This window comes from Thiococcus pfennigii (assembly GCF_016583835.1).
In the GTDB taxonomy this organism is placed as follows: Bacteria; Pseudomonadota; Gammaproteobacteria; order Chromatiales; family Chromatiaceae; genus Thiococcus; species Thiococcus pfennigii.
Genome location: NZ_NRRW01000010.1, coordinates 1 through 57,285, shown reverse-complemented (window position 1 = coordinate 57,285; position 57,285 = coordinate 1). Strand labels below are relative to the sequence as shown.

The 57,285-nt window shown below is 69.9% G+C and carries 50 protein-coding genes, 1 tRNA gene and 1 pseudogene (1 of these 52 only partly in view); 28 read left to right on the top strand and 24 right to left on the bottom strand.

Annotated features, from left to right (window positions below):
• From recC to CKO41_RS05290, 7 genes are all read right to left on the bottom strand, one after another.
• A protein-coding gene (gene recC, locus CKO41_RS05315; protein ID WP_200381462.1) for an exodeoxyribonuclease V subunit gamma crosses the window boundary here: on the bottom strand, positions 1-1,530 show its beginning. It extends 1,728 nt beyond the left edge of the window; the window shows 1,530 of its 3,258 coding nt (coding positions 1-1,530); its start codon is at positions 1,528-1,530; its stop codon lies off the left edge, out of view.
• A 128-nt stretch (positions 1,531-1,658) separates the two neighbouring features.
• Positions 1,659-1,910 carry a hypothetical protein gene (locus CKO41_RS05310; RefSeq protein WP_200253343.1) on the bottom strand — a complete coding sequence of 84 codons (252 nt, stop codon included), beginning with the start codon at positions 1,908-1,910 and terminating at the stop codon, positions 1,659-1,661.
• Between the two features lie 52 nt (positions 1,911-1,962).
• Entirely contained in the window at positions 1,963-2,472 is a 510-nt protein-coding gene (locus CKO41_RS18570; protein WP_242463989.1) for a hypothetical protein, read from the bottom strand.
• Positions 2,473-2,625: 153 nt separating this feature from the next.
• On the bottom strand, positions 2,626-2,913 hold the full coding sequence (locus CKO41_RS18565; RefSeq protein WP_242463987.1) for a hypothetical protein: 288 nt from the start codon (positions 2,911-2,913) through the stop codon (positions 2,626-2,628).
• A gap of 123 nt (positions 2,914-3,036) precedes the next feature.
• Complete coding sequence (locus tag CKO41_RS05300) at positions 3,037-3,531, bottom strand: ferritin family protein (RefSeq protein WP_200381461.1); 495 nt, start codon at positions 3,529-3,531, stop codon at positions 3,037-3,039.
• 82 nt (positions 3,532-3,613) lie between these two features.
• Entirely contained in the window at positions 3,614-4,066 is a 453-nt protein-coding gene (locus tag CKO41_RS05295) for a DNA polymerase III subunit chi (protein WP_200381460.1), read from the bottom strand.
• Positions 4,067-4,077: 11 nt separating this feature from the next.
• The gene (locus CKO41_RS05290; RefSeq protein WP_200381459.1) at positions 4,078-5,577 is read right to left on the bottom strand and encodes a leucyl aminopeptidase; all 1,500 of its coding nucleotides are present in this window, start codon (positions 5,575-5,577) and stop codon (positions 4,078-4,080) included.
• Between the two features lie 174 nt (positions 5,578-5,751).
• Here CKO41_RS05290 and lptG point away from each other — a divergent pair, with 174 nt between their 5' ends.
• A complete protein-coding gene (lptG, locus tag CKO41_RS05285) occupies positions 5,752-6,816 on the top strand; it encodes an LPS export ABC transporter permease LptG (RefSeq protein ID WP_200381458.1) in 1,065 nt (354 codons plus the stop codon).
• 3 nt (positions 6,817-6,819) lie between these two features.
• Here lptG and CKO41_RS05280 read toward each other — a convergent pair whose 3' ends face one another.
• A complete protein-coding gene (locus CKO41_RS05280; RefSeq protein WP_200381457.1) occupies positions 6,820-7,275 on the bottom strand; it encodes an RDD family protein in 456 nt (151 codons plus the stop codon).
• Positions 7,276-7,465: 190 nt separating this feature from the next.
• Here CKO41_RS05280 and CKO41_RS05275 point away from each other — a divergent pair, with 190 nt between their 5' ends.
• The 7 genes from CKO41_RS05275 (at position 7,466) to CKO41_RS05245 (ending at position 15,040) form a co-directional block, all read left to right on the top strand.
• Entirely contained in the window at positions 7,466-10,051 is a 2,586-nt protein-coding gene (locus CKO41_RS05275; RefSeq protein ID WP_338115542.1) for an ATP-binding protein, read from the top strand.
• Positions 10,048-10,665 carry a response regulator transcription factor gene (locus CKO41_RS05270; RefSeq protein WP_200255267.1) on the top strand — a complete coding sequence of 206 codons (618 nt, stop codon included), beginning with the start codon at positions 10,048-10,050 and terminating at the stop codon, positions 10,663-10,665. The genes CKO41_RS05275 and CKO41_RS05270 overlap by 4 nt, the downstream gene beginning before the upstream one ends.
• Before the next feature lie 172 nt (positions 10,666-10,837).
• A complete protein-coding gene (locus CKO41_RS05265) occupies positions 10,838-11,260 on the top strand; it encodes an NINE protein (protein WP_242463984.1) in 423 nt (140 codons plus the stop codon).
• 169 nt (positions 11,261-11,429) lie between these two features.
• Complete coding sequence (locus CKO41_RS05260; protein ID WP_242463983.1) at positions 11,430-13,574, top strand: tRNA(Met) cytidine acetyltransferase TmcA; 2,145 nt, start codon at positions 11,430-11,432, stop codon at positions 13,572-13,574.
• 81 nt (positions 13,575-13,655) lie between these two features.
• On the top strand, positions 13,656-13,907 hold the full coding sequence (locus tag CKO41_RS05255) for a hypothetical protein (protein ID WP_200254455.1): 252 nt from the start codon (positions 13,656-13,658) through the stop codon (positions 13,905-13,907).
• Between the two features lie 206 nt (positions 13,908-14,113).
• On the top strand, positions 14,114-14,785 hold the full coding sequence (locus tag CKO41_RS05250) for a Bax inhibitor-1/YccA family protein (protein ID WP_200254457.1): 672 nt from the start codon (positions 14,114-14,116) through the stop codon (positions 14,783-14,785).
• Positions 14,786-14,854: 69 nt separating this feature from the next.
• Positions 14,855-15,040, top strand: coding sequence for a hypothetical protein (locus tag CKO41_RS05245; protein WP_200381455.1), 186 nt, complete (start codon positions 14,855-14,857; stop codon positions 15,038-15,040).
• A 406-nt stretch (positions 15,041-15,446) separates the two neighbouring features.
• Here CKO41_RS05245 and serS read toward each other — a convergent pair whose 3' ends face one another.
• A complete protein-coding gene (gene serS, locus CKO41_RS05240; RefSeq protein ID WP_200381454.1) occupies positions 15,447-16,721 on the bottom strand; it encodes a serine--tRNA ligase in 1,275 nt (424 codons plus the stop codon).
• A 190-nt stretch (positions 16,722-16,911) separates the two neighbouring features.
• Here serS and CKO41_RS05235 point away from each other — a divergent pair, with 190 nt between their 5' ends.
• The 3 genes from CKO41_RS05235 to CKO41_RS05225 are packed head-to-tail and all read left to right on the top strand — an operon-like array spanning position 16,912 to position 18,904.
• Positions 16,912-17,352 (top strand): hemerythrin domain-containing protein, encoded by a 441-nt coding sequence (locus CKO41_RS05235; protein WP_200254463.1) that lies wholly within the window; start codon positions 16,912-16,914, stop codon positions 17,350-17,352.
• Positions 17,349-17,606: a DUF2249 domain-containing protein gene (locus CKO41_RS05230; RefSeq protein WP_200254465.1), complete on the top strand. Its 258-nt coding sequence runs from the start codon at positions 17,349-17,351 to the stop codon at positions 17,604-17,606. Before CKO41_RS05235 ends, CKO41_RS05230 begins: the two co-directional genes overlap by 4 nt.
• Positions 17,603-18,904 (top strand): hypothetical protein, encoded by a 1,302-nt coding sequence (locus CKO41_RS05225; protein WP_200381453.1) that lies wholly within the window; start codon positions 17,603-17,605, stop codon positions 18,902-18,904. The genes CKO41_RS05230 and CKO41_RS05225 overlap by 4 nt, the downstream gene beginning before the upstream one ends.
• Positions 18,905-19,327: 423 nt before the next feature.
• Here the strand turns inward: CKO41_RS05225 and rlmB are convergent, their stop codons facing one another.
• Together rlmB and rnr are read right to left on the bottom strand one after the other, a co-directional pair.
• Positions 19,328-20,086 carry a 23S rRNA (guanosine(2251)-2'-O)-methyltransferase RlmB gene (gene rlmB / locus CKO41_RS05220; protein WP_200381452.1) on the bottom strand — a complete coding sequence of 253 codons (759 nt, stop codon included), beginning with the start codon at positions 20,084-20,086 and terminating at the stop codon, positions 19,328-19,330.
• A 7-nt stretch (positions 20,087-20,093) separates the two neighbouring features.
• Complete coding sequence (gene rnr, locus CKO41_RS05215) at positions 20,094-22,415, bottom strand: ribonuclease R (RefSeq protein WP_200381451.1); 2,322 nt, start codon at positions 22,413-22,415, stop codon at positions 20,094-20,096.
• A 134-nt stretch (positions 22,416-22,549) separates the two neighbouring features.
• Between rnr and CKO41_RS05210 the strand changes: the two genes are divergently transcribed.
• The 4 genes from CKO41_RS05210 to CKO41_RS05195 all read left to right on the top strand — a co-directional run bounded on the left by CKO41_RS05210 (position 22,550) and on the right by CKO41_RS05195 (position 25,579).
• Positions 22,550-22,636, top strand: a tRNA-Leu gene (locus CKO41_RS05210).
• Between the two features lie 182 nt (positions 22,637-22,818).
• The gene (locus tag CKO41_RS05205; protein ID WP_200381450.1) at positions 22,819-24,417 is read left to right on the top strand and encodes a sensor histidine kinase; all 1,599 of its coding nucleotides are present in this window, start codon (positions 22,819-22,821) and stop codon (positions 24,415-24,417) included.
• On the top strand, positions 24,417-25,115 hold the full coding sequence (locus tag CKO41_RS05200) for a response regulator (protein ID WP_200253911.1): 699 nt from the start codon (positions 24,417-24,419) through the stop codon (positions 25,113-25,115). The genes CKO41_RS05205 and CKO41_RS05200 overlap by 1 nt, the downstream gene beginning before the upstream one ends.
• On the top strand, positions 25,112-25,579 hold the full coding sequence (locus CKO41_RS05195; protein WP_200253909.1) for a rhodanese-like domain-containing protein: 468 nt from the start codon (positions 25,112-25,114) through the stop codon (positions 25,577-25,579). Before CKO41_RS05200 ends, CKO41_RS05195 begins: the two co-directional genes overlap by 4 nt.
• A 278-nt stretch (positions 25,580-25,857) precedes the next feature.
• Here CKO41_RS05195 and CKO41_RS05190 read toward each other — a convergent pair whose 3' ends face one another.
• From CKO41_RS05190 to CKO41_RS05170, 5 genes are read right to left on the bottom strand one after another with little or no spacing between them, the layout of a single operon-like run.
• The gene (locus CKO41_RS05190) at positions 25,858-27,312 is read right to left on the bottom strand and encodes a DUF294 nucleotidyltransferase-like domain-containing protein (RefSeq protein WP_200253907.1); all 1,455 of its coding nucleotides are present in this window, start codon (positions 27,310-27,312) and stop codon (positions 25,858-25,860) included.
• A 38-nt stretch (positions 27,313-27,350) separates the two neighbouring features.
• Positions 27,351-27,725 (bottom strand): response regulator transcription factor, encoded by a 375-nt coding sequence (locus CKO41_RS05185; RefSeq protein ID WP_200253905.1) that lies wholly within the window; start codon positions 27,723-27,725, stop codon positions 27,351-27,353.
• Complete coding sequence (locus tag CKO41_RS05180; RefSeq protein WP_200381449.1) at positions 27,697-30,444, bottom strand: sensor histidine kinase; 2,748 nt, start codon at positions 30,442-30,444, stop codon at positions 27,697-27,699. Before CKO41_RS05180 ends, CKO41_RS05185 begins: the two co-directional genes overlap by 29 nt.
• A gap of 19 nt (positions 30,445-30,463) precedes the next feature.
• A complete protein-coding gene (locus CKO41_RS05175; RefSeq protein WP_200255135.1) occupies positions 30,464-30,664 on the bottom strand; it encodes a hypothetical protein in 201 nt (66 codons plus the stop codon).
• A gap of 49 nt (positions 30,665-30,713) precedes the next feature.
• Complete coding sequence (locus CKO41_RS05170) at positions 30,714-30,917, bottom strand: hypothetical protein (RefSeq protein ID WP_200255137.1); 204 nt, start codon at positions 30,915-30,917, stop codon at positions 30,714-30,716.
• 147 nt (positions 30,918-31,064) lie between these two features.
• On the opposite strand from CKO41_RS05170, the gene CKO41_RS05165 reads away from it, so the two are divergent.
• The gene (locus tag CKO41_RS05165; RefSeq protein WP_200381448.1) at positions 31,065-31,466 is read left to right on the top strand and encodes a DnaJ family domain-containing protein; all 402 of its coding nucleotides are present in this window, start codon (positions 31,065-31,067) and stop codon (positions 31,464-31,466) included.
• A 50-nt stretch (positions 31,467-31,516) separates the two neighbouring features.
• Here CKO41_RS05165 and CKO41_RS05160 read toward each other — a convergent pair whose 3' ends face one another.
• From CKO41_RS05160 to CKO41_RS05145, 4 genes are all read right to left on the bottom strand, one after another.
• Positions 31,517-32,320, bottom strand: a complete 804-nt coding sequence (locus tag CKO41_RS05160; protein WP_200381447.1) for a TIGR01458 family HAD-type hydrolase — start codon at positions 32,318-32,320, stop codon at positions 31,517-31,519.
• Positions 32,321-32,627: 307 nt separating this feature from the next.
• Entirely contained in the window at positions 32,628-32,810 is a 183-nt protein-coding gene (locus CKO41_RS05155) for a hypothetical protein (RefSeq protein WP_200255143.1), read from the bottom strand.
• A gap of 239 nt (positions 32,811-33,049) precedes the next feature.
• Positions 33,050-33,892 carry a hypothetical protein gene (locus CKO41_RS05150; RefSeq protein ID WP_200381446.1) on the bottom strand — a complete coding sequence of 281 codons (843 nt, stop codon included), beginning with the start codon at positions 33,890-33,892 and terminating at the stop codon, positions 33,050-33,052.
• A gap of 47 nt (positions 33,893-33,939) precedes the next feature.
• Positions 33,940-35,598 (bottom strand): hypothetical protein, encoded by a 1,659-nt coding sequence (locus CKO41_RS05145; RefSeq protein WP_200381445.1) that lies wholly within the window; start codon positions 35,596-35,598, stop codon positions 33,940-33,942.
• A gap of 220 nt (positions 35,599-35,818) precedes the next feature.
• Here CKO41_RS05145 and CKO41_RS05140 point away from each other — a divergent pair, with 220 nt between their 5' ends.
• The 6 genes from CKO41_RS05140 (at position 35,819) to CKO41_RS05115 (ending at position 47,887) form a co-directional block, all read left to right on the top strand.
• Complete coding sequence (locus tag CKO41_RS05140) at positions 35,819-38,245, top strand: S8 family serine peptidase (protein ID WP_200381444.1); 2,427 nt, start codon at positions 35,819-35,821, stop codon at positions 38,243-38,245.
• 603 nt (positions 38,246-38,848) lie between these two features.
• A complete protein-coding gene (locus CKO41_RS05135) occupies positions 38,849-39,097 on the top strand; it encodes a hypothetical protein (protein WP_200381443.1) in 249 nt (82 codons plus the stop codon).
• Positions 39,098-39,269: 172 nt separating this feature from the next.
• Positions 39,270-40,538, top strand: a complete 1,269-nt coding sequence (locus tag CKO41_RS05130) for an AAA family ATPase (RefSeq protein WP_200381442.1) — start codon at positions 39,270-39,272, stop codon at positions 40,536-40,538.
• 2 nt (positions 40,539-40,540) lie between these two features.
• Complete coding sequence (locus tag CKO41_RS05125) at positions 40,541-41,638, top strand: hypothetical protein (protein ID WP_200381441.1); 1,098 nt, start codon at positions 40,541-40,543, stop codon at positions 41,636-41,638.
• A gap of 3 nt (positions 41,639-41,641) precedes the next feature.
• Positions 41,642-43,312, top strand: coding sequence for a DUF262 domain-containing protein (locus CKO41_RS05120; RefSeq protein WP_200381440.1), 1,671 nt, complete (start codon positions 41,642-41,644; stop codon positions 43,310-43,312).
• 141 nt (positions 43,313-43,453) lie between these two features.
• Positions 43,454-47,887: an Lhr family helicase gene (locus CKO41_RS05115; RefSeq protein WP_200381439.1), complete on the top strand. Its 4,434-nt coding sequence runs from the start codon at positions 43,454-43,456 to the stop codon at positions 47,885-47,887.
• 460 nt (positions 47,888-48,347) lie between these two features.
• On the opposite strand, the gene CKO41_RS05110 is transcribed toward CKO41_RS05115, so the two are convergent.
• The 3 genes from CKO41_RS05110 to CKO41_RS05100 form a co-directional block, all read right to left on the bottom strand.
• Complete coding sequence (locus CKO41_RS05110; RefSeq protein WP_200381438.1) at positions 48,348-49,577, bottom strand: HlyD family secretion protein; 1,230 nt, start codon at positions 49,575-49,577, stop codon at positions 48,348-48,350.
• Between the two features lie 3 nt (positions 49,578-49,580).
• Positions 49,581-50,006 carry a hypothetical protein gene (locus tag CKO41_RS05105; protein ID WP_242463982.1) on the bottom strand — a complete coding sequence of 142 codons (426 nt, stop codon included), beginning with the start codon at positions 50,004-50,006 and terminating at the stop codon, positions 49,581-49,583.
• Between the two features lie 93 nt (positions 50,007-50,099).
• A complete protein-coding gene (locus CKO41_RS05100) occupies positions 50,100-51,497 on the bottom strand; it encodes an alpha/beta hydrolase (RefSeq protein WP_200381437.1) in 1,398 nt (465 codons plus the stop codon).
• A 448-nt stretch (positions 51,498-51,945) separates the two neighbouring features.
• Between CKO41_RS05100 and CKO41_RS05095 the strand changes: the two genes are divergently transcribed.
• The 6 genes from CKO41_RS05095 (at position 51,946) to CKO41_RS05070 (ending at position 56,901) form a co-directional block, all read left to right on the top strand.
• The gene (locus CKO41_RS05095; protein ID WP_200249906.1) at positions 51,946-52,167 is read left to right on the top strand and encodes a hypothetical protein; all 222 of its coding nucleotides are present in this window, start codon (positions 51,946-51,948) and stop codon (positions 52,165-52,167) included.
• A 152-nt stretch (positions 52,168-52,319) separates the two neighbouring features.
• On the top strand, positions 52,320-52,604 hold the full coding sequence (locus CKO41_RS05090; RefSeq protein ID WP_200249907.1) for a hypothetical protein: 285 nt from the start codon (positions 52,320-52,322) through the stop codon (positions 52,602-52,604).
• 48 nt (positions 52,605-52,652) lie between these two features.
• Positions 52,653-53,492, top strand: a complete 840-nt coding sequence (ppk2, locus tag CKO41_RS05085) for a polyphosphate kinase 2 (protein WP_200381436.1) — start codon at positions 52,653-52,655, stop codon at positions 53,490-53,492.
• 129 nt (positions 53,493-53,621) lie between these two features.
• Positions 53,622-55,436, top strand: a complete 1,815-nt coding sequence (locus CKO41_RS05080; RefSeq protein ID WP_242463981.1) for a SulP family inorganic anion transporter — start codon at positions 53,622-53,624, stop codon at positions 55,434-55,436.
• 559 nt (positions 55,437-55,995) lie between these two features.
• The gene (locus CKO41_RS05075; RefSeq protein ID WP_242463979.1) at positions 55,996-56,148 is read left to right on the top strand and encodes a hypothetical protein; all 153 of its coding nucleotides are present in this window, start codon (positions 55,996-55,998) and stop codon (positions 56,146-56,148) included.
• 438 nt (positions 56,149-56,586) lie between these two features.
• Positions 56,587-56,901, top strand: a complete 315-nt coding sequence (locus tag CKO41_RS05070; RefSeq protein WP_200381435.1) for a hypothetical protein — start codon at positions 56,587-56,589, stop codon at positions 56,899-56,901.
• A gap of 163 nt (positions 56,902-57,064) precedes the next feature.
• On the opposite strand, the pseudogene CKO41_RS05065 reads toward CKO41_RS05070, so the two are convergent.
• Positions 57,065-57,285 (bottom strand): annotated as a pseudogene (locus tag CKO41_RS05065) (ISNCY family transposase); the annotation flags it as partial.

Below are 57,285 nucleotides of genomic sequence, written 5' to 3'. Positions count from 1 at the left end.
GATACCGTCGAAGAGGTCGACCTCGCCCATGGCATCGCCCATCGCATAGCCGGCGAACAGGCGCCGCTCGGCCTGGGCCCAGGTGTTCTCCTCGGCCCCCGGCAGCCCGAGGCGCGCCTTGTGCCCGGCATCGAGCCCCCAGCGCAGCCGCGCCTGGGCAAGCCAGTCGCGGATCTGGGCGATCGCCTCGCCGTCGAGACCGAAGTGCCCGGCGAGCTCGGGGACGTCGAGATAGGACAGGACCTCCGACTGGCCGAAGCGGCTCGCCGGCAGATCCAGCAGCCCGAGAAAGACCTCGACGAGCGGGTGCTCGTCGGCGACCGAGATGTCGGACAGGTTCCACGGGATGAAGGGCCGGCCGCGCTCGCCGTCCTGGTCGAAGACGGCCTCGACGTAGGGCGCGTAGGCGCTGATCTCGGGGATCATCACCAGGATGTCCTCGGGGCGGAGGTTCTGGTCGGCATCGAGCATCGCGAGCAGCCGGTCGTGCAGGACCTGGCACGCGCGCAACGGGCTGTGCACGACGTGGACCTGGAGCGAGTCGTCGGGCTCGACGGCCTGGCACTCGCCGTCGGCGGCAATCGGGCGCAGCCTGAAGATGTCGTGCTGGAGGCGCCCGAGCAGCGTGTCGGTGGCCGGCTCCGTGAAGGCATCGACCTCGACGAGCGGCGTGTCGCGGCTCAGCAGCAGGTCGTGCAGGGCCTGGCCCTGACGGCCCCAGGAGGCCAGCAGGGCGTTGCCGACCTCCCAGAGGTCGGCCTCGTCGGGGCGCTCCAGGCGCTTGCGGGCCAGGGCCTTCTGCGAGACCAGGTCGGCCCAGAAGGCGTCGGTCGGGGCGTGCAGGTAGAGATCGACGGCCGTGTGCGCGGCGAGGGCCTGGAAGACCTCGATCAGGAGCGGCGGCAGGCTGGAGATCGCGAACAGGCTGATGCGCTCGGGCAACCCATCGCCCTGCCCTTCCCTGGGTGGCGCGGCGAACGCCGCGAGGAGCCGGTCGATGACCGCGACCCGGTGGGCACCTTCGATGTCGGCGACGAGCCGGCGCCAGAGGACGGCCTGCCAGTCCGCGCCCTCGCCCGCGTCCCAAGCGCGGATCCGCTCGGGACGGTGGAGCTGGTAGCGGTCGAAGAGGTCGGCGATGCGCCCGGCGAGCTGCCAGCGCCTGAGGGCCTGCCCGTCATCGGCGAGATAGCGGCGCAGCGATGCGAATTCGGGGACCCCCAAGAGCCCCGGCAGCGCGCCGAAGACCTGCCAGGCGAGCTGCTCGATCGCGAGCGGGTCCTCCTCGGGAAGGTCGGCGAGGCGCTCGCGCGCCAGCTGCCAGACGAACGAAGACGGCAACGGATACTGGACGTTGGCCGCCACGCCGTGGCGGCGGGCGAGCTGGAGATTGACCCAGCGCGCCATCGCCGGGCTCGGCGCGACGACGATCTCGGGCGCGAGCGGCGAGGCCAACGGCGCCGCGGCGAGGCGATGGGCCAGGACGTCGAACAGGGATTCGACACGGTTCGAACGGACGATCTGCAGCATGGGTCTCCAGGATGCCGCGGGTCTCGCCCCCTACCCGCCACCACCGCGCGACGACGGGCCGGGCGATGGGCTCGCGGATGTTGCACTAGCAGGACGAGCAGATCAGCGCAATGCCCACCGGCAACCTCTCAGTTGCGCCTGACAAGAAGCTTGCGGAGGGCCTCGCGCTCCTCGGGCGTGAGCTCCGGCAGCGCATCCGGGTCGAGATCGCGCAGGCGATCCTTCAACGGCAGACCACGCAGGCGCTCTTCCGGCAGCAGGCCACGCAGCCGCTCCTGCGGTGGCATCCCCTCGACGATCGCACGCCGCTCCTCGGGCGTGAGGTGGGCGATGACCTCGCGGTGAGTCTCGCGGATGAACTCTTCGAGCGTGTAGGTCATTTCGGGCAACGGGCAAGATGGGCAGAGCAACGCAATGCCCAACGGTGATCTCTCAGTTGCGCCTGGCAAGGAGCTTGCGCAGGGCCTCCCGTTCCTCGGGCGTGAGCTCCGACAGCGCATCCGGGTCGAGATCGCGCAGGCGATCCTTCAACGGCAGACCACGTAGGCGCTCTTCCGGCGGCAGACCACGCAGCCGTTCTTCTGGCGGCAAACCACGCAGCCGCTCCTGCGGTGGCATCCCCTCGACGATCGCACGCCGCTCCTCGGGCGTGAGGTGGGCGATGACCTCGCGGTGGGTCTCGCGGATGAATTCTTCGAGCGTGTAGGCCATTTCGGGCAGCTCCAGACGATAGACGAGATAGAGGCGGTAGAGCAGTTCCCCGGCGGGGCCGCTGCGGGCACGGTAATGGGCCAGGCCGTGGCGCACCCGCGCCAACTCGGCGCTGAAGAGCTCCCACGGGGCATTGCGGGGATCGCTGGCGACCTGGCTGAGAACGATGAGGCGAACGGAATGCGCACCCCAATCGATAGTGTAGACGCCGGGATCGGGGCTTGGTTGCACACGCGCGGAGGCGAGCGCTGCGAAAAGCTTCCGCGGGTAGCGGGTGGCGACGGCGTAGAGCTGGAAATCCTCAGCCGGTAGGAGCAGATCGCCGGCGCTCAGTGCGTTGCCGGCGGGGCCGGCCGTGCGCGAGGCGAGCTTGCGGTAGTTGACTTAGTGGCCGATGAGTTCATCGAGGGCCCAGGCGTCGAGGGGCTCGTGATAGGACTTGTAGGTCAGGACGTTGTGCGCTCGCAAGGGTGCGAGGCCATCGGGCAGCTCGGGGGCGAGGCGCTCGGGGGCCGGGGGCGTCTCCGATCGCTCGATGATGACGGCATCGAGGCGCTGGCTACTCAGCGCCAGCTCCTTCTCCAGCTCGACGCGCCAAGGCGTCCCGGCGAAGCGATCGGTCAGGGCGATGCCGAAGAGGCGATGCCATTGCAGGAGATCGGGCGCGGGCATGATCGTGGGGCCGAAGTGGGCGACACGGCCGATTCTACGTCACCTACCACAGGGGATCGAACCTGACGAGCTGCAGCGGCCGAGACCCGCCGGCTGCCGAGAAACGAAGACGCGCGGCCCTCGTCAGGAACCGCTCAGGCGGCCCCAGCGCTGGCCCAGCTTGGCGATATGGTCGGCCTCCTCGTCGGCGAGGAAGGCGAAGGTCTCGCGCAGGACCGGGTTGATCGCCGCGCGTGCTAGGGCCGCATAGTGCTCGGCCGCCGTCTGTTCGCGCGCCATCGCATAGTCGAAGATATCGTCGTCGCTCGGGTCGGACGGCAATTGGGGCGGCTCCAGCATGGCCTCGAAGGCCGGCATCGACGCCGGCGCGCGCATACGCGCCCGCAACTCCGCGACGAGTTCGCCGCTGTCGAGGAGGTGATGCAACCGCTGCCCGTGTTCCCGTTCCTCCTGCACGAGCTCCGCGACCAGGGGCTGGACTTCGGGCCTCACCCGATCCAGCAGCCGCGCATAGAAGACCTCGGCGGCCGCCTCGAAACGGATCGCCGTGCGTACCACCTCGGCAACCGTCCGCTGCTCGGCGATGGTCTCGGCATCGATCTCGTTGGTGGTGGTCACTTCACATACCTCGCGATCACGCGTCTTCTCCGGGAGAGCGTCGGGGCTTGTCCTGGGCGTCGCAATGCGCACCGCCGGCGGCTCAGGCAAGCCGAATCTCGTAGTGTTCGACCGCCAGGCCAGCGCGGCGGTAGTGCCGGTAGCGCTCGCGGGCCGCCTCGCGCACCGCTGGGTCGTGGTCGACCGCCTCGCAGAGCCGCTCGAACCGCTCCAGGTGCTCGGGCACCCGGGCGGCGAGGTTGATCAGGACCGACCGGGCATCGCCCGGATCGGGATCCCGGCCGATCAGGATCGGCGTGAGCTCGGCGTCCGTCTCGCCCTTGAGGCCGTGCGGCAGGAAGCTCTGCTCGCGATAGGTCCAGAGCAGCCGATCGACATGGCGCGCGTCCTGATCCGAGGCGGCCAGGATATAGATGCGCAGTCCCGTCGCATAGATCCGCTCGACGAGCCGACAGACGAGTTGGAAACGGTCGCCCGCGGCATCGTCGGCGAGGCTGTAGAAGCTGACGCGGGGCGGAGCGACGGCCTCGGTCATGGCCGGCGCGGCTAGGCCAGCGCCCCGGCGCGGCGCAACAGGAACTCCGCGAGCAGGGCCACGGGACGACCGGTGGCGCCCTTCTCCTTGCCGCCGAGCCAGGCGATGCCGGCGATGTCGAGGTGCGCCCAACGGTACTTCTTCGTGTAGCGCGACAGGAAGCAGGCGGCCGTGATGGCCCCCCCGTCGCGCCCGCCGATGTTGGCCATGTCGGCGAAGTTGCTGTCGAGCTGAGACTGGTAGTCGTCCCACAGCGGCAGGCGCCAGGCGCGATCGCCGCTCGCCTCGCCGGCGGTGAGGATCTCCTCGGCGAGCTCATCATCGCCCGTGAAGAGACCGGCCGGGTGCTTGCCGAGCGCGATCACGCAGGCGCCGGTCAGGGTCGCCATGTCGATGACGACGGCCGGATCGAAGCGCTCGCAGTAGGTCAGCGCGTCGCAGAGGAGCAGCCGGCCCTCGGCATCCGTGTTGAGGATCTCGATCGTCTGCCCGGAGAGGCTCCGGACGATGTCCCCCGGCTTGTTGGCCGCCCCGTCGGGCAGGTTCTCGGAGGCCGGCACGACGCCGATCAGGTTGATCGGCAGGTCGAGCTCGGCGGCGGCGCGCACGGCGCCGAAGACGCTCGCGCCACCGCACATGTCGTACTTCATCTCGTCCATCTCGGCGGCGGGCTTGAGCGAGATGCCACCGGCATCGAAGGTCAGGCCCTTGCCGACCAGGACCACCGGCTTCTCGCCGGCCTTGCCGCCCTGATGGTGCATCAGGATGAACTTCGCCGGTTGGCGGCTACCGCGCGAGACCGACAGCAGCGCGCCCATCCCGAGCGCCTCCATGTCGGCCTCCTCGAGGACCTCGACGCGCAGGCCCGGGAATTCGGTGCCGAGGGCCTGGGCCTGCTCGGCGAGGTAGGACGGGGTGCAGATGTTGCCGGGCAGATTGCCGAGCTCGCGCGCCTGGGCGACGCCGTGCGCGATCGCCAGGCCGTGCTGCACGCCGCGCTCGACCGCGGCCTGCTCGCCCTTCTCCGCAACCCACAGGTGCAGCCGCTTGAGCGGGTGCTTCGGGGCCTTCTTGTCATCCTTGGTCCGGGTGTAGCGATAGACGGCAGCGGCCGTCGCGGCGACCGCCTCGCGGGCGGCACGGTAGTGGTCGAGGCCGTTCGGGGCGAGCGCGGGCAGCGCCGAGAGGGCCGCGCCGGCGCCCAGCGCATCGACCGTCCGCGCCGCGGCGGTGCAGGCCTGGACGTAGCGGGCGCGATCGAATTCCTTGCGCTTGCCGCAACCGACCAGCAGGACCCGCTCGGCGGCCACCCCCGGCAGGTCGTAGAGGCAGAGGGTGGCGCCGACGTCCTCGCCCAGATCACCGCGCTTCAGGACCTCGGCGAGGCGTCCGCCGCTCGCCTCGTCGATCGCCTCCGCCGGGGCAGAGAGCTGGCGCCGCTCGAAGATCCCGAGGACGAGACAGGGGGTGCGCTGCTTGGCCAGCGCGCCGGTCTTGACGCTGAATTCCATCGCTGCTCCATTGTGGATTCGATGTCCGCGGCGGGCGGCCCGGGCGCTGGCCCGGATCGCTCCGGTACCGCTGCGGTGTAGTAAGATGATCGCGTTCGAGTCTAATCGATATCGGGGCCGCGCGGCAGGCTTGAAAGAACGGCCGGCGGCCACGCCGACCACAGGTCCTCACCGTTGCGCATCCTCGACCGCTACATCGCCGGCTCGGTCATCGGCGGCACCCTGCTCGCCCTCGCCGTGCTGCTCCCCCTGCTCGGGTTCTTCCTCCTGGCCGACGAGATGGATCAGATCGGCGAGCGCGACTACCAGTTCTTCGACGCGCTGGTCTTCGTGACCCTGACCATGCCCCGCTACGGCTACGAGCTCTTCCCGATCGCCACCCTGATCGGCGCCGTGGTCGGACTCGGGTCGCTCGCGAGCGGCTCGGAGCTGGTCGCGATGCGTGCCGCCGGCGTCTCGATCGGGCGCCTCGTCCTCGCCGCGTTGAAGGGCGGCGTGCCGTTGGCACTGGCCGCGATCCTGATCGGCGAAGGCCTCGCCCCCTACGCCCAGCAGGAGGGCCAACAGCGACGCTCCGAGGCCCTGACCGGACAGGTCATGCAGCACACCGCAAGCGGCTTCTGGGCGCGCGACGGCAACACCTTCGTCAACATTCGCGAGATCCTCTCGGGGAGCAACCTGCGCGACATCTCGATATACGAGGTCGGCCCCGGGCGGACGCTCACGCTGGCCTCGCACGCCGCCGAAGCGCGCTACGCCGATGGGCAGTGGACGCTGGAGTCGATCGCCCGCAGCCGCCTGTCGCTGGACGGGGTCCAGGTCGAGCAGATCGAACGCGCCCGCTGGGACTCGCTGCTCAGCCCGCGGCTGCTGGAGGTCGTCGTCATCGAGCCGCAGGCGCTGCCGATCTGGGATCTCTACCACTATGTGCGCTTCATGGCCAACACCGACCAGGACGGGCGCAACTACGAGATCGCCCTCTGGAGCAAGCTCGTCCAGCCGGCGCTGATCCTGACGATGATCCTGGTCGCGATCCCGATCCTACTCGGCTCGGCGCGCACGACGAGCATGGGCACGCAGGTCGTCTTCGCGATCTTCGCCGGCATCGCCTTCTACCTGCTCAGTCGGACCCTGGTCCATTTCTCGCTGCTGTTCGATCTCAGCCCGATGATCGCCGCGACGCTGCCGCCGACCCTCTTCGCCGCCGGGGCGCTCTGGCTCCTGCGGCGCGTCGGCTGAGGGTCACCGCTTCGCGAGGATGACCAGGCGGGTGCGCGAGAGCCGATCGTGCCAGGCGAACCGTTCGCGATCGATGAGGATCCAGGCGAAGCCGAGCCCGGCGGGGACAAGCGACAGCAGCGAGGCGAGGAAACGCACCCAGGCATCACGCCAGCGGAGCGGCTCGCCGTCCTCGCGCAGCACCCGCAGGCGCCAGGCCCGCATCCCGAGGGTCTGACCGCCGCGGATCCAGAAGTAGGTGAAGTACAGACCGCTGACCAAGAGCAGATAGCCTTGCAGGATCAGGCGGGCGAGCGGATCCTGATTCGGGAACGACGACCCGAGGACCTGCTCGTAGGGGATCACGACGAGCGCGACGGCGACGAACAGCACGCCGAGCAGCAGCAGGCCGTCGTAGAGCATCGCGGCGAGACGGCGCGGGAGGCCCGGCGGGCGGGCCTGGGCGATATCGATGGTCATGCGGGAATCACCTGCCAAATCGGTAAAAGGCCGTGATTGTCGCCGCAGCCGGCGCCGAAGGCCATCGCCGCGCGCCGCCTCGCCCTGGCGCCCGTCTGCGGCGTTCGCGAAACGCCGCCGAACGCAGGATACCGGCCGACCGCCCGCCCGGGACCCACCGCCCGCCCAGCCAACGAGATCGCCCCTGCCAGTGAAGACCTTCACCGTCAAACCCTTCCTCTTCCGGCTGCTGCGCCCACTGCCGATGCCGGTGATCGCGATCCTGATCGGGCTCCTGACCGGCCTGGCGGTCTGGGCCGTGCTCGACCAGGTCCAGGGACGGATGATCTCGAAGATCGCCAACAGGGAGCTCAAGACCCAGCTCAGCCTGCGCTCGCGCGAGGGCCTGATCCGCTTCGACCGCTATGTCGCGAGCTATGCGGCGACGACCCGCCTGCTCGCCAACCACAGGCGTCTCGCCGAACACCTCGATCCGATCGTCTGGTTGCCGAACGAGCCCTTCGAAACCCGCCTCTACCGCGATGCCAAACCCGCCTGGCTCGCCGACAGCTTCGCCCGCTACGAACTGCCGACGCCGAGCCACATCCTGCTGCTCGACGGGACCGGGGCGCTGCGCGAGGTCTACGAGAGCCGAGGTCAGCCACTGCCGGGGGAACTCACGGACAAGATCCGCCGCCAACTGACCTGGCCCGACGGCATGCGTCCACTCCTGGTCGCGGTCGGCGGCCTGCCCTATCTGGTCATCGGCGACCTGATCGAGGACTCGGAGGGCTTCCCGATGGGCACTCTGGTCCTCGCCGTCCCGGTCGATGCCGACTTCTTGACCGCCGCGCAGCAGGTCATCTGGCCAGAACGGGTCCTGGTCGCCCTGGTCACGGGCTCGACCCAACGGATCGTCACGAGCGTCGACCCCGAGACGCTGCCGCCCGGGACCCATCTGAAGACCTGGCGGCGCGACTACCTGATCACCTCGCAGCCCCTGTCGCAGCAGGAGACCGGCGGCTGGGATCTGCACTTCACGACCTTCGTCTCCCACGCCAGCGTCGATCGGATGGCGCGCCACATGCGCACCTTCGAGTGGCGCCAGCGCGGCCTCACGGCGCTGATCTTCATCCTGGTCTTCACGGCCGTGATCTATCTGGTCTCGGCTCGGCTGAACAGGATCCTCAAGCGCATGTCGCGCTTCGCCCACCGGGCACTGGGCATCGCCCAGCCCGGCTTCCAGCGCGGCAACAACCAACTGCTGCTGCTCGAGGACTGGATCCAGCAGTTCACCCAACTCGTGCTCAAGGCCCGCCAGGAGCTCAGCCGCCATTACGAACACGAGATGCGGGAGACCGAGGCCCTGAAGGCGGCGATCATGGAGGCCTCGCTCGACTCGATCGTGACCATCGACGGCCGCGGCAGGATCGTCGACTGCAACCCCACCGCCGAACGCGCCTTCGGCCTGCGCCGCGACCGCGACATCGGCCAGCCATTCGCGGTGCGCAGCGTCGCGGCGTCCGACCTCCCCCTCTTCGACGGGCTGCTCGCCGAGTCCCACCGAGCCCAGCGCGAAGGCCGCGAGCCCCACGTGCGCGGCGAGCTCGCGGCGTTGCGCCACGACGGCACGACGATGCCGGTCGAGCTGTCGATCGTCCCGATCGAGGTCGACGATGGGACCTTCTACACCCTCTACATGCACGACATCACCGAGCGTCTGGAGGCCGAGCGCGAGATCAAGAGCCTGGCGCGCATCGCCAACGAGAGCCCGAATCCCATCCTGCGCGTTGCCGAGGCCGGCCGGCTCGTCTTTGCCAACCGTGCCAGCCGACCACTGCTCGAGGCCTGGGGCTGCGCAGTCGGCGACCGACTGCCGGCAGATTGGGTCGCCGAGGTCGACCAAGCGCTGGTCGACGGCGAAACGCACGAGCGCGAAACGGTGCTCGCCGGGCAGGTCTACGCCCTCCTCTTCACGCCGATCCGCGAGCTCGGCTACGTCAACATCTACGGGCGCGACATCACCGCCGTGCGCCGCGCCGAGCAGGAGGCCCGTCAGCACCAGGCCGAGCTGGTCCACGTCTGCCGCCTGAGCACCCTCGGCGAGGTCGCCACCGGCATGGCCCACGAGCTCAACCAGCCGCTCTCGGCGATCGCCAACTTCGCCAACGGCGCGAGCCGCCGGCTCCAGGGCGACCTGATCGAACCGCAGCCGCTGATCCAGGCGATGGGCCAGATCACGACCCAGGCCGAGCGGGCCAGCGAGATCATCCGACGACTCCGCGCGCTGGTCGCCAAGCAACCACCGATCCGCTCCGCGGCCGACCTCAATGCGATGGTGCGCGAGGTCTGCTCGTTCGTCGAATTCGACGTCGAACGCCTCGGTATCGCGCTGCACCTCGAGATGGCCCCGGGGCGCATCCTGGTCAATGTCGATCTGGTGCAGATCGAGCAGGTCCTGCTCAACCTGGTGCGCAACGCCCTCGACGCCCTGGCCGACATGCCGGCAGCCGAACGGCGTATCGCGATCCGCACCCGGGTCACTCCCGATGAAGCCGAGGTCGAGATCGAGGACAATGGACCGGGCATCGAGCCGACGCAGATGCGCCGCCTGTTCGAGCCCTTCTACACGACCAAGGACAGCGGCATGGGGATGGGGCTGCCGATCAGCCGGACCATCCTCGACGATCACGACGGGCGGATCTGGGCCGAATCCCAACCCGGCGCCGGGACGACCTTCCACGTCGTCCTGCCGGTCATCGCTACGGCGGAACGGACAACGGACAGCGCGACATGAATCGAGAACCGAGCGTATTCGTCGTCGACGACGACGAGGCCATGCGCACCTCGCTGAAGTGGCTCATCGAGTCGATCGGCCTGCGGGTACTCACCTTCGGCAGCGCCGAGGAGTTCCTCGCCGCTTACTGCCCGGGGCGCCCCGGCTGCCTGCTCGTCGACGTGCGAATGCCCGGCATGAGCGGCCTGGAGCTCCAGGCCCGGCTCGCGAAGGCCGAACTCTGCCTGCCGGTCATCGTCATCACCGGCCACGGCGACGTGGCGATGGCGGTGCGCGCGATGAAGGCCGGGGCGCTGGACTTCATCGAGAAGCCGTTCAACGACGAGGCCCTGCTCGGCGCCATCCGCCGCGGTCTGGATCGAGACGCGACACAGCGCCGCCAGCAGCTGCGCCGCACCGACATCGCCGCCCGCTTGGAGCAGCTGACCCCGCGCGAGCACGAGGTCATGGCACTCGTCACAGACGGCAAGTCGAACAAGGAGATCGCCGCCGCGCTCGGCGTCAGCGCCAAGACCGTCGAGGCCCACCGGGCGCGGGTCATGGACAAGATGCAGGCCGACTCGCTGGCCGACCTGGTGCGCATGGCCCTGCTCGTCGCGGGACCCGACGCCTGAGCGGAGACGAATCGGACCGCAAGCCACACTGGCACTCGATCGAGCACGAGGGGTCCTGGACCTCGGCGAGGCCGGTTCGGGTTCCCCGTCGCCAGTCGCGCGCCTCCTCCTGCGCGCCTCGCACCGGATAAGATGTCGCCACGCCCGCCGCGCGAGGCCCCGAGGAGGGGAGATGACCATGCAAACGACAGGCAAGTCCCATTCGCTCCTGATGGGCTATCTGCTGTGGATCTTCGGATTCCTCGGCGCCCATCGCTTCTACTACGGCAAACCGGTCACCGGCACCATCTGGTTCCTGACCGCCGGCCTGCTGCTGATCGGCTGGCTCGTCGACCTCTTACTGATCCCCGGCATGGACCGCCGGGCCGACCGTCGCTACCTCGAGGGCCCGAAGGACTACAATCTGGCCTGGATCCTCCTGACCTTCCTCGGCCTATTCGGCGTCCATCGCTTCTATCTGGGCAAGTGGCCAACGGGTCTCCTCTGGCTCTTGACCGGCGGCCTCTTCCTCGTCGGCTACGTCTACGATTACTGGACGCTGAACGACCAGATCGACGAGGTCAACGCCGGCGCCCCGTCCAGCCCACCGCCCTGACATCGCCAGCCCCGCCGACCGAACCCACCGACCGCCCACCCGCGCGATGGGATCGGAAGGCGATCGATCGCGGGGAACCCTAGACCCCGCGTGCACCGCAGACCGCCACCCGCACGCCAGTATCCAGCCGCCCACGACGATGCCGCCGCCCCCCGACGTACCCGCCCTGATGGCCCTCGCCCGAGCCCTGCGCGCCCGGGCGCGGGCCGCCAACCATCGCGGCACGCTGGTCCTCGCCGGCGATGCGGACTGGACCCTGGCCGCCGCACAGGCGGCGACGGCCGACGGCGCCGCGCTCTGGCTGACGAACCGGGCCGTCGCGGCCCGGACCCAGCCGCTTGAGAGCGCGGATCAGCTGCTCGGCCAGGAGTTCGACGTGCTCGTCTACGATGCCCACGGCGGGCTCGACCCGGATGGCCTGGGGGCCGCCACCGGTACCCTGCGCGGCGGCGGGCTCTTGGTGCTCCTGACCCCACCGCTCGGCGACTGGCCGCGGCGATGCGATCCGCAGACGCAGCGGATCGCGGTGCACCCCTTCACACCGGCCGACGTCGGCGGGCGCTTCATCGCCCGCCTGGTACGGGTGCTCGAGGCCGACCCCGATTGCTCGATCGTCGACCAGGGCCGACCGCTGCCACCGCCCCCATTGCCCGCCGAGGCACCGTCGGCGCCCCCCTGCACGGCCGCCTCGCCGGCCAGGCCGGCGACGGCCGATCAGCAGCATGCCGTCGCGACCATCGTCAAGACGGCCCGCGGTCGGGCGCGCCGTCCGCTCGTGATCACGGCCGACCGCGGCCGCGGCAAGAGCGCCGCGCTCGGACTCGCCGCCGCCCGCCTGCTCCTCGCCGACGGCGCACGCATCCTGGTCACGGCCCCGCGCCGCGCCGCCGTCGAGCCCATCTTCCGCCACGCCGCCGCGGTGCTCGAAGACAGCCCGACCGAGAGCCAAGCCGGCCGGGACGGTCTCGCCTGCGGCCAAGGCCGCCTCGCCTTCATCGCCCCGGACGCCCTCGACCTGACCGCCCCACCGGCCGACCTACTCTTGATCGACGAGGCCGCCGGCATCCCGGCACCGCTGCTCGAACGCGCCCTGACCCGGTATCGGCGGGTTGTCTTCGCCACGACCGTCCACGGCTACGAGGGGACCGGGCGCGGTTTCGAGGTGCGTTTCCGGGAGCGGCTCGAGCGACTCGCGCCGGACTGGCGCCACCTGACCCTCGCCGCCCCGATCCGCTGGGCGCCGCACGACCCGCTCGAGGCCCTGACGGCCCAGGCGCTGCTCCTGTCGGCCGCCCCGGCCGCGACCGAGGCGGTCGCCGCGGCCACGCCGGCCCGCTGCACGGCCGCGAGCCTCGACCGCGAAACCCTCGTCCAGGACGAGGCGACGCTCGCCGAGCTCTTCGGCCTGCTCGTCCTCGCCCACTACCAGACCCGACCGCTCGACCTGCGCCACCTCCTGGACGGTCCCAATGTGCGCATCCAGGTGCTGCGCCACGGCCGGGCGATCGTCGCGACCGCCCTCACGGCCGATGAGGGGTCCTTCGCGGCGGACCTGACCGAGGCCGTCTTCGCCGGGCACCGGAGGCCGCGCGGTCACCTGCTGCCGCAGACCCTCTCCGCCCACGCCGGTCTCGCCGAGGCACCGCGGCTGCGCTATCGGCGCATCGTGCGCCTCACGGTCCACCCGGCCCTGGTCGGGCGAGGCCTGGGGCGGCGGCTGCTCGAGGCGCTCGCGAGCGAGGCCGAGGCCGACGGGGTGGATCTCCTCGGCGCCAGCTTCGGCGCGACCCCGGGGCTCATCGCCTTCTGGGGACGCTGCGGCCATGCCCCGGCGCAGCTCGGCACGCATCGCAACGCCGCGAGCGGCGAGCACGGCCTGGTCGTCCTGCGCCCACTGACGGCCGCGGGCCGCGCCTTGCTGACCGAGGCCGCCCGGCGCCTCGCCGAACGCCTGCCACGCCTGCTGCCGGGGCCGCTGCGACAGGTAGCCCCGGCGACGATCGCCGCCCTGCTCGCGACCCTCCCGGCCCGCACGCCCCGGCTCACCGCCGGCGAACGACGCGAGCTCGCCGCCTTCGCCCACGCACGGCGTGCGCTCGAGCCCACCCTACCCCTCCTCGCCGAACTCGCCAGCGCGCGCCTCGGCGCCGCGCTGCGACAGCGGCGGATCGGGAGCGAGCTTGCCGCCCTCGTCGTCGCCGTCGTCCTGCAGCTGCGCCCCCCCGCCGAGGCCTCCGCCGAGACCGCCGCGCACGGGCGTGCCGACCTGATCGCGCAGTTGCGCCAGGCGAGCGCCCTGTTGCTCGCGGGCTGAGCGTCGCGACGCCGGGTCTGGGCCAGCGGTTACAATGGCCAGCACTGCCAACGCCTGCGCTCTCCACGCCACCGGAATTCGATGTACCTCTGGATCAACGACGAGAACGGCCGCTACTACCAGGCACACCTGACCCGCGACCTGTTCGGCGCCTGGACCCTGGTCGCGAGCTGGGGCTCGCGCGAATCGCGCCGCGGCGGCGGCAAGCGCATCAGCCTGCCGTCGCTCGAGGCGGGGCTTGCGCGCCTGCGCGCGATCGACCGGCGGCGCACCCGGCACGGCTACCGACGCGTCGAGGGGGAACTGCCCGGGGGCGAATCCGCGGGCCACTGACGTGCGCAGCCGCCCAGGGCGTTTGGTCGGGGCCCGAACGTCCGGTATCCTTGACGTCAATGATGCTTCGCAGAGGCGTCACCGCTCGGCGATCGGCAAGGACCGCCCCCATATCAGGCATCGTCGGCACCTTTCGGGAACCGCGACCGACCTCGATCGGTCTTACGAGCCGACTTTCTTTGTTTCAACGAGGAGTAAACCAACAGATGGCCGACTCGAACTACACCTTGTCCCGCACCCATGAACAGGTGCTCTCCAGCAACAAGGTGTTGAAGAACACCTACCTGCTCCTGTCCGCGACGCTCGGGTTCAGCGCACTGATGGCGGCCCTCTCGGTCGCCCTCCAGCTGCCGAGCTGGATGTACCTGGTCTCGGTCATCGTCGCGATGGTGATGGGCATCTTCGTGCTGCCGCGCACCGCCAACTCGGCCGCCGGCATCGGCGTCATCTTCGCCATCACCGGCCTGCTCGGCCTCGGGTTGGGGTCGATCCTGACCATGTATCTGGCCCTGCCGCACGGCCCGCAGACGATCGCGACCGCGTTCGGCGGCACCGCCACCATCTTCCTCGCCCTCTCGGCCTATGCGCTGACCAGCAAGCGTGACTTCAGCTTCATGGGCGGATTCATCTTCGCCGGCATGATGGTGGTCCTGATCGCGATCGTCGCCAACCTGTTCCTCGCCATCCCGGCGCTGTCGCTGACCATCTCGGCGGCGATCATCCTGCTGATGAGCGGCTTCATACTGTTCGACACCAGCCGCATCATCAACGGCGGCGAGACGAACTACATCATGGCGACCTTCAGCCTGTACCTGAGCATCTTCAACATCTTCATCAGCCTGCTCCAGATCCTGGGCATCATGGGCGGCGACGACTGATCGACGCCCGCCCCGATCGGCAATCCGCCCCGGCCCCGCGCCGGGGCTTTTCGTTGGAGGCCCGACACCATGGAGCTCTTCCTGAAGATCGCGGCGGCCGCCGCGATGATCATGCTGCTGATCTACCTCTGGCCGGCCTTCAAGCACTGGCAGGAGAACGGCCCCAAGGCCCAAGCCGGCGACTGGCGGGCCGCGCTCCTGCCGCTCGCCGGCGTGGTCCTGTTCGTCGTCCTGCTCGTGCTGGCGGTGCGCTGATGCGGACCGCCGGCCGAGGCGGATCTGTTACCGGCAGGAAGGATTCGACCCGAATGGCGCAGCCGCGTCGGGTGAGACGCGCCGCACGGCGGTCGCTGACGACGAACGGGCTCGCACGCGCCGTAACCCGACAGCGGCCTCGGCGGGCGCCGCGTCGCCGGCCGTCGGGTTACGCCCCGAGGGGCTAACCCGACCTACGGCCCCGGCGCAGCTCGGCACGGCCCGTAGTCGGGTGAGGCGCGCCGCACGGTGGCCACTGACGACGAACGGGCTCGCGCGCGCCGTAGCCCGACAGCGGCCTCGGCGGGCGCCGCGTCGCCGGCCGTCGGATTACGCCCCGAGGGGCTCACCCGACCTACGGCCCCGGCGCAGGTCGGCACGCGGCCCGGAGGTCGGGTGGAACGCGCTAGCCGAGCCACTCCTGGCCGCCCATGTAGGGCCGCAGGGCCTCTGGGATGCCGATCCGCCCGTCCTGTTCCTGATAGTTCTCGAGCACGGCGACCAGCGTGCGCCCCACCGCGAGACCCGAGCCGTTCAGCGTGTGCACCAGCTCTGGCTTGCCGGTCTCGGGGTTGCGCCAGCGCGCCTGGAGCCGCCGCGCCTGGAAGTCCTCGAAGTTGCTGCACGAGGAGATCTCGCGATAGGCCTGTTGGCCCGGGAGCCAGACCTCGAGGTCGTAGGTCTTGGCGGCCGAGAAGCCGAGATCGCCGGCGCACAGGGCGACGACGCGATACGGCAACCCGAGCCGCTGAAGGACCGTCTCGGCGTGTCCGGTCAGGGCCTCGAGGGCCTGGTAGGACGCGTCGGGGCGCACGATCTGCACGAGCTCGACCTTCTCGAACTGGTGCTGGCGGATCATGCCGCGGGTGTCCTTGCCGTAGGAGCCGGCCTCGCTGCGGAAGCAGGGCGTGTGGGCGACGAAGCGGCACGGCAGCGCGTCGGCCTCGAGGATCCGATCGCGCACCAGGTTGGTCACCGGCACCTCGGCCGTCGGGATCAGGTAGTACGGGTGCTCGCCAGCGAGCCTGAAGAGGTCCGCCTCGAACTTCGGCAACTGGCCGGTGCCGCGCAGGCTGTCGGCATTGACCATGAAGGGCACATAGACCTCGGTGTAGCCGTGCTCGGCGGTGTGGACGTCGAGCATGAACTGGGTCAGCGCCCGTTGCAGCCGGGCCAGCGGCCCGTGCAGGACGACGAAGCGCGAGCCAGTGAGCCTAGCCGCGGCGTCGAAGTCCATCCAGCCATTGGCCGCGCCGAGGTCGACGTGATCGAGCGGCGCGAACTCGAACGACCTGGGCTCGCCCCAGCGCCGCACCTCCTGGTTGGCGGCCTCGTCGCGGCCGTCCGGGACGCTCGCGTGCGGCAGGTTCGGCAGGCCCAGGGCGATCTCCCCGAGCGCCTCCTGCACCTCCTGGAGAGCCGCGTTGGCGGCCTTCAACTGCTCGCCGAGGGTGCCGACCTCGGCCATCAGCGGGGCGACGTCTTCGCCCTTCGCCTTGGCCTGGCCGATCGCCTTGGAGCGGGTGTTGCGCTGGTTCTGGAGGTCCTGGACCTCGACCTGGAGGGCCTTGCGCCGCGCCTCCAGGGACTCGATAGCCGCACCATCGACGCGCAGACCACGGCGGGCCAGGCCCTCGGACACCACCGCCAACTCCGACCGTAACAATCTGGGATCTAACATCTGGAACCGCCCGTTGCACCTCGAGGGCGGACGTCCCGCGGACGCGGCCCGCCTCCCGTCTTGGCAAAATCATCATTATAAGGCAGGGACGCGGGCCGTTCGCCCCGGCGGACGCCGTTTGACCAAGGTCAAGTTCGCGCCGCGCCGCCGCCTGCTAGGTTCCCGCCCATACCCTGCGGAGACCGAAGCCATGACGACGATCGAGACCTTCTTCACGACCGACCACCGCGCGTGCGACCACCGCCTCGCCGACCTCGAGGCGGCCGTCGCGGCCGATGAGTGGGCCGACGCCGAGGCGCGGCTGGCGCGCTTCGAGCAGGACCTGGAGCGGCACCTGGGCCGCGAGGAGGAGATCCTGTTCCCGGCCATCGAGGCGGCCAATGGGGGCACGCTGGGGCCGACCGAGGTGATGCGGCGCGAGCACGCGCAGATGCGCGCCCTGCTCGGGGAGGCGCGGGCGGCGGTCGAGGGGCGCGACCAGGGCACCGGCCTCGGCCTCCTGGAGACCCTGATGACGCTGATCCAGCTGCACAACGTCAAGGAGGAACAGATCCTCTATCCGCTGGCCGACCGCTGCCTGGCGCCGCAACGCGCGGCCCTGTTGGATCAGGTGCAGGCGTTCGCGCGATGACCCACGCGCCCCGAGTCATGACGCTGGATGTCCGCGACCTGCCACCGCCCGAGCCGATGGAGCGCGTCCTCGATGCCCTGCCGGCGCTCGCCGCCGGCGACCTGCTGCGGCTGCGCCACCGGCGCGAACCCTTTCCGCTGTACCCGATCTTGGCCGATTTGGGCTTCGATCACCGGGTGCGCACGCCGCCCGACTGCCCCTTCGAGATCCTCATCTGGCGTGCCGACGGCCCGGTCCCGGAGGCACCGACATGATGGGCCTCGCGGGTCTGTCGCTCGAACGCACGCCGCCCCTGTGGATACCGACCCCCTTCATGATCGCGGCGCCGCTGTTCGGGACCCTGTTCGCGCTGGCCCTGATCATCGGCGCACCGCCCCTGCCGTCGCGCTGGTCGCCGACCCTGATCGGCGCTACCCATCTGCTGGTGCTCGGGTATCCGATGATGGTCATGTTCGGGGCGATGCAGCAGATGCTGCCGGTCGTCGCCGGGTCGCCGGTCCCGCGCGGGCGGGTCGTCGGTCTGCTGCTCTTCGCCCTGCTCGCGCTCGGCACGCCCCTGCTCGCACTGGGGCTGATGGCGACGCGGCCCTGGGCGGTCGGCCTCGGCGGGGGGTTGGTCGTCGGTAGCATCCTGCTCTTCATCGCCAGCGCTCTGGTCAGCCTGACGCGCAGCCCGGCCGGCGGCCCGACGATCGCCGCCCTCTGGCTGGCGGTGCTGTCGTTGCTCGCGACCCTGCTGCTCGGCGCGTCGCTGGCGAGTGGCCACCTCGGCCTCGGCTGGCCGCTGCCACGCACGATGACCGACCTGCACCTGGCCTGGGGCCTGGTCGGTTGGGTCGGGCTGCTGATCGCCGGCGTCGCCTATCAGGTGGTACCGATGTTTCAGATGACGCCGGAATACCCGCGCGCCTTCGCCCGCCTGTATGCCCCGTTCGTGTTCGTCCAGTTGGGCCTGCTGACGATCGCCGAGACCGGACCGGCCTCCCCGTGGACGACCGCGCTGGCCCCGCTCGCGACGGGCCTGACCGCGCTGGCCCTCGCCGCCTTCGCGCTCGTCACACTACGGCTCCAGGCGCAGCGGCGCCGGCGCATCGCCGATGTCACCCTGACCTTCTGGCGGATCGGCCTGCTGGCCCTGCTCGCCGCGGTCCTGCTCTGGGCGACCGGCTCGCTCTGGCCCGCGCTCGCCCGTCAGCCCGCCTGGCCGCTGATGCTCGCGTGGCTCTTCGTCGTCGGGTTCGCAATCTCGATCATCAACGGGATGCTCTACAAGATCCTGCCCTTCCTCGTCTGGCTGCACCTGAACCAGGCCCGCGCCCGCCACCCCCGACCGGGTCGGCGGATCCCGACGATGCACGAGATCATCGCCCCGCCGCGCGCCCGCCTCCAACTGGGTCTGCACCTGACCGCGCTGCTGGCCGGGGGGGTCGCGCTCCCTTGGCCATCCCTGTGGGCGCCGGCGCTCATCGCCTTCGCCGGTTCGAACGCCCTCTTGACCTGGAACCTGGCGCAGGCCATCGGCCGCTATCGGGGCGAACTGGGCGCGTCGTGACGACCGATCGGGCGACGTGTTTCACGGATCGGGATCCACGAAGACCGACGTCGTCGAGCGTGGTGATTCGGGCAAAAAAAACCCCGCCACAATCCTTGTCGCGGGGGTGCTGTCGCCGGGCTTGGTCGGGGGGGCGTCCCTGCGCGTGCTCCCTGCACATGGACCCATCCGTGAGGTTCCTTTCTTTGGCGACGGTTATAGGATGGCACAGGGGCCGGCATTCGTCCCCCCCTTCGACCCGGCGAGGACGTCGGAATTTTCCCGTGATTTATCAGGGTTTCCCTGAGGGGCACCTTGAGAAATCGAAGGTGCCCGAGTGCGGCAAGGACGCCCGGCCATTGCCAGTCGCCGAGGCGACTGAAAATGAGGCGAAGCAGATGCGCCTTTTAGGAGATTGCCCGGATGGCAATCTTTCGAGGGCGCTCAGGGTGCGGCCGGGCGGCGCTGGCGCAGCGCCTCGTAGAGGCAGATGCCGGTGGCGACCGACACGTTCAGGCTCTCGACCCGACCGAGCATCGGCAGGCGCACGAGGCCGTCGCAGCGTTCGCGGGTCAGGCGCCGCAGCCCGCGGCCCTCGCTGCCCATCACGAGCGCCAACGGGCCAGTCAAGTCGGCGTCGAAGAGCGCCTGATCGGCCTCGCCGGCCGTACCGATGAGCCAGACGCCGCGCGCCTGCAGCGCCGCCATCGTGCGCGCCAGGTTCGTCACCTGGATGTAGGGCACGGTGGCCGCGGCACCGCTCGCGACCTTGACGACGACCGGCGTGAGGCCGACCGCGTTGTCGCGCGGCGCGATGACGGCGTCGACCCCGGCGGCGTCGGCCGTGCGCAGGCAGGCCCCGAGGTTGTGCGGGTCCTGGACCTCGTCGAGGATCAGCAGCAACGGCGGCCCGGCGGCCGCGGCGAGGATGGCCTCGAGGTCGGCCTCGCGCCCCGGTGCGCGCGGTCGCACCCAGGCCAGCGCCCCCTGGTGATTGAGCCCGTCGCCGACGGCATCGAGTTCCGCGCGGGCGACTTGGCGGATCCTGACCCCGGCCTGCTGGGCGAGGGCGGCGAGCTCGGCCAGCCGGCGGTCGCGGCGGTCGCGCTCGAGCCAGATCTCGGCGACCGCGTCGGCGTCCGAGCGCAACGCGATCCGCACGCTGTGGATCCCCCCCACCGGGGCGAGATCGCGCTCGGACATCGCGCCCTCAGCCCTTGCGGCGCCGTCTGGAGCGGCGGCTCGGCGCCTCGCCCTGGCCCTTTCCAGGTTGGCCCTTCCCACCTTGGCCCTTGCCGCTCCCCTTGCCCCGCCCGGCCGCCGCCCCACCCTGCGCCCCGCTCGGGGCCAGCACGAAGTCGATCTTGCGCTCGTCGAGGTTGACGGCGGCGAGCTTGACCCGCAGCCGGTCGCCGAGGCGGTAGACGGTGCCGGTGCGCTCGCCGGTCAGGCGCCGCCCGACCGGATCGAAGTGGTAGTAGTCGTTGTCGAGGGCCGTGATGTGGACGAGGCCGTCGATGTAGATGTCGTCGAGCTCGACGAACAGGCCGAACGAGTTGACGCTCGTGATGGTGCCCTCGAACTCCTCGCCGAGCTTGTCCTGCATGAACTCGCACTTCAGCCAGGCCTCGGCGTCGCGCGTCGCCTCGTCGGCGCGCCGCTCGGTCCCCGAACACTGCTCGCCGATCCCTTGGAGCTGCGGCTTGGAGTACTCGAGGTCGGCCGCCGTGCCCCCGGCGAGGATGTGCTTGATGATCCGGTGCACGATCAGGTCCGGATAGCGGCGGATCGGCGACGTAAAATGGGTGTAGGCCGGATAGGCCAGCCCGAAGTGGCCGACATTGTCCGAGCTGTACATCGCCTGCTGCATCGAGCGCAGCAGGACCGTCTGGATCAGGTGACGGTCGGGCCGGTCCTTGACCGCCTCGAGCAGGGCCGCGAAGTCCTGCGTCGTCGGCTTCTTCGCGCGCCCGGGCAGCTTCAGGCCGAGCTGGCCGAGGAATTCGCGCAGGTCGGTGACCTTCTCATCGTTCGGCGTCTCGTGGATGCGGTACAGGGCCGGCATCCGCTTGCGCTCGAAGAGCCGCGCGGCGGCGACGTTGGCCGCCAACATGCACTCTTCGATGAGACGGTGGGCATCGTTGCGCACGAGCGGCACGACCGCCTCGATCCGCCCCTGTTCGTTGAACTGGAACTTGGTCTCGGTGGTATCGAAGTCGATCGCGCCGCGCTCGGCGCGGGTGGCGTGCAGAACGCGATACAGGGCATGGAGCTCGTGCAGGTGCGGCAAGAGCTCGGCATGGCGGGCGCAGAGCTCGGGGTCGCCGTCGACGATCATGGCCGCGACCTCGTCGTAGGTCAGACGCGCGTGCGAGCGCATCACCGCGGCGAAGAAGCGCGAGCGGGTCACCTTGCCGGCGTCGCTGAGATAGAGCTCGCAGGTCATGCAGAGGCGATCGACCTGCGGGTTCAGCGAGCAGAGGCCGTTAGAGAGGACCTCGGGCAGCATCGGCACGACGCGGTCGGGAAAATAGACCGAGTTGCCGCGGGCGAAGGCCTCGACATCGAGCGCCGAGCCAGGCACCACATAGGCCGAGACGTCGGCGATGCAGACCAGCAGCTTCCAACCCTTGGGCGTCCGCTCGCAGTAGACGGCGTCGTCGAAGTCGCGCGCGTCGGCGCCGTCGATCGTCACCAGCGGCAACCGGCGCAGGTCGGTCCGCCCGGCCTTGTCCTGCTCGGGCACCTCGCTCGTGAAGGCGGCGCTCTCGGCCTCGACCTCGGGCGGCCAGGCGACCGGCAGGTCATGGGTGCGGATCGCGATGTCCGTCTCCATGCCCGGGGCCATGTGATCGCCGAGGACCTCGAGGATGCGCCCGATCGGCTGTGTATGCTTGGTCGGCTGGTCGGTGATCTCGGCGACGACGATCTGCCCGGTCCGGGCCCCATCGAGGCGATCGCGCGGGATGACGATGTAATGGTTCAGGCGCTTGTTGTCGGGCTTGACGAAGCCGACGCCGCTCTCCTGATAGAGCCGTCCGACGACGGTGCGGGTACCGCGCTCGAGGATCTCGACGACCGCCGCCTCGAGCCGCCCGCGGCGGTCCTGCCCGGTGACGCGCACGACGACCCGGTCACTGTGGAACAGCGCGCGCATCTCCTTCGGATAGAGATACAGGTCGTCGCCGCCGTCGTCCGGCTTGACGAAGCCGAAGCCGTCCGGGTGGCCGATGACCCGCCCGACGATGAGGTCGCGCTTGTTGACGAGACAGAAGGCGTCCCGGCGGTTGCGCACCAGTTGGCCATCGCGGACCATCGCGCCGAGGCGCCGCTCCAGGGCGAGCAGGTCCTCCTCGTCCTGGAGCGCGAGGGCGCTCGCGACGTCGGCGAACGCGAGCGGCACGCCCGCCTCCTTCAGGACCTGCTGGATGTATTCCCGGCTCGGGATCGGCTTGGCGTACTTCTTCGCTTCGCGTTGGTGATGGGGATCCAAATCCCTCGGGGTCTTGTCGTCTCGATTTCGCTTTGCCACAACTGGGCTCGTATCTGCTCAAAGGTGGTTAGTGTACCCTTGACAAGGCCGCCCTGTCTCACTAGGATTGCGGTCCTTCCGGTCGGGGGCGCAATCCTAGTGAGGCAGCGCGGCCCCGCCCGAACGAGTCACCTGCCGAGGTGGCGGAAGTGGTAGACGCGCTAGTTTCAGGTACTAGTGGGCGAAAGCTCGTGGAGGTTCAAGTCCTCTCCTCGGCACCAAATTGCACAGGCCAGGCATAGGCCCGGCCCGTACGATCCAAGAGGGGCGCTGCTCGCGAGCAGCGCCCCTTTTTCGTTCGGCGAAGATGCGGCCCGTTTGCGGATTGTCGCTCCAGGGGCCGGGACGGTTTGCTATCGTACAGCCGTCGCCCATAGGTGGCGAGGCCGCCGGATACCTGCACATGACCGTCGATCCATCCCGCCACCCACGCGCGACCAGCGGGGTCTGGCCGTTGCTGGCCGCCTCCGGGCTCATCGCCCCATCGCTGGCGCTCCTCGTCGCGCTCCTCGCCGCCATCACCGCGCTGCTGCTCGATGCCCTCGGCGCGGCGCGAATCGACCCGCTGCGCGTCGGCCTGCCCTTCCTCGTCGTCGCCCTGATCGCCGTCGTCATGATCGCGTGGCGGCTCGATCGCCTGTTGCTGCGCCCGCTCGTCGAGCTGCACCGCTCGGTCACCCGGGTCTGCCAGGGCGAGCCCGGGGCGAGCCGCGGCCTGCAAGAGATGGGCGTCCTCGACGGCCTGGCCCACGACATCGCGAGCCTCAACGAGGAGCTCACCGAGCTCTACGAGGAGATGGACAGCCGCGTGGCACGCCAGACGCAGCGCCTCGCCCAGAAGACCGCCTCGCTCAAGATCCTCTACGACGTCGCGGCGACCATCAACCAGGCCGAGGACCTCGAAGACCTGCTGCTGCGTTTCCTGCGCGTCCTCAAGCAGATGATCAACGGCTGCGCGGCGACGGTGCGCCTGACGATGCCCGACGGCCACCAGCGCCTGATCGGCGCGATCGGCCTCGACGACAGGCTGGTGCACGATGCGGACATGGCCCCGGTCGATCTCTGCCTCTGCGGCACCGCCCTCTCGCCCGGCGACGTCGTCTGCGACAACGAGGCGCGTCTCTGCGCGAGCCTCTATGGACGACACATGTTCACGAGCGAGGAGGTCGAGGTCGTGAGCGTGCCGCTCGACTATCACGGCGAGCAGCTCGGCCTCTACACCATCGTCATCGACAAGCCGGGCATCCGCGCGCGCGAGGACATCCAGGACCTGCTCGCGACCGTCGGCCATCACCTCGGGGTGGCCGTCGCCAAGTACCGCTCCGATGCCGAGACCCAGCGTCTGTCGCTCGTCGAGGAACGCAACTCGCTCGCCCACGAGCTGCACGACTCGCTCGCCCAGACGCTGGCCAGCCTGCGCTTCCAGTGCCGGCTCCTCGCCGACTCGCTGGCCGGTAGCGCGATCCCGGCCGAGGCCCACAGCGATCTGGGTCGCATCCGCAACGGCCTCGACGAGGCCAACACCGAACTGCGCGAGCTGCTTGCGAGCTTCCGCGCGCCGCTCGACCGCCGCGGACTGGTCCCGGCGCTGGCCAAGCTCACCGAGCGCTTCGGCCAGGAGACCGGCGTGCACGTCTTCTTCCAGGACAACTGCCGGCCCTTCGAGCTGACCGCGACCGAGGAGCTCCAGATCCTGCGCATCGTCCAGGAGGCCCTGGCGAACATCCGCAAGCACGCCCAGGCCCACATGGTCCGGCTCCTCCTGACCCGCGAGGCCAGCGGCACCTATGTGATCCTGGTCGAGGACGACGGGGTCGGCTTCAACGCCCCGACGCGCGACGCGCGCCCAGGCGAGCACATCGGCCTCTCGATCATGGAAGAGCGGGCGCGGCGCATCGGGGCCGAGCTGCGCATCGAGAGCGAACCCGGCGAGGGCACCCGGGTCGAGCTCTTCTTCACGGCGCAGCGCCGCACGCGCCCGCCGGTGGCGGCGGCGGCCTGATGCGCGTCCTCTTGATCGACGACCACGCGCTGTTTCGCGTCGGCCTGCAAGAGCTGCTGGAGCGGCGCGGCATCACGGTCGTCGGTGCCGTCGGCGACTGCCACGAGGGCCGCCGCCTGGCCGCCCAGACCGCCCCCGACGTCGTCCTGCTCGACATGCGCATGCCCGAGGCGAGCGGTCTAGAGGTCCTGCGCCGGCTGCGCGCCGAACACCCGACCCTGCCGATCGCGATGCTCACGACCAGCACCGATGAGCACGACGTCATCGAATCGCTGCGCGAGGGCGCGCAGGGCTACCTGCTCAAGGACATGGAGCCCGACGAGCTGATCGCGGCCCTCGGTGAGATCGTCGCCGGGCGCACGACGGTCGCCCCGGACCTCACCGGCATCCTGGCCAAGGCCGTGCAGGCGGCAGCCAAGCCCGCCCAGCCGCAGAAGACCTTCTCCGAGCTCACACCGCGCGAGCTGGAGATCCTCTGCCACCTGGCCGGCGGGCACAGCAACAAGGTGATCGCCCGCAGCCTGGGGATCACCGAGGGCACGGTCAAGCTCCACGTCAAGGCGATCCTGCGCAAGCTCGCGGTGCACTCGCGGGTCGAGGCCGCCGTCATCGCCGTCGAGAACAGCCTCTGCCTGCGCGGCCAGCCGCGCGATGCCGCGGGCGCGACCGACCGCGCACCATTCGAGGAAGATCGATGAAGAATTTTCTCGCGTTGATCCAAGACTGCCTGGCCGACGTGCGGGAGATCATGCCCTGGGATCTGGTCGAGCGGCTTGCCGCCAACCCGGACCTGCTGATCGTCGACGTGCGCGAGCCCTACGAGTTCGAGGCGATGCACATCGCCGGCTCGCTCAACGTGCCGCGCGGTATCCTGGAGTCGGCCTGCGAGTGGGACTACGAGGAGACCATCCCGGAGCTGGTGGAGGCCCGTGCGCGCGAGGTCGTCCTCGTCTGCCGCTCCGGGCACCGCAGCGTGCTCGCGGCCAACTCGCTGATCGTCCTCGGCTACCAGGACGTCGCCTCGCTGCAGACCGGCCTGCGCGGCTGGAAGGACTACGAGCAGCCGCTCGTCGATGGCGCCGGGGCGCCGGTGGACCTCGACGAGGCCGACGTCTACTTCACGCCCCGCCTGCGCCCCGAGCAGCTGCGCCCGAGGGACTGAGGCAACTCCCGCGGGACAAGAGACCTCTCGATGGGGCCATCAGCTTCCAGCCGTCAGCTTCCAGCCGTCAGCCGTCAGCCGTCAGCCGTCAGCCGTCAGCCGTCAGCCGTCAGCCAACGGTAAAGAGGCCTTGCGTGAATCCGGCTCACCCGCTCGGTGGAGGCTGCTACGGTGTCCGATGCGCGTCGCGCACCGTCCAACGGCCGCTCTTCGGTTCGATGGACAGCCGCGCAAGCCGGGTGCGTTCTCTTCCGGGAGTCGCCTGACCGCCCGTCCCCTCAGAGCCCGTGCTCCTGGCGTAGGCGCAGCTGGAGGCGGCGCGCCTGGCGCAGGGCCTCCTTCAGCATCATCCGCCGCAGCTCGTTGAGGGCCGACGGGGCGACCCGGTTGGCCGCCTCCGGGTCCCGGGTCTGAAGCTGGCGCTCGAAGCGGAAGCGCTGCACCAGGTGGAAGGCCTCGATCTCGGCGGCCGTATCCGCGCCGCCCCAACGGCGCGCGGCGGCGACGGCCCGCAACCGATCGGCGGTGCCGGTCGCCCAGACCCCCTCGCGCAGCGCCCACAGGCGCGCGGCATCGGTGAACAGCCGTGCGCCACGCACCTTCAGATCGATCGTGCGCGGGTGTTCGCGGTTGCGATCCGATCGCAGCCGCCCGCCCCAGCCGAGCGGCGGCGCGACGGCCAGGGCCTGCTCGGCGAGCGCGCGAAAGAACCGATCATGGCCGGGCGCCTCGGCAGCGAGCCAGGCACGCAGCCGATCCACGGGCTCGTCGTTGCCGTAGAGCGGGCGGAAATCGAAGAAGATGGTGCCGTTGAGCAGCGCCTGCGGCTGCGGCACGCGCAGCCAGGCGGCGAAGCGCCCCTGCCACTCCTCGGCGCTCAGGCAGCAGGCCGCGTTGCCGGCCATGATCCCGCCGCGACAGCGCTCGAAGCCGCAGTGGTGCAGGGCCTCGTTGACCGCCCTGGCGAACGGTAGGAAGGCCTGTCGCACCTCTTCGGTGCGCTCGGGCGCCGACGGCACGAAGAGCAGCCCATTGTCCTGGTCGGTGGCGAAGGTCTGCTCCATGCGACCCTCGGAGCCGAAGACCATCCAGCACCAGGGCACGGGCGGCAGGTCGTACTCGTCCTCGATCAGCTCGATCGTGCGCATCCCGATCAGGTCGTTGAGGCCCGAGAGCCACTGGCAGAGTGGCTCGACGGCCATCCCGGAGCGCAGCAACTCGGCGGCGCGGCGGCGCACGGCATCGGCCGCCGCGGTCATCGCCGCGAGGTCGCGCGCCGCGTTGATCGCGCCGATCAGGGCCTCGGCGCCGGCAACGCGCGGCCCGAGCAGGTCGGCCTGCCCGACCAGGCCGAAGAGGCGGCCGTCCGGTTCGGTCAGCAAGACATGGGCGACGCCGCGCTTGGCCATCATCACCCGGGCACGGTGCGCCGGGGCATCGGCGGCGATCGTCAGCGGCGCACCGAGCATCGCCGCGGCGACCGGCCCATCGAGCCCGCCGCTCTCATCGATCAACGACAACATCTCGGGCAGCCGGATCAGCCCGAGCGGCAGGCCGCTGGTCGGATCGGCGACGATGGCCACATCGCCCCCCGCCTCGGCGATCCGCTGGAGCGTCGCGCGCACCGTGCTCGCCGGCGCCACGACGACCGGCCGCGACCGCGCCAGCGCACGCAACGGGACCTGATCGGATGCGGTGTCGGGCGCGGCGGCCCGGGCCTGGATCTCGCTCATGGCTCCCCCGGCTGGTGATGGCTCGGCGCCGGTCCCCCTCAGGCGTCCCGCGCGAGCAGCTCGGCGATCTTCCTGACCAGGTCGCGGGTCGAGAAGGGCTTGGGCATGTAGGCCTCGGCGCCCAGCTCGAGGCCCTTGCGCCGCTCGGCCTCGCGCCCCTTGGCGGTCAGCATCAGGACCGGCGTCGCGGCCAGGTCCGGATCGGCGCGCAGCGCCTCGAGCACCGCGAAGCCATCGAGCTTCGGCATCATGACGTCGAGGACGATCAGGTCCGGCCGGCAGCGCCGCGCCTCGGCCAGGCCCGCCTCCCCGTCACCGGCGACCCGCACCTCATGACCCTCGCGCGTCATCAGGAATTCGAGCGATATGACGATATTGGGCTCGTCATCGATGATCAGGATGCGTTTGGTCATAGTCGGATCCTCGCTCCGCCTGGGCCGGTCGATGGGCGGGAAGTTCGAAGCAAAGGGTAGCACCTTTTCCCGTCCCACCCGCGACCCACAGGCGACCGCCCAGGTGTTCGACGATCTGGCGGCTGATCGGCAGGCCGAGCCCGGTGCCGAGCGGCTTGCCGCCGCTCGCCGACTGGCGGAACTTCTCGAATACCAGGCCGCGATCGGCCTCGGGGATCCCGGGGCCGTTGTCGCTCACGCAGAGGCGCCAGCCGGGGCCCGCCGCGACGAGGCGGATGCCGACCCGCCCGGCGGCCGGCGGCGCGAACTTGGCGGCGTTCGAGAGCAGGTTGACGAGCACCTGGACCAGGCGGTCGCGATCGGCCCAGACCAGCGCCGGTGCCGCCGGGACATCCTGGCGGACCTCGATGCCCCGCTCGGCGACGAGTCGCCCGGTCGCGGCGAGGGCCTGGTCGATCACCGCCTGCAGCGACACGACCTCGGTGCGCCAGTCGACGTGGCCGGACTCGATCTTGGCCAGATCCAGGACCTGGCTGACCAGGCGCGAGAGCCGCTCGGTCTCGCTGACCAGGATCCCGAGGAAACGCCGGCGTTGCTCCAGCGGCAGATCCGGGTCGTCGTGGAGGATCTCGGAGAAGGCGCGGATCGAGGCGAGCGGCGTGCGCAGCTCGTGGGTGACCGAGGACATGAAGTCGTCCTTCATCCGGTCGAGCTCGGTGAGGCGCCGGTTGGCCTCGCGCAGCTCGGCCGTCGCCGCCTCCAGGGCGAGCGATTTGCGCTCCAGCTCGCGGCTGTAGGCGCGGATCTGCGAGGCCTCGTCGAGGATGCTCAGGACCTCGTCGAGGCCGATCGCCTCCTCGTCGGTGACCGAGGCCACCATGACCCGTGCCGAGGCACCGCCGACCGCCCCCGAGAGCAGGGTTTCGGCAAAGTCGACGGTCTCGCCATCGGCCGGCAGGGCCGCCGGATCGGCGATGCCGCGCGCCTGCGCGAACCGGCCGAAGGCGGCCTGCGTGCGCTCGACACCGAGGAACCGTTCGGCCAGCGCCCTCAGCTCGGCGACCTCGGCGCTACCGCGCCAGAGGGTCGCCCGCTTCAGGGCGGCGCGCCGCTCGACATCGACGAACAGCCGCGCCTGCGCGGCCTCGACGGCATTGGGCTCGCGCAGCGCCGAGACCGCGACGAAGGCAACGATATTGGCCGTCAGGCTCCAGAACAGCCCATGGGTGATCTCGTTCCAGCCGACGACGCCGAACAGCGCGAGCGGTGCCAGCAGATCGAGCCCGCCCGGGCCGGACTCCATGAAGGCCACCGGCAGCCAGGCGGACTTGGCGAACGACGGCAGCAACAGGGTGTAGACCCAGACGAGAAAGCCGGCGCTCAGCCCCGCCAGCGCCCCCTCGCGGGTGCCGCCGCGCCAGTAGAGGCCGCCGATCACGGCCGGCGCGAACTGGGCCACGGCGACGAAGCTGATCAGGCCGATGCTGACCAGCGCATAGGCCTCGCCGGCGAACCGATAGTAGAGATAGCCGAGCAGCAGGATCGCGACGATCGCCCCACGGCGGATCGCGAGCAGCCGCCGCCCGAGGTCGGCCGGCGGCGAGCGGCCGCGCGCGCGTCGCAGCAGGAGCGGCAGGATCAGGTCGTTGCTGACCATGGTCGAGAGCGCGATGGTCTCGACGATGACCATGCCGGTCGCCGCCGACAGCCCGCCGACGAAGACCAGCAGCGCCAGCCAGGGTTGCTCGAAGGCGATCGGCAGCGTCAACATGAAGGTGTCGGCGTCGACGTCGCCGTCGGGGAAGACGACCAGCCCGGCGACTGCGATCGGCAACACGAACAGATTGATTAGAAACAGATAGAGCGGAAACAGCCAGATGGCGCGGCGCACGTGGCGCACGTCGCCGTTCTCGACGACGGCCACCTGGAACTGGCGCGGCAGCAGCATCACCGCCAGGGCCGCAAGGCCCGAGATCGCCAGCCAATCGAGCAGCGGCGGGATGTCCGGCGACAACGGCGGCAGCGACGGCGGCGGCGCGACGCCCTCGAGGTTCAGCAGCCGGTAGGTGATGTAGACACCGGCGACGAGGAAGGCGACTAGCTTGACCAGCGACTCGACCGCAATCGCCGCGACCAGCCCCTCGTGCCGTTCGCTGGCGTCGAGCTGACGGGTCCCGAAGAGGATCGTGAAGGCCGCGAGCAACAGCGCGATGACGAAGGCCGTATCGCCCCACAGCGGCTGGTCCCCGTCGCCGGGCATCCGCACCTCGGGGTAGTGGTGGAGGATCTGGAAGCTCCAGGCGATCGCCTTGAGCTGCAGGGCGATATAGGGCACGACGCCGACGACCGCGATCACGGTCACCAGCCCACCGAGGACCTGGCTCTTGCCATAGCGCGAGCCGATGAAGTCGGCGATCGAGGTGATCCGCTCGGCCTTGCTGACGCGGACCATCTTGACCAACAACGAACCCCAGAGCAGCGCCATCAGCGTCGGCCCGAGGTAGATGGTGAGGAAGTCGAGGCCACTCGCCGCCGCCCGCCCGACGCTACCGTAGAAGGTCCAGGCCGTGCAGTAGACCGCCAGCGACAGCGCATAGATCGTCGGGTGCGCGATCACCGAGCGGCCCTGGTCGGCGCGGCGGTCCGCCCAGTAGGCGACGCCGAACAGGAGCCCGAGATAGGCGAACGCCAGGCCGATGATCAGGGCGTTACCGATCATGTCGACGCCCCGCGCCCGGTCAGTCGCCCAACCGCGACAGCACCCAGGCCGCCGCTGCGATCACCCCGCCCCAGACGGCGAACAGGTAGATGAACAGGACCGGGATGCCGAACCAGCGCCCAGCCCCCTCGAGCGGCAGCACCAGCGGCGAGAACAACAGCAGCAGCGCGGCCAAGAAGACCGCGAGCAGGCGCTTGTGCAGGAGGCGTGTATGAGGCATCGTCGGTCGCGGAGGCCCGATCCTGTGCGTGGGTACGCCGTGCGCAACCTCAGCGATCGAGCTTCTCGAGCACCTGGCTGGCGCGATCCGCGGGCCGATAGTACGACAGGTGCCGCGCCATGTCGGCGAGCGCCTCGTCCCGCGCCGCGGCGGTGTCGTACCAGCGGAAATACTCCCAACCCTCGCCCAGCAGATGGGCGGCGCCCATCGGATCCCCGGCGGGCAAGGTCACGCGAATGCCGAATCGTTTCACAGCTCCCCCTCGTGCTCGGTTGGATGCGATCGCGGCACCGCACCCGGCAGGCGACCGGTCCGCGCGATGCCGAAGATTCATTATAGGACTCGATCCCGTCCCCCGGCGGTCGACGACCCCCGCGCCGGGGTGGGTTAGACTGGTGCGGTGAAGACGCCACCCACCTCGTGCGCCTCGGGCCTCGGCCTCATCGACCAACTCGCCGAGCGGCAGATCCGCGACGCGATCGGCCGCGGCGAGCTCGAGGACCTCCCGGGCGCCGGCCGGCCGCTGACGCTGGAGGACCTGTCGATGGTCCCCGAGGACCTGCGGGCCGGCTATCTGCTGCTGAAGAACGCGGGCTTCCTGCCCCCGGAGCTGGAGGCGTTGCGGGAAGTGCGCGACGTGGAGGCCCTGATCGATCGCATCGAGGACCCGGCCCTGCGTGCCCAGGAACTGAAGCGCCTACGCCTGCTGGAGCTGCGCCTGCGCGAGGCCGGCCAGGGCCTCGGCCGCGCCGTCGAGGCCGAATACCGCGACAAGCTCCAGGCCCGGCTCGGGCACGGCTGACCCGGCGCGCGTGATGGGGACCTCGAAATCTTTCAAGGCGTTCTGATCCATCAGCCCTGCGCGTCCCACCAGGCCGGCAGATCGGCGATCGAATCGATGACGCCCATCGGGCGGATCTCGCCCTCGAGGTCCCCGGGGCGGTACTTGCCGGTCTTCACCAGCAGGCCGCGGATCCCGCTGTCCTGGGCCCCGCCGATGTCGCCGCGGATGTCGTCACCGATCATGCAGGCCTCCTCGGCGCCGACGCCGAGCTGCGCGAGCGCGGCGGCGAAGAAGGCCGGCGCCGGCTTGCCGAGCACCTCGGCCCGCCGACCGCTCGCGTACTCGAGGGCGGCGACGAACGGTCCGGTATCGAGCCGCAACCCGTCCTCGGCCTGCCAGTAGCGGGTCATCCCCAGCGCGATCAGGGCTGGCCGGGACGGCTGCATCAGCTGGCGGAAGGCGCCGTTCAAGGCGGTGAAACCCCAGCGCTCGCCGTAGTCGCCGACGACGACGGCCGCGACCAGCCCATCGAAGCCCGGCTCGGCCAGCGGCAACGCGGCGAAGTCCTCGACCGTCGCCGGCGCGACATAGAGGACGACAGGCAAGGCCGCCGCCTTGCCGCGCCCGGCGAGCCGTCGCGCCGCAGCCGCCGGCGGCGTCCAGATCTGCCCGGCATCGGCAGCGATCCCGAGCCGCGCGAGCTTCTCGACCAACGCCCGGCGCGGCCGCGACGTCGTGTTCGTCACGAACAGGAACGGCAGGCCGCGCGACCCGAGCCACGCGAGCGTCTCGCGGGCGCCGGCGAGCAGCCGCTCGCCCTGATAGAGGACACCGTCCAGATCGACCAGGAAGGCACGGATCGGGGCCGCCATCGGCATCCCTCCTCTTCCGGAACTCGCCGAACCGGCCACCAGGGCCGACCGCCTTCGCTCTCAATGGTTGAGCAGGACTCGGAAATCAACCGCCTTCATCGACCGAGCGGCGTCACCCCCGCCAATGCCTCGGATCATCGAGCGCATCGTGAGCAGGCCGGACGGCGGGATGCGCGGCGCTTTCCTGAATGGCGGGATGCGCTACGCTTTACCGAATGGCGGGATGCGCTGCGCTTTACCGAATGGCGGGATGCGCTGCGCTTTCCCGCCCTACGCGGCTCGGAGCATCGCGACAGGGGCACGGCTCCTAAGGCCAGATGAGCTGGAGCAGGAACATGGCCGCGAAGATGGTTGCGGCCATGCTGAGGATCCGCGCCAAGGGCTTGATCTGCTGGAAGACGCTCAGGCGTTGCAGACCCCAGGACGCGCCCATCACCGCGAGGGTCGCGACGAGGGCGAAGACGAGTTTGGCGATGATGGAGCCTTCCATCGTGATCTCCTGTCAGGGTTGAAGGATTCGGCACCGCGGGCCTTGGAGTCGCCGGCAAGCCGGCCACCACGGGGGCGCCGACGCGAGGTCGGAGGCGCGGCGTCGGATCGGGTGCGCGATGCCGTGCGCGATGCTGGGGCGCGACGATACCCGAGGTGGCGAGGGCTCACAACGGGATTCGGGCGATCCGGAGGGCGGTGCTCGCCGCGAAGATCCGCGGCGGCCGCCGCGCGTGCGGCCTAGTCGTCAAGCTCGGTGACCTGGACCATCTCGACCCGGATCTGGCGCCGGGCGGCCTCCTGAAGAAAATGCCCACGATGGAAGCCGGTGAGGTAGGCGCAGACGCTCGCGCTCCCGGTTTCATCCATCGCCCGGATGCAGTTCTCGAACAGGACTTGGCTGCGCAGGCTGGCGACCTTCATGAAGTCCGCGTCGACCCCGCCCCGGCGACTGATCTCCAGGTTGTGCGCATAGTGCCGAGGGTCCTCGATGCCGTAGAGGCGCACCTCCCGATGGAGCAGCGCGAACCCCTCCGGGGCGGAGATCGCAAACCCGAGGGCCGGGCGCAGCAAGTGGGGCTTGTTGACGGTCTTCATCCAGTCGATACCGCTCGCCTCGGCGTCTTTCACCAGGGCACGAATGAATTCAGGATCGTCGAGCAGGGCGCTCGCCGCGACCCCTTCCGGCCCCGATGCCGCCGCCAGGTGCCGGCGGAGCAGCTCGACGTCGGCGGCCGTCAGCGGCGGCTCACCGGCGACGACCGTCCAAAGCTGCGCCGTCAGACCGGCGTCCAGCGGCGGCCGGCCCGGCGGTGGCGGCGACGCGACGACACGAACGATCCCGCCCAGGACCTCGGCCAGGCGCTCGCGCGGCGTCATCCGGCCAAAGGCGGCCCCCTCTGTGCACAGCACCGCGTCACCCGGCAGATGCTGCTCCATCCAGGCGAGCAGACGCGGCTCGCGCCAGTGAGTGCCCGTGTGGGCCAACAGCCAAAGCCGATGCCCGGGGCGCGGCCGCTGGTCAGCCTCGGCCAGCGCGCGTTCGAGGATCGCCAGCGAGGTATCGGCAGGGCTGGTCGGCATGGGGCCCGGCAGGAATGGAAGTCGTGTATCGTTCATCGGTGCGTCTCTCAGTGGGTTTCGGGTGTACCGGCGGCGGCGCAAAGCGTGTCGAACCGTTCGAGATCCGGTGCATCGAGCGCCTCGCAGAGCCGCCGCAACAGTGCTTTGGCATCGGGGGTCAGGCCGGCCTCGCATTGATCGTCGGCCAGCTCCAGCTCGGGGCGGCGCCGACCGCGCCAGTCCTCGGCCAGATGCTCGGCAGCCCGCAGCAGGCTCGCGACCGAGACCCCGGCACCGGCCCCGATCGGGATCGTCTGGGCCTCGTAATGGCGTTCGACCTCGGCGATCTTCTCTTCCCAGAGCTGCGGGTCGCGCAGCCCGTCGAGGGCCGCGAGCGCCGCGGCGATCTCGCGCTCGCCGCTGAGGAGCCGGGTCAGATCGATCTCCAACTCGCGGGCCTTGGCCAGCACCGCGGCGATGTCACCGGCGTCGATCAGCGGCTTGCCGGCGGCGAACAGCTCGTTGAGCTGCGCCCAAAGCCGCTCGCGCTCGGCCGCGGTGAGGCCCGGGAGGCGGAAGACGATATCTGGGTGCAGCATCCGCAACAGGCGCTGGCGCAGCCGCAGATCCTCGCGATAGCAGACAATCGGGACACGCAGGCGCGGCTGGCCGAGGATCTGGGCGACCGACCCACCACCGCCGGCGAGGGGTCGGGCGCCGGCCAACTCCTCGTCGCGCTGCTCCTGACGCAGGCGTCGCCCGATGCGGCGCAGCGCGGCCGCATCGACCGCTCCGGCAGCGCCCTTGCAGTGGGCGCGCAAGGCCCCGAGGAGCCGTTCGACCAGCGTACCGCGACGTGTCGCGGCGACGATGGCATCCAGGTGGCCGGCCTGATCGTCGAGAAAGACCCGGTAGCGCTCGATGGCCGCCTGGTAGCGGGCATGCTGGGTCAGCACCTCCTGCACCCCGTGCAGGACCTCCGCGCGGCGCACGTCGAGTTCGCGACCGCAGGCCTGATCGAGCCCTTCCGTGTGGAGGACGTCGGCGTCGAGGAGGCGGTCGAGGACCGCGGCGGCACGCTCGGCGTCGACGCCAGTTGGATGACCGGCACCGGCGATCTCGTAGGCGAGGCGCCGAGCATAGTCGGCGAGCGTCGGCTCTTCGAGGAGGCCCGGGAGATCGCGGCGGAAGGCCGCGCGCTCGGCGGGGTCGTCGCGGGCGGCGAGGCGCGCGAGACCGTCGCTCAGGGTCCGACCATGGACCTCAGCGGCGGTCGTCGGATCCGCATCCGGGTGCGGATCGGCGCCGAAGCCCTGTTGCGCGCGCCAGCCATAGCGGCGCTTGATCCAACTTTCCCAGTCGCGTTTGAGCACCAACGCGAGCATTCGGCAGAGGTCGAGGCGACACCAGGCGGCGAAGCGGATCAGCGTGCGGTGGTTCGGCGCGAGGTTGCCGGTGAACGGATTGAGCCATTTCTGCACAGCGCTGACCGAACAGTCGCCGACCGGCCCGTCATCGCCGCCGTCGGCCGCCGCGAGATACAGAACCTCGCCCCGGACGCCCGCGCTGTCGGGCCGGGCCAACATCCAGGGCTTGAGCGGCGCCGCCCAACGGGCGCGTTGCGCGGCGCTGAAGCGGGCCCCGTCCGGAAAGCTCGCCAGGAGCTCGGCGAGCTGTCGACAGAGGGGCTGGTAAGGTAGGGGCGGGTCGCTGAACTCGCGGGACACGGGGCAGATCTCCATCATCGGGTAGCGGCTGGGTCCGGGAGGATCGACGCGCCGTCGCGGTGCCGATCTCGGTCGAGGACGATACCCAAGCCCCTGTACTCACTCAATTGAGCAGGCGCGCGAGCAATTGCTCAATCGCTTGAGTGGGGTCCCTCCGCAATGCTGAAGATGCCGGCCCGATCCCCGGGCCGGTCTCTGACACGCACCGGAGGTGACCAAGATGCACGCGAGTCGCATCCAGACCCCGACCGGTTCAGGGATCGCCGCATGGGCGGCCCTGTTCCTGGTCCTGACCCTACTGCTACCGGGTCCGGCACCGGCCCAGACCACCGCCGCGACCCTCCTCGTCACGCCGAGCGCCCCGCTCTCCGAGGCGGAGGCCGAAGCGCTGCGAGCTGACCACGCCCACCACTTGGCGCAGGTCGCACGGCTGCGCCGCAGCGGCCGCCTGCTGATCGTCGAGCTGCAACCGGACGCCGAGCCCGCCGAGGCGATCGAGGCCCTGCTCGCCGATCCGCGCATCGCACGGGTCGAGCCAAATCCATCCCTGTCGCTCGAGGAACTGCCCAACGACCCCGAGATCGCCGAACAATGGGGGCTGCACGCCCCCTCCTCGGGCATCGACATCGGTTTCTACGACGCCTACCCGATCGGCATCGATGCCGAGCCGGTCCTGGTCGCGGTCATCGACAGCGGCCTCGATCTCGACCACCCGGATCTGGTCGGACGCATCGCCGCCGGGATCGACCTGGTCGACGGCGACGCCGAGCCCTGGGACACCCATCCGCTGGGGCACGGGACCATGGTCGCCGGCATCATCGCCGCCAACGCCGACGACGGCGTCGGTATCGCCGGCGTCTGCGCCCCGTGCCGCATCCTGCCGATACGGGTGACGGCCGATGGGCGCTTCGCCGCCTCGGTGCTGATCGAGGCGATCGACCTGGTCATCGAGCACCAGCCGTCGGTCCAGGTCGTCAACATCAGTGCCGGCCTGGCACCCGGGCTGCACGTCGCCGCGCTGCGCGAGGCGCTCCGCGACGCCGCCGCGGCCGGGATCACGGTGGTGGTCGCGGCCGGCAACGACGACGCCCCGCTGCTCGGCGAGCCGGCCGCCTATCCGGAGACCATCGCCGTCGGGGCGATCGATCCCGCCGGGCGCCGAGCCGACTTCTCCAACCAAGGTGAGCAACTCGACCTGCTCGCACCGGGCGTCGACATCTGGAGCAGCCGCCCGAGCCACCTCGGCGACGAACCCTACGACTATGGCAGCGGCACCTCCTATGCCGCCCCGTTCGTGACCGGTGTCGTCGGTCTGATGAAGGCCCTGGAGCCAGACCTGACGCCAGCCGAGCTGCGCGGGCTGCTGCTGGCAGGGGCGCGCGATCCGATCGGCCCGGACGGCGAGGATGCCCCGGGCTGGGACCGCGAGCGCGGCTGGGGCCTGCTCGACGCCTATGCGGCGCTCACGGTCGCACCGCCGCTGCAACCGCCACCGACACCGGTAGCGCTCGGCATCGCCGCGGACAACCTCGGCGAGCTGACGCTGACCTGGCAGCCGCTCGCCGAGGCGAACGACTACCGCGTCTACCGCAGCACGGATCCAGCCATGCTCGGCGAACTGATCGGCCATGCGGCCGGTGGCGATCGCTTCACCGACCGCGTCCTGCCGAGCGCCGGCGGCGAGCCGTTCTACCGGCTCGTGGCGAGCGACGCGGCGGGCGACAGCGAACCGTCCGCACCGCTCGCCGGCCCCTGGCTGTGCCCGATGCCGGTCGGCGTCACGGCGACGGCCGGCATCACCGCAGACCGTGTGCTCGTGCGCTGGCAACCGGTCGATGGCGCCAACGGCTATCGGGTCTATCGCGCCGAGCACCCGACCGAGATCGGCTCGCTGATCGCCGAGGTTAGCGACACGGCATTCGATGACGACGGGATCGGCATCACGACGCCCCATTACTACCGGATCGCCGCCGCCGTCCCGGGCTGCCAGGAGAACCCGAGCCGGCCCGTCGTCGGCTGGCACGCGGGCCTCGATATGCCGCCGCCCGCACCGACCGGGGTCACCGCAAGCGACGATGGCTCCGGCTTCATCGAGCTCTGGTGGGACCCGACACCCGGTGCCTCCGGCTACCGGATCTATCGCGCACCGTCGGCGAACGGTCCATGGTCGCTACGCTACGCGACGCCAGTGGCCGATCCGATGACCTTCGATCCCGGCATCCCGCCGCTGGAGACCCATTGGCTGGACACGGCGGTGCCGGACGGCTACTCCTACTATCGCATCCGGGCGGTCGAGGCCGTCGGCGGCGACGGCATCCTGGCCGGACCGTTCAGCGAGGTCGTCGCTGGCTGGTCACGACCCGTGGCCCAGCTCCAGCCGATCGAGAACCAGCCGCCGCTGGTCGTCGAGCCGATCGTGGTCCCACCGCTCCAGGTCGAGCCGCTGCCGCCAGCGGCGATCGCGCCAGTCCACGTCGAGCCACTGCCACCGGCGGCGATCGCGCCGGTCCACGTCGAGCCACTGCCACCGGCGGCGATCGCGCCAGTCCACGTCGAGCCGCTGCCACCGGCGGCGATCGCGCCGGTCCACGTCGAGCCGCTGCCACCGGCGGCGATCGCGCCGGTCTACGTACCACCTGTGTGGTAGGAGGATAAGCGAACGGGGCAAGGACGCCCCACGCCCGACTGCGCGTCGATCGGTAGAGACACCGGCCTGCGAAGGCCACCACCGCCGAACGGCGCCTCGGGAGACAGCACCGTAACAACGCCTCGCGCGGCCCCACGGAGTCGATAGGACAGATTCAGTCGTTCCCGCTGCTCCTTCTCGGCCGCCAACCACACGGTCTATCATCGGGTAGATGATCTCGAGTTCCCGTACCCGAACTGCGAGGGCCTGGCCAGACTCGGCGGCGTCGCAAGGCGCTATGCCAAAGCGGACCCGGCCAGCGCGCCGATCGGGCTTGCTCATGACTCCGGCCACCGAGCGAGCCGCCTGCCAAGAGCCTGAGGCAAAGCGCTGATCGCGCGAGTAGTTAGCGCCAATATCCCATCATGAACCATCATAAAGGTGGGCCTTGGCCGGAATTATGAACAAGGCTGCGCCGGTCAAGAGACGGCGGTTCGCGGAGCGGATGGTCAACGTCATCTCCGGACGACCGGATCGACCTCCAACCGCACCGGCGACGGCGACGCGCGACCCTCGACACGAGCCAAGACCGGCGGCCAGCCACCATCGCGTCGCGAGACAGCCATGCATGCCATCGAGATCGAAGCCGACGTGGACGAGAACAACGAGCTGCGCATCAAGCTGCCCGAGCCGCATCGCGGCCAGCACGCACGTGTCATCGTCCTGCTTCCCTCACCGGCCGAAGCAGGCGCCGGAAAGCCAGGGCTGCGCCATAGGCCCTCGCCCCGGCTCGCCCACAAGGGCGCCCGTATCCACGGTGATGACCTGGCCCCAGCCTTCTCGGACGAGGAATGGGGAGGCCTGGCCCGGTGATCGTCCTCGCCGCGGCGCAGGCCGAGGGCGCCCTGAAGGCCGCCAGGGATGGGGCTGGGCGCTTCGGCCCAGTACCGCGTCGATCGCGCCTGCTCGGCACTCTTCCTATCATCTCTTCCATCATTAGGATCCCGACCTCACAACGCATTATGTGCGCCCGCTCCTGACCGCCATGTTCAAACTGATCGGCCTATCGACCGTTGGCTACCGCGCCTTTCCGGACCGGCTCGACCTGGAGTTGCGCCCGCTGACCCTGCTCTACGGGCGCAACAACGCCGGCAAGAGCGCGGTGTTGAGGCTCCTGCCGATCCTCGCCGACTCGGTAGCCGACGGAGCCACCTCACCCTTCGACATCGGTCGCGTTGCCGGACCTGGCGCGAGCTTTCTGGATGTCCCCGCCCGCGCGGGCGATGCCGCGTCACTCAAGCAAGTGACGCTGGTGCTCGACTGGACGGGAGCCGACCGGCAGCGCTGCCGCGACGCCTTCGTCATCAAGTACGTCGACGAGGCCAACCAGACCATCATCGCGAGCTACGGGTGTTCTGGTCCCAATGGGCTGACCTTCCGCGCGGTTGCCGAACCCTGGCCGGATCACGAGACCTATCGTGTGACCGCAGGTGGCGACGGTTCGGCAGGTCAGGCCATTCAGCCCCGTTTCGCCGGGCTGGTCCCCGCAGCCGACCCCGCCCTGCCGGCGGCGCTCGGCGGGCTGCGCGAGCGATTGCTCTGGCTGCGCGGACAGATTCAATGGCTGCACTCGGTGCGAATGCGCTGGCCGCGCTTGATCACCCGGTCGGGCCGCCGATTCGGCCTGCTCGATGCCGACGGAACGAACGCCGCCGAGGCCGTATTGAGCGACCGGGCAGTATTCGATGAGGTCGCCGCCTGGTACGCGCGGCCCGAGATCGGCCGGCACCTGGAACGGGCCGACGCGGCGGTTGGACAGCCCATTTTCCGGCTGCTGCTGAATCCGAGCAGCGGACCCTTGCGCGACATCGACCTGCTCGATACCGGCGAGGGCATGATCCAGGTGCTGCCGGTCCTCGTCGCCGCTGCGTTGGCCCGCACGCGCGGTGACGCCGCGATCCTCGCCGTCGAAGAGCCGGAGAGTCATCTGCATGCCAACGCCCAGCAGGCATTGGCGGACCATTTGTGCGAGATCGCGGCCAACGTTTTCGCACCAACCATCGTGGTCGAGACCCACTCCCGCGTCTTGATGCTCGGCGTGCAACTGGCCCTCGCTGAGGGGCGCCTACCGCCCGAGCATGTGCGGGCCTACTGGATCGACCAGGAGCCGACCGGCGAGAGCATCGCGACGCCTGTCGACTTCGACCGGCACGGTCGCCCACTCGGGGGTTGGCCGCAGGCCGCGTTCGACGAGGATCAGGCGCTCGCCCGCCGCCTACTGGATCGACAGTTGCAGGGTGGCGCCTTCGGCTGACTATGCGCGTCCTGATCGATGCCGCGTTCTTTGCCGGTCCTGAGGCCGAGGGTCTGGCGTTCCTGCACCTGTTCGCGCTGGCACGCGATGGCCGCCATGTGCTGTTAACGGCACCGCCGTTCGGGCCGGATGGCCCCCGCGAGGTGCTCGACTGGCTGGCGGATCTGCCCGAGGTCTGCTGTCGGCAGGTCAGGCCGATCCTGGAGCAAGGCGTGCGCACCGCGAGCGGCTTGCCGGCCGAGGCGGTCGGCATCCGGGTGGTGGCCGGAACCAGCTCCGACTGGCCCGCCGGCCGGCTCTGCCTCCAGGACGCGCTGCGCCTGCTGCAGACGCCGCTGGGCGTCATGGTCGAGAACCGCCGCGCCGACTGGCGTTTTCTGTTGGCGCTGGCACCGCCGGTCCAGCGCGACCAATTGCAGCGGGCCTTCGACGACGGCTGGCTGGAGATTCTGCACGCCGGTGGGCTGGGGGAAATGAAGGCATGGCTTGAAGAACTGCTCGTGCAGCCCTTCACGTCCTCGAGCAGGGCCGCGAGGCTTTTGCGCCTGTGGGTGATGTTCGATCGCGATGCCGACCCCGCCGACCGCCGCCAGCCCTCCCCGGCGTGCATCGCCATGAAGGCTTTGTGCGAATCCGCACCCGCGCGTCCCTGGCCCTTGGGTCACTATCGACTCGGTCGGCGTGCCATCGAGAACTACCTGCCTGAGGCGGCGCTGCGCCGTTGGCAGTCGGACAAGTCCGGCGCCGAAGGCACGAAACGTCGGAAGGTTGTCGATGCGTTGTGTAGGCTGCGCAGGGACCAACCCGGGGCGGCGCGGCAGTACAACATGAAGTCGGGCCTGCTCTCGGATTTATCTCCAGCGATCCGCAAAGATGTTGAAGAGAAGGCTCGTCGGATTCAGGATGCCGATCTCGATCCGTTATTCCACGGGTTGTCCGATACCGACCGCGACGCGCTCGCAAAGGGGTTCGGCACACATATTTCGAACTATCTGGAGCATGCCTCGGAACCGGACTTCCGCCGCGAGTTCGAGCGTGACCGGGCGCTGGGCGAGCCCGACCGCGAAACCATCCTGAACACCCTGTTCGTGAGGCTCTAGCCGATGGCCGGATTGTTCGAGACCCCGCAGGTACCCAGGCTGTCGGCTCTGCTCGCGGAGGTCAGGAGCGGTGCGATCCTGATCCCGAACTTCCAGCGCCCGTTCGAGTGGGATGACGATCGCCGGCTCGATCTGCTCGACAGCGTGGACAAGGAGATGCCGATCGGGGCGATCCTGGTCTGGCGCACGCGCGAGCACAAGCTGGCTTGCCTGAAGACCCTCGGGGCCTTTGGCCTGCCCAGCGAGCCGGGTCCACAGGTGCCCCGCGCCTACCTGCTCGACGGGCACCAACGACTCGCGACCCTCTATGCGGCGTTGAACTGGACGGATGACCGGGAAAAGCTGCTCGCGGCGGGGGTGCGCTGGCCGGTCTGGTATGACCTGGCGGCCGAGCCGGGCGACCGGCCGTTTCGCTTCCTCCCGCTCAACCGGCAGCCACCGCCGACCTGGCTGCCGATGTATGCGCTGCTCGAACCACGACGACTCTACGAACAACAGAAGCGCCTGCTCGATGCGGGGCTCGACGACGCCGCGCAGCAGGCGGAATTGCTCGCGAACCGATTCAAGGATTACCAGATCCCGGTCGTACCACTTGTGAGCGAGGACCTGCGCCTGGTCACCGACAGCTTCGTGCGGGTCAACAGCGGCGGCAAGCGGATGAACGAGACCCACATGGTCCGGGCATTGGCCTATGCCGACGACTGCGACATCGAAGGCAAGATCGAGGCGCTGCGCGCGGAGCTGGAACCCCAGGGTTGGGGGGCGCTCGACGACCAGGTCCTGCTGAATGTGCTGAAGGTCCGCTGGGGTCTGCACATCTACGACGCCGATCCGCGGGATCTGAACAAAAAGGTGCAGGACCACGGCTGCGATCAGGTATTCGAGGAGTTGCGGCGGGCGATTGGATGGGCAGTTCTGCTGCTCACGGATCTCGGCGTCCGCGGACCGCGCGCGCTGCCCTATGCGGCCCAACTCGTCGCGATCGCCGAGCTGGGCCGTCGCCTGAACACCGATGGACCCGACCCGAATCAGTCCGCGATTGTGAACCGCTGGTTCTGGGCCACGACCTACGGCGAATACTTCACCGGGATGCCCGGCAACCGCATTCGCGACGCGATCGACGCCTTGTGTCAGGCCGTGACCGAGGGCCGTCACCCGATTCCGCCCGATCTGGTCCGCGAGGTCGCCCCGATCCGTACCTTCAACTTCCGCGCCACGCGCAGTAAGGCGCTGGCGTTACAGATGACCAGGAGGATCACGGACGAGCCATTGCGAGAACACACGCAGCGTGCCTTGGGCGAGCAAGGGGTGGATGCGGTCCACCGACTGTTCGCCGGGCGCGATGCGACGCGGCCGGAGAACCGGATCGTAGCGCTGCCGGAGGAGCTTGAACGGGTACGACAGGAACTCATGTCCTCCAGGGACTTGCTCTTGTTCAAGCAATCGGGGAATCCGAGCGCGGTGCGTGAAGCAAGATCCTCCGCGCGGACCCGCTTCCTGACTGAGTATCTGGTCCCGCCGGGTGCGCCGGTCGCGCATGACGTCCTCCGTGGTGAAATCTCTGACGCTGTTGATCGCATTTTGGCCACTCGCAAAACCTTGATCGACGAACTCGAACGCGACTTCCTCGGTTCGCTCGGTCTCGCCCTTGGGAGCCACGAGACGACGAACTGATAGCTTGCTTGGGCCAGGACGAGTGACTGATTGGTGATTGATCAGGTCACCTTTCTCTGGCCGGAGCCGGCGGGCTTGGCCGACGCCGCCAGCGATCTTCCCCGGCCCTCTGCGAGAGGCCGCCCAGCCTTCGGAGACCCCTTGTTCAGCCCCCCCACCCAGACCTGGCTCGCCGAGGCCTTTCCGGCACCGACCGAGATCCAGCACCGCGGCTGGGCGGCGATCGCGACCGGCGCGCATAGCCTGCTGATCGCCCCGACCGGCAGCGGCAAGACGCTCGCCGCCTTTCTCGCCGCGATCGATGCCTGCGCCGCGCTGCCGCCCGATGCGCCGCCCGGCGTGCGCGTCCTCTACGTCTCGCCGCTGAAGGCGCTGGTCTACGACGTCGAGCGCAATCTGCGTGCCCCGCTGGTCGGCATCGGGCATGCGGCGGCGCGGCTCGGGCACCCGCTGCGCCCGGTCGGGGTCGCGATCCGCACCGGCGACACGCCCCAGACCGAGCGCCAACGCCAGGCGAAGGACCCGGCCGAGATCCTGGTGACGACGCCCGAATCACTGTTCCTGATCCTCGGCGCGAACGCGCGCGAGACCCTGCGCACGGTGCGCACCCTCATCGTCGATGAGATCCACGCGCTGGCCCCGACCAAGCGCGGCTCGCACCTAGCGCTGTCGCTCGAGCGGCTCGCCGAGTTGACCGAGACGGACCTGCAGCGCATCGGGCTCTCGGCGACCGTACGCCCGCCCGAGGAGATCGCCCGCTTCCTCGGCGGCGACCGGCCCGTGACCATCGTCGACGCCTCGACCTCGCCGCGCCTCGACCTTGCCGTCACGGTGCCGGTGCCCGACATGGAGCAGGTCCAAGCGCCGCCGCGTCCGGAGCGCGGCGGCTCGATCCTCGGCGAGCTCTACGCCCGCGAGGTCGCCACCCCGATCCCCGAGCGCGGCATCTGGCCGGCAATCTACCCGCAGCTCCTCGCGCAGATCCGCGCCCACCGCGCGACCATCGTCTTCGTCAACAGCCGCGGTCTGTGCGAGCGCCTGACCCAGCGTCTCAACGAGCTCGCCGGCGAAGAACTGGTCCGCGCCCACCACGGCAGCGTCTCGCATGCCCAGCGCAGCGAGATCGAGGAGGCGCTCAAGCAGGGTCGGCTACGCGGCATCGTCGCGACCAGCTCGCTGGAGCTCGGCATCGACATGGGCGCCGTCGAGCGGGTGATCCTCGTCGAGTCGCCGGGCTCGGTGGCGCGCGGGCTCCAGCGCGTCGGGCGCGCCGGCCACCAGGTCGAGGCCGTGAGCAGCGGGCGGATCTTCCCCAAGTTCCGCGGCGACCTGCTCGAGTGTGCCCTCATCGCCGCGCGGATGCGCCGCGGCGAGATCGAGGCCCTGCAGGTGCCGCGCAGCCCGCTCGACGTCCTCGCCCAGCAGATCGTCGCGGCCTGCACGGTCGCCCCGCGGCGCGTCGCCGACCTGGCCGCGCTGATCGCCCGCGCCTACCCCTACCGCGACCTCGGCCGGCCGATCCTCGATGGCCTGATCGAGATGCTCGCCGGCCACTACCCGAGCGATGCGCTCGCGGCGCCGCGCCCGCTCCTCGCCTGGGACCGCCGCGCCGACCTGGTGACGGCCCGGCGCGGCGCGGCCATGACGGTGCGGATGAACGCCGGCACCATCCCCGACCGCGGCCAGTACGCGGTGCGCCTCGGCGCCGATGGCCCGCGGCTCGGGGAGCTCGACGAGGAGATGGTCTTCGAGACCCGCCCGGGCGAGAACATCCTCCTCGGCGCGACGACCTGGCACGTCGAGGAGATCACCCGCGACGCCGTCATCGTCTCGCCCGCGCCCGGGGAGCCCGGCAAGCTGCCCTTCTGGCGCGGCGACGGCCCGGGCCGGCCGATCGAGCTCGGCCGGGCGCTCGGCGCCTTCCTGCGCGAGCTGGCCGGCCAGGGCCGCGCGCAGGCCGTCGACTGGCTGATGCGCGAGGCGCCGCTCGACCGCTACGCGGCCGAGAACCTGGCACGCTACTGCTTCGACCAGATCGAGCACACGGGCGCGCTGCCGACCGATCGGCGCATCACGATCGAGCGCTTCCGCGACGAGCTCGGCGACTGGCGCGTCTGCCTGCTGACCCCGTTCGGCGCGCGCGTCCATGCCCCGCTCGCGATGGCGCTGCAACACCGCTTGGCGGCCGAGGGGGGCTACGAGGTCCAGGTCATGTACACCGACGACGGCATCGTGCTGCGCTTCGCCGACGCCGAGGCGCTGCCGAGCGTCGCCGAGCTGCTGCCCGACCCGGACGAGATCGACGAGCTGGTCACGACCCAGCTCGCCGACACGGCCCTCTTCGCCGGCCTCTTTCGCGAGAACGCCGCCCGCGCCTTGCTGCTACCTCGGCGCGGTCCGGCGCGGCGCAGCCCCCTGTGGGCGCAGCGCCTCAAGGCCCAGGAGCTGCTCGCGGCGGTGCGCCGCTTCCCGGCCTTCCCGATCGTCATCGAGACCTACCGCCAGGCCCTAGCCGACGTCTTCGACCTGGCCGCGCTAAAGGAGCTGCTGCGCGCGGTGCGCAGCCGCCGCATCCGTGTCGACGAGGTCGAGACGCACTCGGCCTCGCCCTTCGCCCGCTCGCTGGTATTCGCCTATGTCGCCGCCTACATCTACGAGCAGGACGCACCGCTCGCCGAGCGCCGCGCCCAGGCCCTGACGCTCGATCGCGGGCTCCTCGCCGAGCTGCTCGGCCAGGCGGCGCTACGCGAGCTGATCGACCCAGGCGTCCTCGCCGAGCTCGAGGCCGAGCTCCAGCACCTCACCGAAGACCGCCAGGCGCGCGGCATGGATGCGCTGCACGACCTGCTGCGCCGCCTCGGCGACCTGAGCGAGCCCGAGATCGCCGCCCGCACGCGCGGTGACGGGCGCACCTGGCTGGCCGAGCTCGTCGCGCAGCAGCGCGCGGCACCGGTGCGCATCGCCGGCGAGGCGCGCTGGATCGCCGCCGACGAGGCGGCCGTTTACCGCGATGCGCTCGGCGTCGTCCCGCCGCCCGGGCTGCCACAGGCCTTCCTCGACCCGCCGCCGCAGCCGCTCGCGCACCTGCTGCGCCGCTTCGCCCGCTGCCATGGCCCCTTCGTCACCGGCGAGCCCGCGGCCCGCTACGGACTCCCACCGGGTGCCGTCGAGCCCGTGCTGCGGGCCCTGGAGGCCGAGGGGCGGCTGTTGCGCGGGGAGCTGCGGCCCGGTGGTTGCGAGCCCGAGTGGTGCGACGCCGAGGTCCTGCGCCGGCTCAAGCGGCGCACGTTGGCGCGGCTGCGCAACGCCGTCGCGCCGGTCGACGCGGCGACGCTCGGGCGCTTCTTGCCGGACTGGCACGGCCTCGACGGAAAGCGCGGCGGGCCGGAACGGCTGCTGGAGGTCGTCGCCCAGCTCGAGGGGCTCGCGCTGCCCTGGTCGACGCTGCACTCGGCGATCCTGCCGCGGCGCGTCGCCGGCTTCGCGCCCGAGATGCTCGACATGCTCGCCGCCGCCGGCGAGATCGTCTGGATCGGCCGCGGGCCGCTCGGGGCGCGCGACGGGCGCATCGCCCTCTATCGCCGTGGGCGGGTCGCACGGCTCTTGGAGCCCCCTGCCCCGCCGGCCGATCTCGAACCGCTAGCGGCCGCGCTCCTCGCCCGGCTCGCCGAGCGCGGCGCAAGCTTCCTCGTCGAACTCGAAGAGGCCGCCCGGGCGGCCGTGCCCGGGGCCACCACCGCCGAGCTGGAGGCGGCCCTCTGGGATCTCGTCTGGGCCGGGTGGATCACCAACGACACCTTCGCGCCGCTGCGCCACCTCGGCCACGCGCGGCCGCGCACCCAGCAGGGCCGCTGGCGGCCGGGCCGGTCGCTGGCCGGCGGACGCTGGTCGCTCGTCGATGGGTTGCTCACCACGGAGGTCACGCCGACCGAGCGCGCCCTGGCTCAGGCTGAACAGCTGCTGGAGCGCTACGGTCTCGTCAGCCGCGAGGCGGCCCTCGCCGAGGACCTGCCCGGCGGCTTCGGCGCCGTCTATCGGGTGCTCAAGGAGTTGGAGGAGACCGGGCGGGTGCGCCGCGGCTGGTTCGTCGAGGGCCTCTCCGGCGCCCAGTTCGCGCTGCCCGGCGCCCTCGACCGGCTGCGCGCGGCCCGCCCGGCCGATGACGACCTCGCCGATGCCGATGCCGAGGCCGCCTGCCTCCTCGCCGCCATCGACCCGGCCAACCCCTGGGGCGCCCTGCTGCCCTGGCCGCCGACCGCCGGAACCGACGGCCGGCCGCGGCGGATCGCCGGCGCCTGGGTCATCACCGTCGGCGGCCGGCCGATCCTCTATGTCGCCCCCGGCGGGCGGCGCCTCCAGACCTTCGCGTCGCCGGAAGACGAAGACCAGGCCCTGACCCGCGCCTGCGAGGCCCTACACCGGCTGCCGCGCCGCCGCACCCTGGTCATCGAACAGATCGACGGCCTTCCAGCACGCGAGGCCCCACTCGCGGAACGCCTGCGCGCATGCGGTTTCCACGACGACTACCGGGGGCTCGCGGCAGAGATCGGCTATACGGCAGAACGGCCCTCGTAGGAGGCACCCATCCGGCAACACCGCCGCGACAAAGCCGCCGGCGGCGCATTTCGGCGCCGTATCGCCCCAACGGGACTCCTGCCCATCCGGAGACGCGGCCGTCGGTGGAGATACCTGCGGGGCGGCGCCGCCCCCGAGCGCGGGACGACCGAACGGCCCTGCGTGATCCGACATCGACGGCCGAGTCGCACCAGTCGAAGGCCCGACCGGACTTGCTCGAGGAGGCCGACCGGGCGACCCTGCTCAGTACCGCGGCCACCGCGCCCTTGGCGACCTCGCCGGCGCGGCGGCCCTCGCGGCGTCCGCGATACCCTCTGTCAGGGCATCCAACAGGGGTTGCGCATAGCCAACGAGGGGCGCGCTGACGAGCAAGGGCGCAAGCAGGGAGCGGACCTTGTATCTGTTCAGGCTCGCGCGGGTGGACTGGAGATCCGATACACCCTGCCGTTCCGGCGCCCTATCAATGCCCACCCAGGACCAGGGTCTGGATCGGCAGCAGAAGGGCCTGAACGCGCAGGATCAGCGCGTGCACGACGCCAACCGTGTCGATGGCGTGGAGTCCGAACCGCTGCAGGGCACCGAGACTGGGGTCCGCAAGCGCCTCGTGGCTATTGGTGTAGGCGTTGACGATGCAGTTGCCGCCCTGGGGCAGGAAATCGAGCTGACCTGCGTAGAGAGGCTCCAGGATGGCCGTGATGGTGCCGGGCCGTGCAAACTGCTGGATATCGAGCAACTGGTCGGTCGGTCGCACCTGGCCCGTGGCGATGACATCTTGCACCTGGGTGACGACCACCGGGATGATGGTCCAGGGCTTGGCGATGCAGGTGACCTCGCCGATCATGCCCACCTTCAGGACCTGCGACTCGATCTGGCCGAAACCGGCCATCAGGCCTGTGATCTTGCGGTCCGGCACCAGGATGCCGGCGGGTCTCAGCATCGGGTTGACCACATCGCCCGGCCTCAGTGCGAATTGCTGCAGGATCCCGCTGCTCCCAGCCACGACCAGGGTCTTCTCCAGCGCCACCTTGGTCTCATGCAGCGCCGCCTCGGCGCTCGCCTTCTCGGCCGGAAGCTGAAACGCGATCTGCGACTGGATGGCCTCGCGGCTTGCCACGGCCGCGTCCACGGCGCCCCGCGCGGTCTGGACCTGCACCCTCACCCGTTGCACGTCGGCCTCGGCGACCGAGCCGGAGCTGCGACGTTGCACCTCCGCCCGCCGCTCGAGCTCGTCCTCGGCCTGCTGAAGCGCCCCACGCGCCTGGACGATGCGCGCATCCGCCTCCGCGAGCTGGGACTTCGCCGTGATCATACGGGCCTCGACCTCCGCGATCTTGCGCTTGGACGACTCCAAGGCCGCCTCCTGTGCGGTGCTGTCGAGCCGGAACAAGGGCTGTCCTGCCTCCACCCGCTGGTTCAGCTCGACGAAGGTCTCCGCGACCCGGCCATTGGTCTCCGGCAGGATGGTCACGGTGCGAAACACCGAGCTGGCGGCCTTGGTCGATGGGTGGAAGTAGAAGATGGTCGTGATCAGGCTCAGGGTCAGTATCAGGCACAGGGTGATCCCCCAGCGCAGCTCGAACCACACCGAGAAGAGCGTGATCTCATGCCCGAGCCGCTTGCCCTGCACGAAACGGCGAAACAGATAATCGGGGAGGATGGTCAGCATCGAGCAGAGCAAGAGTTCGAGCATGGCTCATGCCTCCTGTTGCGCGATCGGTTGGCCGACGGCAGGCGGGGGCTCTTCCCGCGGCGGCGAGGGCTCGGCCGCCCGCCCAGTTCCGGCGGCGATCCGCTCGAGCGAGCCCGCGATGGACGACAGCGGCGTCGTGAAGTCGGGAATCGGGATCAGGGCAAGCAAGAGCCCGGCGATCCAGAAGGCATGATTGTGCGTGAAAAGGGCGATGAGCCCCAGCACGGCGACGATCTGGAACTGCACCTTCTGGCCGCGATGGGCCAGTTGCTCCGGCAGGGCGTGGAGCTTGAAGTAGAAGACACCGATGCCGACCACAACCAATATCACCGAGATGGCCGCGACCCCGAAGAGCACATCGGTCTCCCCCGGCGCCGTCACGAAGGGCGGCAAGTGATGGATCGCGGCTGGGTGTAGCTGGTCCGCCATCTGCGAAACTCCTCGCTCGTTGTGGTTAAGTTCGGGCGCCCCGACGCATCCGTCCGCTCACGCCCTCTCGCGAACCCGTCAACCGACGCGCCATCAGATGCCGTGCCAAGCGGGCCCCGTGATCGCATCGGGCGGCGCATCCCGGCGCGCGCCGTCGGCCAGCGCTGGCCCCTCTTCCCCATTGGGGAATTCCCAGGTCACCGGGCCCGTCCGGCGCAGTTGACGCCCCGGCTCGCCGAGCCGCTTGCCGTAGCGGAGCATCTGCACCAGATCCGAGCTGACCTGCGGGCTCGAAGTGAAGTAGGAGTGCCCGAACAGATCCGTCCGCTTGCCTTCGAAAGAGATGAGATCCACACGGCCGATGTTATCGAGATACTCCTGGAACTTCGGCGGGATATCCTCGGGCCGTAGTTGCCCGACGCGGTGGCGACTGCGGAACAGGATCTTGGAAACCAGCAGCGCCCGGTCCTCGGGCGATGCGTAGATGGTTAGGCGACCTTCGAGGATGCGCGGCAGGCGTGCCTCCGGCCAGACCGTGACCAAGTCGGGGTCCGAGAGGAAACCGGTGACCTGCTGCGAGGCAATCTCCACGTCGATGTCCGGCGAGAGCAGGACGAGATGGTCGATCTTGTAGAGGATCGCCGGCTCCCGGCCTGCAGCGATCGCCTCCAGCGCCAGCTCGCGCACGGCCTTGAGCATCAGCTCGGTGCCCCGGCTATGGGCGAGCAGCTGCAAGCGCTCGACCCCAGGGGTCGTGCCGAGGATGCGGAGGGTCTTTTTCAGATGCTCGACGGCATAGTCCGCGGACTCGGTCGTCGTCGTGTAGGAGATCAGGACGTTGCCGGTCGACGACGCCGGCCAGGTGAAGAAGGCGCAGACCGACTCGCGGCCGAGGAAATGGCAGAGATCCGCGGCCGTGTAGGCGGCCGTCGCGAAGGTCTCGTTAAAGCCGTGGACGTAGAGCAGGACGTCCTTCTTCGGCGCCGCGGCGAGCCGCCGCGCGACCTCGGCCTGAAGCTCCTTCCGGGCCGCCGCATGACGCGCCCGTTCGGCGCGATCGGGGACGAGCTGGCCACTCGGGAGCTGCTCGAACCGATAGGGCTCCTCGGGGAAGACGCCGAGCTCGCGCACCGCGCCGAGCTCCAGCTGGACAGGGCGGGTACGCTGGGCCAGTCGGCTCTGCTCGGCCAGTTCCTCCCAGCTGAGGTCCGGCCCGATCTGCACCTCGGCCGCGCCGAAGGCGATCCGTCGCGCCCGACCCTGGCCGTAGGGGAGCATGCTCTCAGGCTCGCTCTCGGGCGCCCGGTCGGTGACGTAGAGCAGATCGAGGGCCGGCTTCGGCCGTGCCTCGCGCGGCAGGTCGAACAGCGGCACGCCGCCGGGCGATTGGTAGAGGGCGGGCGTTGGCATCAGCTCGCGCGGCTGGCTGGCGCAGCCGAGCAGAAGCAAGACCGCCAGGCCGCTCACAGACAGCATCGGCAGGCGAGTCATCGCAGGCACCTGAGTTGCGGTGAACGGCGGGCGTAGCGCACCGCGTCCGCCTACCCTGTTGGGATTGTGGTCAGCCCATGGCCTGTTAGCACCCATCCTGGTTCGGAGAGCCATTGATCGCCATGGACGCCGCGGGGACGGTTCGGACTTGCCTGGCTGCGGAGCATATTTCACGACGACCGAGCGATGCAATCGACTCGCGCGTGGGCTCGCGAAGCGCTCGGCCATCCACCCACCAAGCCGGGGATGCTCGGTCCAGGCTGATCGTCCCCATCCGAGGCAGGAGAGAGCACTTGGCATGGCCAGATCCCGCAACGGTGAAAGATCCTTGTAGGCTCATTCCGCGCGCCAGCCGCTATTGAAGCGGCTTGGTGGCGGCTACATGGTCGGCCTGAGAGGGTGCCAATCTCATCGCCAGGGCGCTCGGGATGTCGCCAGGGTTTCCCGATTGCCGGTCGTCATCGTGATGGGGTTCGACGCCACACCCGGCGGCAACGCGACCCTGGTCGGTGCCTCGGCCAATACCGTCAGCGTTGGCATCTGCATCAGGGAGGCCGGGCAGGTCAGCGTCGTCGGCTTCGCCCGCCGCGGCGTGCCGATCACCTTCGTGCAGCGCGGTCTGAGGCGCAAATACCTGATGCGAGCAGGTCGGAACCAAAAAAGGCGCTAGACTCCGTCATAGGCGGCCCACAACGTCATCCTGAGCGGTTCCCTGCTCATCATGCCGCCAGAACGACCCAAAGAACGAAAACTGGCATCTGGGGCGCAGCCCGTCGCCCCCGTTGATCGTCCCCAACCATTCGCTGCGTTCGAGGAGTCCCCATGACCGAGGTTTCGAAACAAGAAGGCGTGATCGCTGTGGTGCTGGAGCGGTTCGAGAAGTTTCGGCTGCCGCGGGCACTCGACATCAAGGCGAAGGTCGACCGCGGCGAGCGGCTCGACGATACGGACATCGCCCACCTGGAGGCGGTATTCAGAGACGCCGAAGACATCAAGCGGCACATCGGCGACCGGCCCGACCTGCAAGCGCTCTACATGCGCAGCATCGCCCTCTATAAGGAGATTACCGCCAAGGGGCTAGAGAACGAGCAGGGCAAGGGCGACTAGCCGCCAGCCCTTCTCGCCGCATCGATACCACCTCGGAGTGACCTCGCGATGAGTCCGCCCAAAGGCAAGAAGGCGAAAGGGCAAGAGGGCGGCGGCAGCCCGCCCGATAAGGCCGGCAAGATGAAGACCAAGACCTACGAGAGGGAGCTCCGCACGCTGCATGTGGAGCTGGTGAAGCTCCAGGAGTGGGTCCGCCACAAGGGGCTCAAGGTCTGCGTCGTGTTCGAGGGCCGCGACGGGGCCGGTAACGGCGGCACCATCAAGGCGATCACCGAGCGCGTGAGCCCGCGCGTGTTCCGCGTCATCGCGCTGCCCTCCCCGACCGAGCGCGAGAAGAGCCAGATGTACGGGCAGCGCTATATACCGCACCTGCCAGCTGCTGGTGAGGTGGTGATCTGGGACCGCAGCTGGTACAACCGCGCCGGTGTCGAGCGCGTGATGGGCTTCTGCACCGAGGAGCAGGCGAAGCGCTTCCTCGCGATCATTCCGGAGTTCGAGAAGCTGATGGTCGATTCCGGGATCGTCCTCATCAAGTATTGGCTCGAGGTCAGCATGGAGGAGCAGACCCGACGGCTCGAGGCGCGCATCGACGACGGGCGCAAGATCTGGAAGCTCTCGCCGATGGATCTGCAGTCCTACAGCCGCTGGTACGACTATTCCCGCGCCCGCGACGAGATGTTCGCGACCACCGACACCGCCTGGGCGCCCTGGTACGTGGCTCGCTCCGACGACAAGAAGCGCGCGCGGCTCAACATCATCCGCCACCTTCTGAGCAAGGTCCCCTACGAGGAGCTACCGCGCGAGAAGGTCGAGCTGCCCAAGCGCCAGAAACGCGGCGACTACCGCGAGCCGGACTATCCGCTCAAGCTGGTACCCGAGGTCTACTGAGCCCACGCACGATCGCGGGCGGCGCCCGCCGCGCGTCGCCACCCGACCGCCGGCGCAGGCCTCGGCATGGGCGTCAGTGGACTGGGACCCCTCGGGCTTCGCGCCCTGCATCAGGAGAGAGACGAGCGGATGACAACCGAGGCCATGGCTACCCCAACGGGCGCGGTCGGCCGCCTGGCACGCGTCGCACCCGGCCTATCCGCGCTGCTCGGCTATCGTCGCGCGGATCTGCCGCACGACCTGATCGCCGGCCTGTCCGTGGCGGCCGTCGCGCTGCCAGTCGGCGTCGCCTATGCCCAGCTCGCCGGCTTCAGCCCGGTAGTCGGTCTCTATGTCAGCATCCTGCCGCTGGTGGCCTATGCCCTCTTCGGCACCTCCCGCCAACTCATCGTCGGCCCGGATGCCGCGACCTGCGCGCTGGTCGCCGCGGCGGTGGCGCCCCTGGCCGCGGGCGATGAGGCGCTGTACCTGTCGCTGTCGATCACGCTCGCGGCGCTTGCGGGCCTCTTCTGCATCGGCGCGAGCTTCCTGCGCTTGGGCGCCCTCGCGGACTTCCTCTCCAAGCCCATCCTGATCGGTTTCCTGAACGGCATCTCGCTGCACATCCTCGCCGGGCAACTCGGCAAGCTGTTCGGGTTTCCCGTCGAGGCGCACGGCATCCTGCCCAAGCTGGTGGAGATCGTGAGCCAAATCGGGCAGACCCACTGGCCGACGCTGGCCGTCGGGGCGGGTACCTTCGCCGTGCTCGCGCTCTCGGCACGCCTGCTGCCGCGCCTGCCGGCCGCGCTGGTGGCGCTGGTGGTCGCCGGGCTCGTGGTGGCACTGCTCGGGCTGGATAGTCGGGGCGTCGCCGTGGTCGGCGCGGTGCCGGCAGGCCTGCCGGAGCTCAAGCTGCCGCATTTCTCGCTCGATCTGCTCGACGACTTGGCCGGTGCGGCGGCCGGGCTCGCGCTGGTCAGCTTCTCCAGCATGATGCTCACGGCGCGCAGCTTCGCCGCCAAGAACCGTTACGAGATCGACGTGGACCGTGAGTTTGCCGCGCTGGGGGCGGCGAACCTCGCCGCATCCCTGTCGCAAGGCTTCGCGATCAGCGGCGCGGATTCGCGCACCGCGATGGCCGACGCCTCGGGCGGCCGCACCCAGATCACAGGGCTGGTCGCCGCGGCGACAATCGCCATCGTGCTGCTCTTCCTTACCGAGCCGCTGCGCTATGTGCCGATCGCGGCGCTCGGCGCGGTGCTCATCATGGCGTCTTTTTCACTGCTGGACATCCGGACACTCGCGGAGCTCTATCGGCTCGATCGCCGCGAGTTCGCGTTGTCGCTGCTGGCTACCGTGGGCGTGATCTGGGTGGGCGCCATCCAGGCCATCCTGGTAGCCGTCATCTTGGCGGTGCTGCGTTTCGTGCAGGTCACCTCGCGCCCGCGGATCGAGATCCTCGGCAAGGCAGAGGGCCTGTCGGGCTTCCATTCCGTCGCCCGCCATCCGGGGGCGACGACCGAGCCAGGCCTGATGATGTTCCGTTTCAACGCCCCGCTGGTGTTCTTCAACGCCCCCTATTTCAAACAGCAAGCGCTGGCGGCCATCGCCGCGGCCGGCCCCGATCTCAGGTGGTTCGCGCTCGACGCGATGCCGCTGACCCAGGTGGACGTCACTGGCTACGATGCGCTGAAGAGTCTGTCGCAGACCCTGCGGGAGCGTGGTGCCGAACTCGTGGTCGCCGGACGCCAGACCGAAACGGCCGAATGGCGCAGCGCCAAGGGCCTGAGCGACAGTCCTATCGCGGCGCGGCACTTTCCCACCTTGCGCAGGACGCTCCATGCTTACCGCGAGTTGCGCGCGGCGGCGGACCACTCGGCAACCGGGCCGGATGTCGAACAGGTGCCGGGATCCGCGGATGAGCGGGAGGAATCTCGAACCAGTTTCGACACTGACGAGCACTGAGAAACCTGTTCGACCGCGCACCGCCACCCACCCTGCTGCCCTCGCTGCCCTCGCTGCCCTCGCTGCCCTCGCTGCCCTCGCTGCCGCCCCATCCTGGATCCTCTGTTAATCCATGGCGGACACAAACCAAGCCGATGACAGGGGCTGACGCCACCGGAGAGACGGCGAGAGAAGAAAGGACCAGGAGGACCGCGGCCACCACATCCCGTGTTGCGCGAGGGACCTTGACCGCCGTGCCGCGACACGCGGCTCAGCCGGCGCCCTTGCGTGGCGATGCCTCGCGGCTATGACCGCCAGGCCGCCTCTGCCCCCGGCGACAACACGGCCGTCGCAATGAAGAGCCTGGTGGCGGACGTCTCTGGCTACGACTGGGAGGGAGACGAGCCGCTTCGCCGTCCCTTTTCCCAGACGGTCATCCACGAGATGCACGTAGGCGGCTTCACCCGGCACCCGAGCGCCGGCGTGCCCGAGCGGCGACGGGGCACCTATGCCGGGCTGATCGACAAGATCCCCTACCTCGAGGGGCTCGGCTTCACGGCCGACGAGCTGGAGCCCCTTCGTGGGCACGATCGACAGCGTCCTGAAGCCCATCCTACTCGGCCGCGGCGTCGGGGTACCCATGGTGGTGATCTTCGTCGGCGCGATCGGCAGCTTCATCACCCCCGGCATCGTCGGGCTCTTCGTGGGCGCTGTCGTGCTGGTGTTGGGCTAGACTTTATCTCTGGCTCAGCTCCATGATTTCCCCGGGGGGCCGGTCCAAGCCGCGCATCAAGAAGATGTTCTGTCGCCTAGCCCACCTGAAGGGGACCTTAGAAAAATTGCCATCCAGGCAATTTTTCAAGACGCGAAGCGAAAACGCGATTTCCGCTTCCCCGATGGCCGCCGGTCTCGAGCAACGTCGGCGGATCTTCCCGGCCGGTCGCCGCATAGCGCCATGCACGACGAGGGAAGGCCACAGGACGGGCAGCGCCCGGGGAGGCCCATCGTCTGAGTCGCTCGGTGGGCGGATCGGGGTTGCAGACATGTCGGTGACCGGGATCGATGGGCATCGTCCCCCTGCCCATCCTAGGGGGTTGCCGGGAGTTACTGAGGTGGCGATCCGCGCTGGATCAGGACGCCAATCGTGTTGAATCAACGATGGAGATGACCCATGACCCATGAGCGAACCTTGTCGCCACTCGCCGCCGCCACGCTGATTGGATTCGGACTACTGGCAACGAGCGTGCTGGCCGATGACACCGGCACGATCTTCTGCGCCGCGCAGCAGGCCGTCGTCTGCCCAGAACAGGGCGAATGCACCCGAGGGCTTCCTGCGATGGCGAACCTGCCCAGCCTGTTCAAGATCAACCTGGACAACGACGAGGTGGTGAGCCTGGCGCCGGGAAGCGAGCCGCGTACATCCAAGATTCTCTACACCGAGAAGGTCGATGGTCGCTACCTAGTGCCTGGAAGAAAACCCCGTTGAATTCAAAAAAACCGCTGGCCTCATGCCGCCCCGGCGGCGGCTTTTCATTCGGATCGAGGCCGTCAGCGAGGAATACGGGGGGGCGATGTGAATTGCTTTCATCTTCCGCGTCCATTGGACAGACCCGTCCCTCGGATCGGCCCCGATGGCCCGCGCGAGGCGCTCAGGCGGCGCGCTTTCGTCGGCGCCGCTCGGCCTCTGCCTTGTCGTTGGCCAGCAGGATCGCCCCGAGGCGATGGAGGTTGCGCGCCACCACCGCCAAGGCGACGTAGCGCATGAAGCCGTCGAGGCCGTGATCCGGGCAGCGGTCCAGGCCGTGGGCCTCCAGCGCATTGATCGCCGACTCCACCGCCGAGTGGCGCCGGCGCAGGCGCTGAAAGCGCG

Bases quoted from the DNA above. Each gene is read 5' to 3' on its own strand.
- CKO41_RS05270 (WP_200255267.1), top strand. From the start codon at position 10,048: ATGAATCGAGAACCGAGCGTATTCGTCGTCGACGACGACGAGGCCATG.
- CKO41_RS05255 (WP_200254455.1), top strand. From the start codon at position 13,656: ATGTACCTCTGGATCAACGACGAGAACGGCCGCTACTACCAGGCACAC.
- CKO41_RS05290 (WP_200381459.1), bottom strand. From the start codon at position 5,577: ATGGAATTCAGCGTCAAGACCGGCGCGCTGGCCAAGCAGCGCACCCCC.
- CKO41_RS05155 (WP_200255143.1), bottom strand. From the start codon at position 32,810: ATGGAAGGCTCCATCATCGCCAAACTCGTCTTCGCCCTCGTCGCGACC.
- CKO41_RS05265 (WP_242463984.1), top strand. From the start codon at position 10,838: ATGACCATGCAAACGACAGGCAAGTCCCATTCGCTCCTGATGGGCTAT.
- serS (WP_200381454.1), bottom strand. From the start codon at position 16,721: ATGTTAGATCCCAGATTGTTACGGTCGGAGTTGGCGGTGGTGTCCGAG.
- CKO41_RS05250 (WP_200254457.1), top strand. From the start codon at position 14,114: ATGGCCGACTCGAACTACACCTTGTCCCGCACCCATGAACAGGTGCTC.
- CKO41_RS05200 (WP_200253911.1), top strand. From the start codon at position 24,417: ATGCGCGTCCTCTTGATCGACGACCACGCGCTGTTTCGCGTCGGCCTG.
- CKO41_RS05225 (WP_200381453.1), top strand. From the start codon at position 17,603: ATGATGGGCCTCGCGGGTCTGTCGCTCGAACGCACGCCGCCCCTGTGG.
- CKO41_RS05160 (WP_200381447.1), bottom strand. From the start codon at position 32,320: ATGGCGGCCCCGATCCGTGCCTTCCTGGTCGATCTGGACGGTGTCCTC.
- ppk2 (WP_200381436.1), top strand. From the start codon at position 52,653: ATGAGTCCGCCCAAAGGCAAGAAGGCGAAAGGGCAAGAGGGCGGCGGC.
- CKO41_RS18565 (WP_242463987.1), bottom strand. From the start codon at position 2,913: ATGCCCGCGCCCGATCTCCTGCAATGGCATCGCCTCTTCGGCATCGCC.
- CKO41_RS05260 (WP_242463983.1), top strand. From the start codon at position 11,430: ATGGCCCTCGCCCGAGCCCTGCGCGCCCGGGCGCGGGCCGCCAACCAT.
- CKO41_RS05110 (WP_200381438.1), bottom strand. From the start codon at position 49,577: ATGCTCGAACTCTTGCTCTGCTCGATGCTGACCATCCTCCCCGATTAT.
- CKO41_RS05180 (WP_200381449.1), bottom strand. From the start codon at position 30,444: ATGATCGGTAACGCCCTGATCATCGGCCTGGCGTTCGCCTATCTCGGG.
- CKO41_RS05130 (WP_200381442.1), top strand. From the start codon at position 39,270: ATGTTCAAACTGATCGGCCTATCGACCGTTGGCTACCGCGCCTTTCCG.
- CKO41_RS05135 (WP_200381443.1), top strand. From the start codon at position 38,849: ATGCATGCCATCGAGATCGAAGCCGACGTGGACGAGAACAACGAGCTG.
- CKO41_RS05280 (WP_200381457.1), bottom strand. From the start codon at position 7,275: ATGACCATCGATATCGCCCAGGCCCGCCCGCCGGGCCTCCCGCGCCGT.
- CKO41_RS05100 (WP_200381437.1), bottom strand. From the start codon at position 51,497: ATGACTCGCCTGCCGATGCTGTCTGTGAGCGGCCTGGCGGTCTTGCTT.
- CKO41_RS05230 (WP_200254465.1), top strand. From the start codon at position 17,349: ATGACCCACGCGCCCCGAGTCATGACGCTGGATGTCCGCGACCTGCCA.
- rlmB (WP_200381452.1), bottom strand. From the start codon at position 20,086: ATGTCCGAGCGCGATCTCGCCCCGGTGGGGGGGATCCACAGCGTGCGG.
- CKO41_RS05125 (WP_200381441.1), top strand. From the start codon at position 40,541: ATGCGCGTCCTGATCGATGCCGCGTTCTTTGCCGGTCCTGAGGCCGAG.
- CKO41_RS05140 (WP_200381444.1), top strand. From the start codon at position 35,819: ATGCACGCGAGTCGCATCCAGACCCCGACCGGTTCAGGGATCGCCGCA.
- CKO41_RS05090 (WP_200249907.1), top strand. From the start codon at position 52,320: ATGACCGAGGTTTCGAAACAAGAAGGCGTGATCGCTGTGGTGCTGGAG.
- CKO41_RS05070 (WP_200381435.1), top strand. From the start codon at position 56,587: ATGACCCATGAGCGAACCTTGTCGCCACTCGCCGCCGCCACGCTGATT.
- CKO41_RS05105 (WP_242463982.1), bottom strand. From the start codon at position 50,006: ATGGCGGACCAGCTACACCCAGCCGCGATCCATCACTTGCCGCCCTTC.
- CKO41_RS05235 (WP_200254463.1), top strand. From the start codon at position 16,912: ATGACGACGATCGAGACCTTCTTCACGACCGACCACCGCGCGTGCGAC.
- CKO41_RS05120 (WP_200381440.1), top strand. From the start codon at position 41,642: ATGGCCGGATTGTTCGAGACCCCGCAGGTACCCAGGCTGTCGGCTCTG.
- CKO41_RS05245 (WP_200381455.1), top strand. From the start codon at position 14,855: ATGGAGCTCTTCCTGAAGATCGCGGCGGCCGCCGCGATGATCATGCTG.
- CKO41_RS05185 (WP_200253905.1), bottom strand. From the start codon at position 27,725: ATGACCAAACGCATCCTGATCATCGATGACGAGCCCAATATCGTCATA.
- CKO41_RS05195 (WP_200253909.1), top strand. From the start codon at position 25,112: ATGAAGAATTTTCTCGCGTTGATCCAAGACTGCCTGGCCGACGTGCGG.
- CKO41_RS05295 (WP_200381460.1), bottom strand. From the start codon at position 4,066: ATGACCGAGGCCGTCGCTCCGCCCCGCGTCAGCTTCTACAGCCTCGCC.
- CKO41_RS05175 (WP_200255135.1), bottom strand. From the start codon at position 30,664: ATGCCTCATACACGCCTCCTGCACAAGCGCCTGCTCGCGGTCTTCTTG.
- CKO41_RS05190 (WP_200253907.1), bottom strand. From the start codon at position 27,312: ATGAGCGAGATCCAGGCCCGGGCCGCCGCGCCCGACACCGCATCCGAT.
- CKO41_RS05150 (WP_200381446.1), bottom strand. From the start codon at position 33,892: ATGCCGACCAGCCCTGCCGATACCTCGCTGGCGATCCTCGAACGCGCG.
- CKO41_RS05205 (WP_200381450.1), top strand. From the start codon at position 22,819: ATGACCGTCGATCCATCCCGCCACCCACGCGCGACCAGCGGGGTCTGG.
- CKO41_RS05080 (WP_242463981.1), top strand. From the start codon at position 53,622: ATGACAACCGAGGCCATGGCTACCCCAACGGGCGCGGTCGGCCGCCTG.
- CKO41_RS05310 (WP_200253343.1), bottom strand. From the start codon at position 1,910: ATGACCTACACGCTCGAAGAGTTCATCCGCGAGACTCACCGCGAGGTC.